We start from the raw sequence: 55,593 nt of genomic DNA, 5'->3' as shown, positions 1-55,593 counted from the left end.
GGATTTAGTTTGTGGCCGGGCGCAATTCCCTGGCAGATCGCCGAGGATAAAGGGTTTCTCAAGGCGAGTGGTGTAAATACAGAAATTACCTGGTTTCAGACGCTAGCCGATCAGCTTAACGCATTTACCGCAGGCAAGATTGACATTGCAAACCTTACTCTAACTGACTTGTTCATGAGCAATGCCAACAACGTTCCCTGCAAAGTAATTTCGCTGCCTGACGTTTCGGCAGTTGTATGGTGAGTACGGGAGCGATATTGCCTTCATAGACTCTGCATTAATGCAGACATTCAGTCGCTACGCTGTAGACCCTGCACAGATCGCGGTTGAAGGTTTTTCTGACGGTGCTTCTTATGCGCTTAGTGTCGGCATCACTAACGGCGACTTGTTTTCCCACGTCATTGCGTTCTCGCCCGGGTTCATGGCACCAAAAAAGCAGCATGGGGAGCCGCAAATCTTTATCTCACACGGGAAGTGGGACAATGTCTTGCCAATTGACCGCTGCAGTTGTAAAATTGTGCCGCAACTGCAACGTGCTAACTACGATGTAGTTTATCAAGAGTTTAATAGTTTTCATACTGTTCCTACAGGGATTGCACGTTCTGCACTGACTTGGTTCACCGCAGAACGGGAATAAAAAGCGGCGGTTATTTGCTCAAAGCAGTTTTTTCCACTCCCTTGAAATATCTGCTACAACAAAATGTCTTTATTTTGGCTTGCCCCCTTCTGGATGCCATAAGTGCGAATGTTTCTATAAAAATAGCAAGTTATGAACACGCATGGTAACAGTTGTATTTGATGGGAATGTTTTACGTCCAGATGCGCAGCACCATTAGTCTCATTTTCTACAGTTGTCAGGCGGTCATAGGAATCATGCTATAGGTAAAGTGTCTTGCTGTAATGCTCAACCATCGTTAACCGTCCGTTTTGACCGTAATCATAAGCAAGCGGTTTCACCTGCTTGAGTGACTTTAGGCAAAATCTGTCCAGCACGCAAAGTAAAAACTGTCCGAAATTGGTGTTAACTCCTTCCAGGATTTAATAAGTATTTAGTTATGGGAAGTGTCAATATTTCGCCGCCATAACCAGACTTTTAATATATTTTGAAAGTTAAAAAAATAATAAAGATTTCAGGCGATTTTATTTGGGCTTTCTATCACGACTACAGCAATACTTTTGGCACGCAAGGGCGGCGATTGCGCTCTGCGCAGTGCCGTAGGCAATCGCTATGCGCGTCCATCCAGACTATAGGTACTTGAAAGGTAGATGGTGTGAGCAATAGGAAATCAAGGGCGAATGAGGTTTGTGAAAAACTTTTCGGCACTGATTTTTAAAAATATGCATTCACGAGCGCACTTGCACAATGTGGGATAATAGCTGACACGGCTCATGATGCTCATCAGGAAAGAGTTCTATGATTGCCCTATCTGGAGTTGCCATCCAAAGCAAAATCTATGAGAGTTCAGCATCTCTGGTGTATCGGGGCATCAGAGTGCAAGATGAGCAAGCGCTCGTCGTAAAAATGCTCAAGCAAGATTATCCCTCTCCTCAAGAACTGACTCGCTACAGACAAGAATATCAAATTACTCGTTCCCTCAACATCCAAGGAGTTGTTAAGGCATACAGTCAGCAGGATTATCAACGCACGCTTGTTATTCTTTTAGAAGACTTTGGCGGAGAGTCCCTAGAGCAATGGATGCACAAGCGCCTAGACTTCTGCCCGATGCCCTTATCCACATTTCTACCTCTTGCCATCGACCTCACAGATATTCTGGGCAAAATCCATGCAGCCAATGTCATTCATAAGGATATCAACCCTGGAAACATCGTCCTCAATCCGGATACTGGCGTTGTCAAAATTATTGACTTTGGGATTGCTACTGGGTTTAACCGCACGAATCCGACTTTCAAAAGCCCTCATGTTTTAGAAGGAACCCTCGCCTACCTGTCTCCAGAGCAAACAGGGCGAATGAACCGTTTGCTCGATTACCGCACCGATTTTTACTCGCTCGGTGTGACGTTCTACGAACTGCTCACTGGACAGTTGCCGTTTCCCACAACGGACATCCTTGAACTAGTTCATTGTCATATTGCCAAACCGCCTGTTCCCCCGTATGAACTGAATGCAACGATTCCCAAACCTGTTTCAGATATCATTCTGAAACTGATGGCGAAAAATGCAGAAGATCGTTATCAGAGTGCCTGGGGCATCAAAGCGGATTTAGAACGCTGTGCTAACCAACTCATAGAAACAGGGCAAATTGATTGCATTCAATTAGGTCTGCAAGACGTTTCGGATCAGTTTCAAATTCCCCAAAAACTGTATGGACGCGAACCGGAGATTGCAGCATTATTGGCGGCGTTTGAAAGAGTAGCAAGAATGGGGAATGTTGGCAAAGCCCACCGACCAAAGGAAAGCATAGAAAATCCTCAATTTAACGTCGAAATGATGCTGGTTTCTGGCTACTCTGGAGTTGGCAAATCAGCGTTAGTGCAGGAACTCTATAAACCGATCACAGCAAAGCGCGGCTATTTTATCTGGGGTAAATTTGACCAATTAGGGCGCAATATTCCCTACAGCGCGATCGCCCATGCCCTGCAAAAATTGGTGCAACAACTGCTGGGTGAACCAGACGAGCAGTTGAAACATTGGCGATCGCGCTTACTCACGGCATTAGGCAGCAATGGACAACTCATCATTGATGTGATTCCCGAAGTAGAACTCATTATTGGCAAGCAGCCGCCCGTACCAGAAGTTGGAGCAACTGAAGCTCAAAATCGCTTTAATTTAATCTTTCAGAAGTTTGTGCGGGTGTTTTGTTCTCAGTCACACCCGCTTGTTATCTTCTTAGATGATTTGCAGTGGATAGACTCAGCAACGCTTACGTTAATCGAGCTGATGCTGCTCGATGAGCAAACCCAATTTCTATTCTTGATTGGGGCTTATCGAGATAATGAGGTCAATTCAACACATCCCTTGGCATTAACGCTCTCGCGATTGCGAAAAGGGAGGGCAGTGCTTCAGGAGATTGTTCTAGCCCCCTTAACGCTCTTGCCGTTAAGTCAGTTGATTGCCGAAACGCTGCATCGGGATGCAGACACCGTTCATTCCTTAGCCCAGTTGGTGCTGCGTAAAACTGAAGGCAATCCCTTCTTCGTCGCCGAATTTTTGCGAATGCTGCATAGCGAAAATCTATTGACCTTTGATGCACAACACTTAATCTGGCAATGGAAAATTGCTCAGATTCAAGCCCAAGATATCACCGATAATGTGGTGGAGTTGCTGCTAATCAAGTTGAAGAAACTACCAGAGAAGACACAGCAAATTCTCCGCTTAGCCGCTTGTGTCGGTGCCGAGTTTAATTTAGATACGTTAGCGATCGTTTGTGAGCAATCCCCTAAAGCGGTTTCTCTAAATTTATTGGCAGCGATACAAGCTGGATTCATTCAACCCTTGTCTGAATTAGACGAGGACTTGTTGATTCAAGAATATAAGTTCTTGCACGATCGCGTGCAGCAAGCAGCATATGCCTTAATCGATGAGTCCCAGAAACAAGTTGTTCATCTTCAAATTGGTCGCAATCTACTCGAAAAAACTTTGAGCGCGCGACTATCAGAGCGGCTGTTTGAAATTGTTGATCATCTTAATCATGGGATTGAGCTGGAGAGCGATCAATCAGAACGAAATGAAATCGCTTTCTTAAATTTAATCGCAGCTCAGAAAGCAAAAAGGGCGATCGCCTATAGTGTGGCGAAAAAATATTTAGCTACAGCAAGAGTTTGGCTGGCAGCTTCTAGCTGGCAAACCAACTATGACCTAACCTTAGAGTTAGCTTTAGAAACTACAGAAGTTTGCTACTTATGTGGCGATTTTGAGCAGGTAGAATGTTGGGCAGAAATCGTTCTACAAAAAGCTAAAACAGTTCTCGAGACCGTAAAAGTTTACGAAGTCAGAATTCAAACTTACATCGCACAGAATCAGCTATTAGAAGCGATCAATACTGCGTTGCAAGTTTTGCAGCAACTGGGGATCTGTTTTCCCGAAGCGCCAAATCAGGTAGATATTCAGCTTGAACTCGACACAATCACATCCCTTTTGAGGGAGAAGGCGATCGGGGATCTCATCCATTTGCCCAAAATGACTGAACCGAACCAGTTAGCGGCAATGCGAATCCTATCGGGGATCACAATCACCGCCTACATTGCGGCTCCTAATTTGATGCCGCTCCTTGCATTTAAACAAGTTAACTTGTCAATCCAGTATGGCAATGCATTTGTGTCTCCCTTTGCTTATGCCATCTTCGGGATGATTCTCTGTGGTAGGGTCGGGAATATTGAGTCTGGCTATGAGTTTGGGCAGCTTGCTTTGAGGCTATTGTCGCAGCCTCATACCCATTCAATTAGAGCCAGAACACTGTTCATTGTGCATAATTGCATCATTCACTGGAAAGAACATATTAGAAAGGCATTGAAGCCATTGCTAGAAGCCTATCAAAGTGGGCTAGAAACTGGAGATTTAGAGTTTGCTGGCTATTGTGCTCATGTTTACTGCTCTGAGTCCTTTTTCATCGGAAAGGAACTCGTGGAACTTGAACACAACCTAATAACTTATAGTGATGCAATCCGTCAAATTAAACAGGAAACCGTATTAGCTTGGCATCAAACTTACCAGCAGGCGATCGCAAATTTGATGGGATGCTCGGTCAATCCATCCCGTCTCGTTGGCGAACTCTACAATGAGGAGAATGGACTGCCACAACACGAAGCCGCCAATGATGGAATCGCAATCTTCGATGTTTATTTCAACAAACTTTTCCTGTGCTACCTCTTTTATGAGTATTTCCAAGCAGTTGAAAACTCAACTAGAGCGGAAAATTATTTGATCCGAATCACAGGCACATCCCTTGAGGCTTTGTATTACCTCTATGATGCTCTGGCAAGACTGGCAATATACCCCGGAAGCAGTGCTCAAGTGCAGAAGGAAATCCTTCAAAGAGTTGCGATTAATCAGGAAAAAATGAGGCAGTGGGCACATCATGCGCCGATGAATCGTTTGCATAAATATCATTTAATCGAGGCAGAGAAAGCACGAGTTTTGGGACAGTTGCTTGAGGCAGAAGAGTTTTACGAGCAAGCAATTCAAGGTGCCAGAGACAATGAGTACCTTCAAGAAGAAGCGTTAGCCTATGAATTAGCTGCCAAATTTTACCTATTGCGGGGTCGGGAAAAGTTTGCTCAAACATACATGAAAGAAGCTCACTACTGCTATGAACGCTGGGGAGCCACTGCAAAAGTCAACGATTTAGAAACTCGCTATCCACAGTTCTTTCCTAAGTCGTTAGGCATAGCTGATACGACAAGCCCCAAAACTTTTAAAACTACCTCTAATACCTCACACATCGCTTTCGATTTGGCAACGGTAATGAAAGCGTCCCAAGCGATTTCGAGTGAAATTGAACTAGACCAGTTGCTCCGTTCCTTAATGCAGATATTAATCGAGAATGCTGGCGCACAAACTGGATGTTTGCTTTTGGAAAACGATGGAGAATGGGTAATTGAAGCTGCTTGTGAACTCAATGATAGTGAAAATGTTTATGCTACACAAGTGCTGCAATCGTTTCCAACAGCAGGTCGCTTATCTGAACCAATTATTCAATATGTAATCCGAACGCATGAGTCTGTCATTTTAAGTAATGCAACTCGTGAAGGTAATTTTATCAATGACCCCTACATTCAACAGAACCAAATTCAATCACTTGTCTGTTTACCGCTATTAAATCAGAGTAAGCTCGTTGGTGTGTTGTATCTAGAAAATCAATTAATAACTGGGGCATTTACACCAGAGCGATTCTCCGTTCGCGCAAGCGTGCCGGAGGCATTAGGAGACGCTACGCAAACGCAAGTTTTACATCTGTTATCATCCCAGGCAGCGATCGCCATTGAAAATGCCAGGCTCTACTCAAAGCTACGGAAGAGCGAAAGTAGAATGAAACAATTTCTAGAAGCTGTCCCGGTAGGAATTGGAGTATTGGATGCGGCAGGTCGCGTTTACTACGTCAATCAACGGGGAATTCAGCTAATGGGTAAAGGGATTGATCCTTCTGTGGCACCAGATCAAATTCCAGAGGTTTATCAATTTTATCTGGCGGGAACAGATCAAAACTATCCAACTGAGAACTTGCCAATCATCCGGGCGTTAAGTGGTGAACGCACCACGATTGATGATCTGGAAATTCACCAAAACAACGCAACCATTCCAGTCGAGATTTGGGGAACTCCTATCTTTGATGAACAGGGCAATGTAGCATATGCGATCGCAGCCTTTCAAGATATCACCGAGCGTAAACAAGCAGAGAAACTGCTCGCCGATTACCACCAAACGTTGGAACAACAAGTAGCTGAGCGGACTTTGCTCCTTTCTCAGGAGATTCAAGAGCGTCAGCGAGTTGAAAACGCCCTGCGGCAGAGTGAAGAACAACGCAGGCTGACGATGGACTTCACCCATATTGGCAGTTGGAACTGGAATATTGTGGAGAATACAATGGAGTGGAACGATAACCATGCCCGACTGCTAGGGTTGGTACCTAGTGAAATTGAGAGTAGCTATCAGACGTGGCGTGAGCGGGTTCATCCAGAAGACATCGAGCGAGTTGAGCAAGCTATTGTGGAAGCTCTGGAAAACCGCACCGACTATGAAGCTGAATATCGAGTGATATACCCGAATGGCAGTATTCACTGGTTAGTGGGTCGAGGTCAAGGTATTTATAACCAAACTGGACAACCTGTGCGAATGCTGGGTGTAATTCTCGACATTAGCGAGCAGCGAAACGCTGCACTGCGTGAACGCAAACGCGCCGAAGCCGCCTCAATTCTGGAAGAACGCAACCGCATGGCGCGAGAAATTCACGATACGCTGGCACAGTCCTTCACCGGCATTATCATTCACGCTAGATCTGCTGAACGCAAGATAACGGTAGACCCAGAAAAAGCTCAGGCTTACCTAGCTCAAGTACAGAACTTAGCCCGAACTGGACTCACAGAGGCACGCCGCTCTGTAGAGGCGCTGCGCCGTCCATACTTATTGGAAAATAATGATTTGCTCAGCGCTTTCAAGCATCTAACAACCCAGCTAGAATCATCCACTGGTACGATAATTATATGTGAAGCCATCGGTATCCCCTATCCGCTCCCCTGTGAGGTGGAGAATAATCTGCTTAGGATTGGACAGGAAGCATTGACTAATGCACTCAAGTATGCTAAGGCAACTGAAATTCGCGTTGAACTAATCTATCAATCCATGCAGTGCATATTACGAATTAAGGACAATGGACAGGGATTTACCATTGATCGTGATTCTAGTCACAATGGTTTTGGTTTATTGGGGATGGCAGAACGTGCCGATCGCATTGGGGCACAGCTCCAGATCCAGAGTACCCCCGGACAAGGGACAGAAATCGTGGTGTCCGTGAATCAGGAAAAGCCATCATGAGCCAACCCAATACCATTCGTATTCTGGTTGTAGACGATCACCCTGTTGTGCGTCAGGGCTTGGTTGCGATGCTGGAAGAAGCGCCAGATATTCTTGTAGTTGGACAAGCTGAGAATGGTCGTGAGGCACTCGCCGTCTTTCGTCAACAGCAACCAGATGTGACTTTGATGGACTTGCGAATGCCACAGATGGATGGAGTCGCTGCCATTACTGCCATCTGCGCCGAGTTTCCTACTGCTCGGATCATCGTGTTGACGACCTACGACGGCGATGAAGAAATTTATCAAGGATTGCGCTCAGGTGCCAAAGGGTATTTACTCAAGGATGCCGATCCAGAAGAATTACTGTCCGCCATTCGCGCCGTTTACAAAGGACAGAAGCATATTCCACCCCAAGTAGGTGCCAAACTCTTAGAGCGCATGGCGAGTCCAGAATTGAGCGATCGCGAGTTAGAGGTGCTTCAACTCATTACAACAGGCAAGAGCACCCAAGCCATTAGCAAGGCTCTACATATTACTGAACGCACGGTCAATTTTCATGTCAATCATATTTTAAGTAAGCTGGGCGTGGAGGATCGCACTCAGGCTGTGATCGTTGCATTAAGGCGGGGCATTGTTAGCTTGTAGCGTCATACCTGTCAAATTTGTCAGTTTATTAGCTGTCTAAATTGTCAGCTTATCAACTGAAGTTTTTCTCAGCGACAAAATCAAGTGAACCCTCTAAATTGAGATTATGCAACAAATAACAGAGCGACATCGGTTTACCCAATTGTGAAAAAAGTTTCATTCATAGCAATCATCTGTCTCTATCTGCTGCACTCCTTTCCTTAGAGGTGCCTTCATGAGTCTTGGTGATTATAATCGGTTGCTTGTGCCGATTTCAAAACAAGATCATATTCAGGGTAGGGTAAGCGCTTCAGTGGCACTCGTCCAATATGGTGACTACCAGTGTCCTACTTGTGGCGAAGCTCACCAATTAATCAAAGCAATCCAGCAACAGGTCAACGACTTGTGTTTTGTATTTCGCCACTTTCCACAGCCACAAATCCATCCTTGTGCTCAACGTGCGGCTGAAGCGGCCCAAGCGGCTGCCGCCCAAGGTCAGTTCTGGCAGATGCATGACATTCTGTTTACTCATCAACAAGAGTTAAGAAACGATTATCTTGTGGAGTATGCCAATAATCTAGGACTTGATATTCCCCAATTTCTGCAAGATATATCCAGTCAAGTACATATCGCTCGCATCAATCAAGATATCGAAAGTGGATTACACAGTGGAGTAACGGCTGCCCCAGCTTTGTTTATTAATGGAATTCAATATACCAGTCGCTGGAACATTGAGCAGTTGATGGCAGCCATTGTCACTGCAAGTCATTAATGTTCCTGGTCTTTCAACTTTCAGTTCGTTACGTCCGAAGCTATTCCACAAATGAAAGAGTAATACCAATTCACTAAAACTATGATACAGATAAAGAAGGAATAAATATCAACGAGCAAAGATGGCTGGAGTCACCAAAGTAGAAATATATGGAGTCAGCAGAAGAATTACAGGAACTGCTGAGAAAACAAAAAATAGTATCAAGTCGTGAACGGATTCAAGCGTTGTATTTGCTGAAAATAGGTCATGTAAAAACAATACAGGATGTAGCGGTGGTGCTAGGGAGAGCAAGGGTAACGGTACAAAGATGGTTGAAGGACTATACCGAATCAGGAATAAAAGGTTTATTGTCAACGAAAAAGAGTCCAGGAAGACCGCCAATGATTAACTTACAAGCAAGAGAGCAGCTAGACAGAGAACTTCAACAGCCACAGGGATTTAAAAGTTATGAAGAAATACGAACTTGGTTAAAAGCAGTGGAAGGGATAGAAGCATCATATAAAGTAGTACACGACACAGTGCGCTATCAAATGAAAGCGAAGCTAAAAGTACCGCGAGCCGTAGGTGTCAAATACGATAGTGAAGCAGAATTGGAATTTAAAAAAAACTGCCACAATACCTAGAAGTAATTAAAAAACACATCATAGCACCAGTCGATAAACAAAAAAAAATTAGATATTGGTGTGGAGACGAAACCCGTGTGGGGTTGAAGACTGAACCTGGGAGATTAATTACGACAAAAGGAGTCAAGCCCATCGGCATTATGCAATGGAAGCGGGATAATTTTTATTTATATGGATTAGTAGAACCATTAACTGGAGAGCATTTTATTTGGGAATTCTCTCATTTAAATACAGCTTGTTTCAATATTTTTTTAGAAAAATTCTCAGAGACTTATTCTCAAGATATACATATTCTTCAGTTAGATAATGGAGCGTTTCATTTTAGTCAGCATCTCAAACTACCAGAAAATATAGTTTTGTTATTTCAGCCTCCGCATACACCTCAAGTTAATCCAATTGAAAGATTGTGGGAGGAGGTTAAAAGGCATTTAACTTGGGAAAGCTTCTCAACTTTAGATGAATTAAGAGAATTTATTTGGAAGCGATTGGAACAATTAAACACATCAATCGTTGCTTCTATTACAGGTTGGGATTTTATTCTTGATGCTTTATTTGTATCAGGCTTTTCGTGAAATGGTATTACACGTAAACCATTCACTTTTATACAAACAGGAGCTTAACAGTGACCACGTTTTCTGGAAAAGTCGCAGTCGTTACAGGTGGAACATCAGGGATTGGGAAAGCAGCCGCGATCGCACTGGCTCAAGCTGGAGCAAAAGTCGTTGTTGCAGGTCGTCGGCAAGCTGAAGGCGAAGAAACCATTCGCCAAATTCAAGCGATCGGTGGGGATGGCTTTTTTGTCGCGACAGATGTTTCTAAAGAAGCCGATGTGCAAGCTCTGATTGAGAAAACGATGGCACAATATGGACGACTCGACATTGCCTTCAACAATGCTGGAGTGGATCAACAGACCACACCTTTACCAGAGCAAACTGAAGCTACCTACGATCGCATCATGGATATCAATGTTAAAGGCGTATGGTTGTCCTTGAAACATGAGATTCCAGCCATGTTGAAAAATGGCGGTGGGGCTATAGTCAATACCAGTTCGGGTCTGGGCTTGGTCGGTGCAGCAGGGGTGCCAATTTACGTGGCTAGCAAACACGCCGTGGAAGGGCTAACAAAATCGGTGGCATTAGAATATGCCAAGCAAGGAATTCGGGTGAATGCCGTCAGTCCAGGACTGATTCAAACCGAGATGTTTGATCGCACTGTCCAAACAAATACAGAATTGATGGAGTATTTCAAAACGACGTTACCAATGGGTCGGATTGGTACGCCAGAAGAAGTGGTAAATGCTGTGCTATGGCTCTGTTCGGACGCTGCTAGTTTTGTCACTGGACAATCGCTCACGGTTGATGGTGGATATATCGCGCAATAACAAAGAACGTGGGGGAACTTAAAATCATTGTAATATCGCTCACTTCAAAATAGAACAGCGATGTAGCCAGTTTTAAGAGTTAGTTTTTAGAGGAAAATTCAGTGTTCATCAACTTCAGCAAGCACTGACCCTCGTACAGCAACGATGTCGTAATTATTGTTCCGAGAGGCTGCACCAACGCCGTCGGAAACACTTCACAAGGAAGCAATACATCTACTGAATGGAGCGCTCAAGTAGCAGATTGTGAAACTGATTTTCTGTACTCAAAAAACATGGCAGTAATCGAGTTTTGTGAAGCGCATTTCTCCATCATCTCCTCACTGCCTTTCACTTCACCTCTCTGTCTGCGTAAGTCTTACCTGGCTACCTACATTAATCCATTACAGACAACAAAGAAAGAGAATTTTATGACTCCCTATGACTACATTGTGATTGGTGTGATTGGTGCAGGTTCGGCAGGCTGCGTGGTCGCCAACCGTCTGACAGAAGACAGTGACACAACGGTGTTACTTCTCGAAGCGGGCAACCCGGATACAAAACCAGAGATTCAAATCCCGGCCCAATGCCTCAGTCTACTAGGCTCTGAGGTGGACTGGGCATATTTCTCTGAACCAGAACCCTACCTGAATAACCGCAAAATCTTTTGTCCCCGTGGCAAAGTCCTGGGCGGCAGCAGTTCGATTAATATCATGATTTATCTGCGGGGCAATCCCCACGATTATGACCACTGGCAGTCATTAGGCAATCCCGGTTGGAGTTACCAGGATGTCTTGCCATACTTCAAGAAATCGGAACGCTCCTCACGAGGCGCGTCTGAATTTCACGGGGTCGATGGAGAGTTAAGCGTCACCGATCTTATTGCGCCAGCTGTGGTATCCCAACGCTTTGTAGACGCAGCGGTGGCACTAGGATATGACCACAATCCTGATGCCAATGCGATGCGGCAGGAAGGGGCAGGACTCTATCAGTTGACCATCAAGGATGGCAAGCGGCAAGGATGGCAAGCGGCACAGTGCTGCTGCTGCCTTCCTTCTGCCCATTCTCCAGCGTCCCAATTTGACTGTAACGACAGGAGCGTTAGTAACTCGTTTGTTGTTTGAGGGCACCCGTACCGTCGGGGTAGAATACCTGCACGAAGGCACGCTGCACCAGGTTAGGGTCAACTCCGAAGTGATTTTAAGTGCTGGCGCGTTCGATTCGCCCAAGCTGTTGATGCTTTCCGGCATTGGGGATGCAGAACACCTGCAAGCGATGGGAATTCCGGTAGTTGCTGATTTGCCGGGTGTTGGTCAAAACCTCCAAGACCACCCTGTCGTGTCCGTGGCACACGAGGCAACTCAGGATTTACACGCTGCAAGTACCAGTAGTATCGCTGAAGCTGGCTTGTTTTTGCATACCGAGGGTAATCTGGATGCTGCGCCAGATTTACAGTTTCTCTTCGGTCCCGTTGTGTTGGTACCGCCTGGTTATGCCCACTCTGGTTTAGGATTCACAAGTTTCGTCTGTTTGACTCATCCCCAAAACATTGGCAGTGTCAGTTTGCGTTCCCCCGACCCCCAAGACGCACCGATGATTCAAATGAACTATCTCCAAAGTGAAGCTGATGTGCAAAAGCTCATTGTCGGGATTAAATTACTCCGTAACTTGTTCGGTGCAAGTGCCCTTGATGAGTTTCGCGGTGAGGAAATCGCTCCGGGTGCCGACAAGCAGAGTGATGCAGCACTCGTTGCTTACGTCCGGGAAACTTGCAGTACAGTGTGGCATCCGGTGGGCACTTGCAAAATGGGCACTGACCCAATGGCGGTGGTAGATCCTGAATTACGAGTACGTGGGGTTGAGGGGTTGCGTGTCGTCGATGCATCAATTATGCCAACGATCACCAGAGGAAATACGAACGCGCCCGCAATTATGATTGGCGAAAAAGCAGCCGATTTAATTAAAGCCGCAGGTTGCCTTTCACAGCAATTACCTTCAGCAATTACAAACTAACTCCTTCGCAATTATGGGGTTCCCTACACCCTTTTGATGATCTGAAAGCTTAAGAGTCGAGCTAAGGCAACGTACTTTTGCACAGTTCTTCGCTTAGGTGCTGCGTCACGCGCTGAAACACAGATGGATCATCCAATCCTTGAGATACAATTAATGAACCTTGAATCGCGATCACCGCATTTTCTGCACGCTGTTGAGCAAGTCTCTCATCCATACCAGACTCAATTAGCACCGTGGCGATCGCATCAATCCAATTCCGACAAATTGCTTTCACTCTATCATGAAACACATCGCGGGCCGAACCCAAGAGCAAAATCGCAAATAAGCAAGGTTGCTTTCCCCCGTCATAGGCTTCATTCACGCGATCGCACATCTGCCGTAAACGAGATAAGGGTTCACCTGGGCTGTTGAGCGTTTGCAGAATACTTTGGTCTAACCAGTACTCAAGATAATTCAGCACTGCTTCAACCATCTCATCCTTACCGCCGGGGAAGTGATGGTAAAGACTAGCTTTCCCTAATCCAGTTGCTTGAGAGATCTTAGATAGAGTTGCACCATCATAGCCATACTGCCGAAACAGGCGCAGCAGACAGGGAATATAGGTTTCTTTAGGCATTTATCGTAAGTTTCAAGTTTTCTATTGACATTGTACCAAATGTTCGGTACAGTTGTAGCAGCTTAAGAGGGCATTATGCCACGTAAGTTTGGAGAAATTGCTTTTACGCCACAAGTGCAAGCCGCACAAGAACAAAGGGGTTCACGGCAGACCTATGAACGCTATATTGCGAATGGTCCTGACAATGATTCCATTACTCCCAAAATTGAGGAATTCATAGCGCAACTCGATGGGTTTTACTTGGGAACCGTCAGTTCTAATGGCTATCCCTATATCCAGTTTCGGGGCGGCCCCCCTGGTTTCCTGAAGGTTCTCGATGAGAAAACCCTCGGCTTTGCTGACTTTTCTGGAAATGTGCAGTACATCACGGTGGGCAATTTGTCTGGCAACGACAAAGCGTTTTTGTTCTTGATGGATTATCGTCATCGCAAACGCATTAAGATTTGGGGAAGAGCCGACGAGGGAAAGTAGGGGCTAGGACACTTTCGTGTCCCAATTGTCCGGCTCGTGCGATAAACACCCCTCCATAGCCACACGCGCTATTGGAACTCTATGTGCTGGAAGGTGAGTTCATGGTCTGGGAAGGTGAGAACAAGGTTATGCTAAGTGCGGGTGAAAGCTTCTTGATTCCGCCTTTTTTATTTTAGCCGGAAGCTTAAAACAACAAACCAATTAAAAAAAAGCAAACTCTTATGCCTTACGTTACTGTCGGTAAAGAAAACTCTGGAAGCATCGATATCTACTACGAAGATTTCGGAGCAGGGCAACCCGTTGTGCTGATCCACGGTTTCCCTTTGAGCGGTCATTCCTGGGAGAAACAGGTGGGGGTTTTGCTCCAAGCGGGTTACCGGGTCATCACCTATGATCGCCGGGGCTTTGGCAACTCCAGCCAGCCGTCGTTTGGCTATGACTACGACACTTTCGCTGCCGATCTGAACACACTAATAACAAAACTTGATCTACGTGATGCTGTGCTAGTCGGCTTCTCGATGGGGACTGGCGAAGTAACACGCTATCTCGGCAAGTACGGTTCCGAGCGCGTCAGTAAAGCAGTGCTAATGGCTCCAGTGCCACCTTTCCTACTCAAGACAGACGACAATCCCGAAGGAGTTGATCGCAGTGTTTTCGACGGGATTATCAAGAGCATCGTAGAAGATCGTCCAGCGTATCTGTCCGCATTTTTCAAAGACTTTTACAACGTAGATGTGCTGCTCGGCGACCGCATCAGCGAAGATGCCATTCGGTCGAGTTGGAATGTGGCAGCAGGAGCTTCCGCCAAGGGGACTCTGGACTGTGTGCCGTCATGGCTGACCGATTTCCGTGATGATCTGCCGCGCATTGACGTGCCAACCCTGATCATCCAGGGGGATGCTGATCGCATCCTCCCGCATCATTCCACCGGAGCGAGACTCCCGAAGATAATTAAAGACAGCCGCCTTGTGGTGATACCTGGCGGTCCGCATGCCATCAACTGGACTCATGCAGATCAAGTCAATCCTGTGCTGCTGGACTTTCTTAAAGAAAATTAATCAGCATTCCAAAGTCCAGTAGGTTGTCATTGGTGGTATGTCACACAAAACCTGACACTGATCAACCCAGGTTCAGTAAACCTCACATTGTGGAGAAATAGTCATGTTTGCAAACCAAATGAATCAGAACGGTTTTTTGTTACAACCAGGTCAGGGGACATCTTACTGGGTGTTGGGCGACCTGTATACCTTTAAGACCGTGAGCAAGGATACGAATGGAACTTATTCGTTAATGGAGATGATCGTTTATCCCCAGACTGGCTCACCTCCCCACATCCACAGCCGCGAAGATGAATCCTTCTTTGTTCAATCGGGAGAAATTCAGTTTCAAATTGATGGACAAACCCTTGTGGCAACGCCTGGAACATTCATCTACTCCCCCAGAGGACAGCGTCATCTGTTTACCAACAAAAGCAACCAACCTGCCCAGATGTTGTGCTGGGTAACACCCGCTGGACTGGAGCAGTTTTTCATGGAGATCGGCACTCCGGCTGATGATCCAACTGCACCGCCACCTCCTGTTACGGATGCAGATATCCGTCATACGATCGCCCTGGCTCCCCAATACGGTCTGACCATTCTTCCTCCAGACTCCGCTATCAATTAAATGCTGCGTGAGAACAGAGGTATCTCAGGAAATCATTTTGGTGGCAGACAATCTCTTCATCTCCTGTATCTCACATGAGTGAAAAACGCTGCCTATCGAGGGTAAATTCTCGTGTTTTCCCAACCCACTGCGGACGACTCTTTCAAACTCAACAACCACAGGACTGCTCATCATGAACAAACTAGAAGGAAAAGTCGCTCTTGTCACCGGCGGCACTAGCGGCATCGGTCTTGCCACTGCCAAGCGTTTTGTCGCCGAAGGTCCCTATGTCTTCATTACGGGGCGTCGTCAAACTGAACTTGATGCCGCCGTGAAAGCGATCGGTGAAAACGTCACGGGTGTTCAGAGCGATGCCTCGAATCTTGCAGACCTTGATGGCCTGTTCGCCACCATCAAACAAGAGCAGGGACACCTCGATGTGGTCTTTGCCAATGCTGGTATTGGTGAAATTGCTCCACTCGGCGAAATCACCGAAGAACACTTTGACAAAACGTTCAACATAAACGTCAAAGGTCTACTGTTCACTGTGCAGAAAGCACTGCCGCTGTTGCCAGAGGGGGCTTCCATCATCTTGAACGCCTCGATTGTTTCGATAAAGGGCACCCCAGCCCTCAGCGTTTACAGCGCGACTAAAGCCGCCGTGCGATCCTTTGCCCGTAATTGGATACTCGACCTCAAAGAGCGCAAGATCCGAGTTAATGTGGTTAGTCCTGGCGTGGTTCCGACTCCTAGTTATGATCGCTTGGGAGTGGAATTTGTGGACAGCGAAGCCAGCACTATCCCGCTAGGACGAGTTGGCACACCCGATGATATTGCCAAAGCCGTTGTCTTTCTCGCTTCAGACGACAGCAGCTTTGTCAACGGCATCGAGCTGTTTGTCGATGGCGGTATGGCACAGATTTGAAGCGCCCTAAAAATACCCATCACCAAAACCGTTGAGGAGTTCGTTGCTATGAATGCAAATAACGGTATCATCAGTCAGCCCAGCCCATATTCAGTAACCGAAACCATCGATCGCTTAGAAGCTATCCTTCAGACAAAAGGCATCACCATTGACTTTTGTAAGAGGTCTATTGATACTGCTATGAGGAGAATCTCATGAAACTGACAAAGCAAAATCTCTCAGAACGTAGTGATTATGTTTACGACGCGATCGTGGTTGGTGGTGGAGCAGGTGGTTTGTCTGCCGGAATTTATCTGCAACGCTATCTTCTTTCCAGTTTAATTATCGATAAAGGTAAAGCCCGCTCTTTCTGGATGCAGGAACTGCACAACTATCTTGGATTACCGCCAGATACACCGGGGCGATCGCTCCTGCGGCAAGGCAAGGAGCACTACCTTACTTTAGGTGGTGATATGCTCGATGCCTTTGTGGAAGAGATTGTGGATGAGGGAGAAACCTTTGCCGTAAAAGTCAAAATTGGTCGGCAAGACAGTTTCCATCAAACGTTTCATGCCAGATATCTGATTGCTGCCAGTGGCATTATTGATTACCTGCCTAATTTGGATAATATGCGAAACGTGTTTGACTATGCTGGGTACAATATGCACGTTTGTTTAATCTGTGATGGCTATGAAATGGCAGACAAAAAAGTAGGCGTGTTTGCCAGCACTGCCAGCAACGCGGAGGTTGTTTTTTCTCTAGGTTGGTTTACACCTCACATCACACTATTCACGCAAGGAATGTTTGAAGTCGGCTATGAGTTACGCCAGAAATTGCAAGATAATGGTTATCAAATAATCGAAACGCCGATTCAACAATTCCTGGGCGAAGACCATCAGATGAATGGAGTGGAACTGGAAGATGGCACAGTAATTGGGCTAGAAGCTGGTCTGATCTCAATGGGGTCGAAGTATCACGCCGATTATCTGGAAAAGTTTGATCTGGAAAAGCAGGGCGGAAACTTAGTCACCGATAAGATGGCGCGGACTTCCCATCCCCGTATTTTTGCGATTGGGGATCTCAAAGTCGGACTGAATCAAGTTGTAGTTGCCGCCGCAGATGGGGCATTAGCTGCGACCCAAATCTGGCGAGACTTGCGTCGCAGTCGTCCAATGACTGGTAGTGGCTCAGAGATGTTGAGCGGTCGTTAAATTAGCAGTCCGCGCCTCGTAGATTTTCAAAGCAGGTCTAATAAACAACTCATTCATTTTTTCGATATCCCATGTTGGCTGTCGTAATTGAATGCAATCCAAAACTTTGGAGCTAAAGATGAAACTCATCTCTGTCAACGTAGGACTTCCGCGTGAAGTGACCTGGAAAGGAAAAACCGTTAGTACTGGAATTTTCAAACAGCCAGTCAGCGAACGGGTGATGGTGAGATCGCTCAATTTAGACGGTGATAAGCAAGCTGATCTCACCGTTCATGGAGGAGCAGACAAAGCAGTCTATGTCTATCCGTTCGAGCATTACGATTACTGGCGAGGTGAATTGCCAGACACAGAGCTACCGTTAGGCATCTTTGGTGAAAACTTCACAACTACTGGGCTGAGAGAAGAAGAATTGAACATTGGCGATCGCTTTGGAATCGGCACTGTCAAACTGATGGTGACACAACCTCGCCTACCCTGCTACAAACTTGGAATTCGGTTTGGACGACCGGAGATGGTTAAACGTTTTCTTGCGAGTCGTCGCACCGGATTTTACTTTCGTGTTTTGCAAGAGGGCGAAATCGGAGTCGGAGACACTCTAGAGTTGTTGAGTCGGGATGATAACAATATCACTGTTGCCGATATCACTCAACTTTATGTGCGTGAGGAAGACAATCCAGAGTTACTCCACCGCGCTGCTCAACTTGAAGCCTTACCCAAAAGTTGGCGTGACTATTTCCAGCAGTAGCGTGTTTCCATCTAAATTGACCGCGTGATCGAGATGGCAACAGAAGAGTACATCTTCACTGACAATCGTCACACCACAATTTCACCTTCACCAATAAACTCACAAGGAGTAAAGTCATGACCACATTTCGCACGATCGCAATCGATGGTTTAGATATCTTTTATCGAGAAGCTGGCTCCCGTAATAATCCAACGATTCTGCTGTTGCACGGCTTCCCGACCTCATCTCACATGTTCCGCAATCTAATGCCTGCGCTTGCCGATCGCTTCCATCTAGTTGCACTTGATTATCCTGGCTACGGCAACAGTTCGATGCCAACCGTGAATGAGTTTGACTACACGTTTGATCACTTGGCACAGATCGTGGAGAAATTTATTACAGCTATCGATCTCAAGCGATATAGCCTTTACGTGATGGATTATGGTGCTCCCATTGGCTATCGGATTGCGGCTAAATATCCAGAGCGAGTTGAAGCACTCATTGTCCAAAACGGGAATGCCTACGAGGAAGGTCTCGGCGAATTTTGGAACCCGATCAAGGCGTACTGGAAAGACCGTTCTCCTGAAAATGCTGACAAGCTCAAACACCTTGTCACACTCGAAGCAACGAAGTGGCAATATACCAACGGCGTTCGCAACCTTGAAGCGATCAGCCCGGATACCTGGAACATGGATCAACTCTTCCTTGATCGCCCCGGAAACGATGAGATTCAACTGGCGCTGCTTTATAGCTATGGCACGAATCCACCATTATACCCGCAATGGCAGGAGTATCTCCGCAAATATCAACCCCCCACCCTGATTGTTTGGGGTCAGAACGACTACATCTTCCCTGCCGATGGCGCTCATCCCTACAAGCGCGATCTGAAAGACGTTGAGTTCCATTTACTAGATACCGGACACTTTGCTTTGGAAGAAGATGGGGAGGCGATCGCCACTCATATCCGTCAATTTCTCACGTCACGGCTGCAACCCATCCCTGCCTAATCAGTGCAAGGCTTAGCCATTGGCTTGACAACAATTTGACGCAATAAGTACACATCTCCATGAAAAAGGGTTCGGAATTCGCTTGAGGAATACCTCACTTCTGGGAGTTATCAAATTTTGATTTCAGACCCCCATTAATGAAAAGTTGTACTAAGGAGAGCACAATCATGCCGTACTTGCTTTATCTTCCTGGTGTCTGTTTCAACCAAGCTGATGGCGCTGGCGGTCTCTTCATACTTGCATTCAGCAACGCTGTTTAATTTGGTCAAAGTCTAAATAGCAAATTGTTAAAAAGGAAGGACACCATGACAACTCAAAATGTAACCATTCCAGCCTTGTCCGAGGGCAGCTTTAGCGCCTATCTAGCAGCACCCAGTACTCAGCCTCGTGCAGGAATTGTGCTGATTCAAGAAGTTCTTGGGGTCAATAATAATATGCGACAGACTGCCGATGATTATGCTAAGGCAGGCTATTTGGTGCTCGTGCCAGATTTATATTGGCGACTGGAACCCGGTGTGCAACTTGATCCTGAGGATGAGAAGCTATGAGGTACAGACCCTGAACTGAACCTGGCGCAGCTAACGTAATTCCTTTACCGAAGATGATTGAGGCTTCCGAGCCAGGAGGGGTTAACTGCACCACCCGGAAGTCCTTACTAGTGACGAAGTCGGCATCCAACCGCCATCCCAACGTTTTATAGAAGTCCTTGGAGCGATCAACATCGGAAACGGGCAATACCACAACTTCGAGTTTCATGTTTTGACTGTTTACTTGATTGCTACTCATCTTGTTCTCCTTTAGGTTCGTGAGCTTGCTGCCCACCTCGATTAACTTCATTCTTCTGCGATCGCCCAATTTAGACCACTCAAGTTAGTTGAGTTAAAACGCGACTTAATCATTCGGATTGGAGGAAAGCAAGAGGAAGTGAGCCGAAAGTCGTTAGACCTGATATGCTTCAGGGGATCTGCGTGATGAAGTAATTCTGGATTGTCCTGCTCACGCACATAAAGTTGAGTGATATCGGCAACGTTAAGAAGAATGCAGAACGCAGAACACAGAACTCAGAATATTCCCACGGATTCCATCCGTGGGTATAACAACAAAGGAAAACTTTCTTTTTCTCCAAAGGATTTATCCGGGGGCTTCTGACCAATACTCGCTCGTCAGAACTCTTGATTTATCGCTCCTTGTAGCGCGTTTAATATTCTGACGAATGATTAGTAGCGGATGATTCTTTTTTGGTGATGTTGTTATCATCTCGACTCACTAACCCTCAATACGGTTCAGTTAAGGATAATTATAGGTTGGGTAGAGCGATCGCTCTACCCAACAAAGCCGTGATAATGTTGGGTTTCGTTCCTCAAACGCCAGTCGCCTGCGGAGGGAAACCCCTTCGGGTGAGTCCTCCGGACACGCTACGCGAACGCCAGTTGCCTACGGAGGGAAACCCTCCTGTAGCACTGGTCTCACCTCCTGCAGCGCTGGCTCCCCAATCTACGCATGCATCAGGTTTTTAGCTCTAACTGAACCGTATTGCACTAACCCTAGAGTGTCTCCAGCTCCAACTTCAGTAATGTCGATACATAAAAATTTTTGTGTGCAATGCGTGCGTCTTACTCGTCCTCCGGTGTGGTCAGGTTCTCTTCATTGGTATCGACGACAAAGACGGCTAGCATACGCATGGGTTGAGTATCACTGGCATTTGCGCTGACACGATGATGATCGCCCGGTACTTCAAAAAAGTTCTCACCAGCGTGATACACCTGCTCCGGATTATCATTGATTTTGCTACGAATCGCACCTTCCAGCACTGTTGCATAGACAAAAGCCGAGGCTGCATGGATATGTGCGGGTGTTGAGCCACCTGGGGCATATTCGACCAGCAAGCCTTTCACACTCTTTCCAGGCACGTTGAGAAGGGCGTGATCAAAGACCAGCGTTACCTTAGACGTATCATTAGACGTATCAGCAGATAAATCATTGGCTGAAGCTGCGAATACGGGTAGAGTTGCGAATATGGAGAGCGCTGTGAATATGGAGAGAGTCATGAATGCAACTCGCGAGAAAATAAGAGTAAACATTTCCGTTCTCCTTGCGTGAATAAAAACTGGTGAATATAAATCCGTCTGATGTGCTCCCATGCTGAATCAAGCAGATCGCGGATTAGACATATGTAGGTTGAGTTAAGCTTTGTAAAACGAACGCAGTTGCTGGATGTTGGGCTTTGTGTCCTTAACTCAACCTATGTCAGCTTTGAATTCTCATTGCTGATCTTTAACAGTTACCAGTTATCAGTTACCAGTTATCAAGTACCCGCAGTATCAGTTATCAAGATGTTCCAAGTCAATCTTCTCACTGGTCACTGGTTACTGTTCATTGGTCACTGCGGCTGGTACTGTTTTAAGCGATAGAGCGGTTGAGCCAGTCCTCGAAACGGGTCGAGCCGATGAGCGAGTTGCCCTGCGGAACGAGCTGATCGTTCAACGCTGCACCAAAGTAACGGGCGTGAGTGTCTACAACCACCTGACGTGAGTCGTGAGTTGCACTCAGGAATTGGCGGATGATTTCCTCGAAACGGAACCGCTCTGGACCCGCTAAATCGATAATGCCGTTGACTGGCGCTCCCAGTGTGATATCGATCAGCGCGGCAACAACGTCCTCCGACTGGATGGGCTGGATAAAGGCAGGGGGCAAGTGAACTGTTTGCCCATCTGTGGGGAATTGAGCGATGATCGTCTCGATGAACTCAAAGAACTGCGTAGCGCGGACGATTGTATAGGGTATTCCTGCGGACTGGATCAACTTTTCCTGAGCGACTTTTGCACGCATATAGCCGCTATCAAGGATGCGATCGGCACCGACAATTGATACTACAATGTGATGAGCCACACCAGCGTCTGCCTCCGCCGCAAGCAGGTTCTGGGATGACTTCTCGAAGAACTCCAACACTGCCGTGTCCTCAAAGGACGGTGAGTTTGTCACATCGACAACAACTTGAGCACCCACTAACACCTCAGCCAGTCCCTCACCTGTAACAGCGTTGACACCTGAAGAAGGGGATGCTGCCACCGCCTGATGCCCAAGCTCCTGTAGCTTGCTGACAAGCTTCTTACCAATCAGTCCACTGCCACCAATGACAACAATTTTCATGACAACACCTCTCATTGTTTAAAGAACAAAGAACATGGTTGTTGAGTTTTGAGCCATCCGCAGTGAGTTGTTCTCAACTTAGATGGCTGTTCCCACCCGCCTCAAGTAGCGGCACTTTCTGCCTGAGATCATCGTGCTCAACGATTCTTACGACAAAACCCAAAATTTTGCATCCGGTCAGCCCAGTCGCTTATTTGATCTCAGCCGGGTCAAACTCGGTCACTCGTCCCGGACGGGCAGCCAGAAATACATCGTAGGAAGAACAATAGGCAATCGTGACATCATTGGCTTGGTTGTAAAGATGAACCACGGTATTCGCTCCTCCGGGTTGAAGGGCAATGGGTTCTAAATCACCAAAAAAGAGACGACGAATGGTATCACCGCTGCCCAATTCATCCCTTAATTTTCGTAACAGAGCCAGTTTCCCTTCCAGGGTTGGAGGGGTTGGATCAGCAGGATGCTTTGCTTGAGTCATAATTGTTGTTCTCCGATGTTGTTGAAATCTACTGGTCAAACTTTTTCATACCCAGACGCAGTCAATTTGCGATGAAACCATGCTGCTCAGACAAGTGGCAGGTTTCCTTTTAACCAAGAGCCACGGTGGTGTGAACCTGGGAAGCCGCACCTTTACCGTCTGGAGCACTGAACGTTGAAATGCTCTACTTTGTTTAGACAGGGAGATTGAGTTTGGCAGTCACCGTTGCGAGTTTGCTGCCAAGTTGCAAGATACTTGTCTGTTGGGCTTCATCCTTCAAATTGCCATTCTCATCAAACGCTTGATAAGCGTTCCCAATTGCTTCCTGATCTGGCAACACCAGAACCCCAATGTTGCCAAGAATGGAACGGACATGAGTTAATCCTCGTAAGCCTCCCAATGTTCCAGGGGAAGCACTCATTAACACCGCAACCTTTTCTTTGAAACACACCAATGAAGGTTCGTCCGGTTCAGGACGCGATGCCCAATCGATCGCATTTTTCAGCAGTGGGGTGATCGAACTGTTGTATTCTGGGCAGGCAATGAGGAATCCCTGATGCGCTTTCATTAGGGCCTTGAGCTTGAGGGCATTCTCTGGCAGTCCCTCAGCCTCCTCCAAATCCCCATCATAGAGCGGTAAGGGCAGATCGCGGAAATCCAGGTAGGTCACTTCTGCACCTACGGCTTTAGCTCCTTCAACGGCAATTTTCACCAGTTTTTTGTTGACAGAATCTTGGCGAGCACTCCCGGCAAAAGCGAGAATTTTGGCAGTGATCATGAATTCCTCCTTTCCTTCTAGTTTTCTGATGATGAGTCTATGGTTGTTGAGTTTTGAGCCATCTGCAGTCAGTTGTGAAAACACGAGAACTTACCTCGATCAGCAGTGTTTTTCACTCAAAGCCATATGTCTAAACAGTTTCAGAGGTTTATAGTACAAATGTACAGAAAAAGTTCAGTTTAACTTGTTAACCGGCATGAGCTACGGTGGTGTCAACCACCCATTCCAACGGTCGAGGCTGAAAATTCAGTTCGCGTTTTGCCTTGGCATTCGATGCGCCTCGCATCTGAGTCTGGTAGTAAACAATGTCCGCACCACCCTCCAGTTTGAGAGCATCCTCAACGGATACTCGCGGCGGGGGTGGAGCATTCAGCGATCGAGCAAACGCAGGGAGCCATTCGCGCACCGCTAAAGGGTGATCATCGGCAATCAGATAAACACCAGGATTGCCCTGCTCTGCGGCTGCAACGGTTGCGATCGCTGCATCCTCAATGTGTAACCACGACCAGACGCCATCACCATTTCCCACAATTGGAAACTGTTGCTGCCGCACCTGTTGCGCCACATCACCATCAGGGTTGAACCAGGTGCCGGGTCCGTAGAAGAAACCATAGCGTAAGGCAATTCCTTCGAGATTGGATGTTTCCAATAAACGGTGTTCAATCTCAGTTACGAGGCGAGCATCTGCGGCAACGGCGGGAGAGGCATCAAGCGATAACGGTGTTTCCTCATCTGCCAATCCAGCACCGGGAATTCCCCAGAAGGCGACCGACTGTCTCAGGTAACGGCGCACCCCCTCTGCCTGTGCTGCCGCCAGCACATTGGCACCGCCTTCTAACCGAATCCGCGTATTCAGAGGCGCTGCCGCAGTCATGGATTCGCGACTGTAAGTCCTGGGTAGGGCGGTGAGTTGTTCAATCACGACTTCCGGTTGAGCGCGAATGACAGCCGCTTTAACTGAATCTGCGTCGAATACATCTGCGATCGCCGGTTCGATTCCCTGTGCGGCTAATGACGGTGCTCTTTCTGGAGAGCGGGTCAGCGCTACAACGTTGTGTCCTCTAGCAAGTAATTGGTCGAGTAGCGGGCGACCGATCGCTCCTGTTGCCCCGGCAATAAAAATCTTCATTTGTGACTCCTCTAAAACTTGTTGGCTAGTACGGTACTACATTTAGATTGATGAGCTTGCTGCCCACCTCGGTTAACTTCATTCTTCTGCGATCGCTCAATTTAGACCACTCAAGTTCTTTGAGTGAAAACGTGATTTAATTGTACTGTGCTTGAGGAACGCCACCCTAGTAGGTCATCAAGTTTGAATTGAGGGATAAAGTCGCTTCAATTTGATGCGAGCATCTGCTGTGGTAAATCGCCAATTAACAGAATGGGATTTTTGATTTCTCTGTTCTGACCAAGCAGCAATTTCCAGTTTGAGAGTATCTTGGTCAGGAAGGCGACGATCAAGACACTGATGATTCAAAACACTAAACTCAATTTCTGCCATATTCAGCCAACTGCCGTGTTTAGGAGTGTAGTGAAATTCCAATTTGTCTAAAATACGTTTGGCTTCTTCTGGTTCAAAAGCTTTATATAAAGATGCTTTAACGTGAGTATTTAGTTGGTCTTGTATTCCCCCAATTTTATCCGCTTGGGGGTAACGCTCATCCACCAAATATTTCATTTGATGAGCATAGTCAATAGCGGTTCTTTGGCCAGTAACTTCAACGTGTCTCCAACCTGTTAATGGCTCGAAAAATATAAACAGATTAGCAACTCCATTCCTTTCGTATTGATAGTCATAACGTTCTAACTGTCCTGGTTCTGGGGGAATGGGGTGACGACCAAAAGCAGTGGATGATTCGATTCCTGCTGACTCGTGCTAGTAAGAAAGGCGCTCAAATCTTTATCGTGTTGCACGGGAAGAATTTAACATCGTGGGTGGGAACCAAAAATACAGCAGGTTTTGGAGATACTTTCAAAACGGGTGCAACATTTGTAGGGTGTGAAGCGACTAGTAAAAAGTTATCTCCCTTAAAGTCAATTTCTGTAGCAACAGGACGGTATTTCTTAGCAGACCCAGATAGTTTTGAGTCGGCAGTCAAAGATGGTGAGATTGGCATGATTCCTGATTGGCTGAAAACGGAAACAAACCCAGCGACAGGTCAACCCGACCCAGCTAGAACACTTATAAAATTCTTCCCAGAACTAGTAGATAATAACTCCACTGTTGATGATTCTTCATCAGTTCAGGATAACCACAACGCCACAGTTTCACAACAAGAAGAATTCCCTAATCTAGAGCCAACTTCTACAGACATTGAACAAGAAAAAACAACAGAATTAACAGAGCCAACAGAGCAAACCAACAAGCAGAGTTTTGATGAATTATTAAATGCCATTATCAAAAGTTTTACTGGTAAGGAGGCAACGCCTATAAAAAGAATTCCTTCAGGCTGTAACCGCGTTCGTACTGCCTTAACTGAATTCGACAAACAACGCTCATCAGATATTTTAGTATACCTGATTGAGAAACTGGTGCAACAAGGTAAAGTCAGAATTGTGGGAGATGAGCAAGCAGAAAAAAAGGTAAAACAAGGTCAGCCTACGCTGACACCAGACCACGAATTCGTAATAGTTTGACATAAGCGAGTGTGGTTGTGTGGCTTGGGTGAAACTCTCTCAAAAACTGCCTGTGTGGGGGTCACACAGCATCACACACACAAATCGCTCAAATCCACACAACCATTACACACACTTGCACACAGCCCACATACACAAGTCCCACTTTCCCCACACAACCACACAACTGAGTATTTTTACTTATACTGTTTGGGCTGCTAGAAATAGCCAGAAATTGATGACACACAAGCAATAAATAAGGTAATTTTTATGAGAATATTCAGATTACAAATACTAGCAGCAATCACATCTACAGCAGGAATTGGTGGAACACTAGCTCTAATTGTTGGAGGAGGTAGCTGTTTTGGAGGATTGGCAGCAGTAGGAACAATTGAATTAGGGAAATGGCTTGCTCACAGCAGACCAACCTATCAAAAGATGATTGTCTACGGCAGTGCGAGTGTAGGCAGTGGATTATTTCTAATTGGTGCTGCTTTAGGAATGGCAGCAGTAAAGGAGAAACTTGCTCCCTTAAGAATTGAAGAAAACCCATGATGAAGTAGAAAGCCAGCGCACCAGACAAACAAGCCAGCCACCACAAGTCATTAACATACAAATATCAATTCCAACAGAAACAGACGTTCTTGAAGAAGAAACAGAAGAAGAAGTAAATGTTGAATCCAACCAATATTCTGCTTGTGTTGTCTGCAAGCATTTTCATGGTGAAGAATACGGCGGCAACTTTCTGGTATGCGGTATGCATCCTTATGGATGGCAGGATGGCAACTGCCCAGATTATGAAGAATAATGCAAAATCCTGATTGTTTTATGCGAAAAATAGCCCCCTGGTCAGCGCCAAGGACTCAAGTTGTGTGCTGGGGAATAAGACCAATTGTTCTGACGAACAATCTGCTTTGAAGAGCGCTGTGAGCTTCCTGCTGTTCCTAGTTCATTCTTCATCCTCCGAATCCTCTTCATACCCAAAGTCGAGCATTCTGCTCACGCCTGCAACTAACTGCTGTGCAACTTCCATTTCTATGTCGTGCGTCTTCTTCTGAAGAAATGTTGATGTACAGGCTTTCGGTATCCAAGCCTGCATAAATGGGGTGATAAACAGCAAAAACCCTATCATTAGAGCTTTCGTACAGTTCAATCTCTGTGTACTATCATGCTTCTCGGTCAATCAATTCATAGCCGTTTTCAAATAGCCATGATGCCCAGTTTCCCTCACCTACACTGGGTAGTGAGGATAGCTGCTTGGTCTGCCAGTCCATCACTTTTACTGGTTGCATTATTCTGACTCACTTGTTTGTTGGTAAGTTTAGAGGAAATTGGCGGTGGCAGTGAGCGTAAAAGTTTGATGCGTTTCCCCTGGGGCGCGTCCCTCCAGCACGTCAAACAAAAATTTTGCTCGGCACTCGCCCAACCATTCCAAGCTACTATGAATACTTTTACTTTCTCTGTCAAATTTTCCCTTGAGGAAGTGTATGGCGATGATCCAAATGGCAGAAGTCCGCGTGTAGATCAAGGTGAATCTGGTCGTTGGCGCTGCTTCATGCGGGAGGATATTGCTAAACGCGGCGAAAACCTGGATATCACTTGGCTACGGGATGAAAGTTTGCACTCTGGGGATGATTTACCAGAACCAGATGTAATTGCAGCCGCTATTATGGTGAAGTTGCAAACGGCGATGGAGGAAATGGAGGCTTTGACGGCGTTGCTGGAAGGGGAGGAAGAAACTGAGGAAGGGACAGCACTTCTAGAATAAAAGCAATGAAGCCAAAAATATGGACAGTATATGTTGAATCTTACCTTAACCCCAGAACTTGAACAATTTGTCAAAACTCAATTAGAAAATGGTAAGTATACCTCACCTGAAGAAGTTGTCTTAGCAGCATTGCGGATGTTTGCTAAACAGGAAAATATTTACAAAGGACGATTTGAGGAATTACAACGGGAAATCATGATTGGTGTAGAAGCATCCTCACGCGGTGAGGTGATTGATAGTGATACTGTTTTTCATCAAATACAGGCGAAATTAGAACAACGTCGCCAGCATGAGGGTGCATGAGTAATAGGTGTAAATGTTTGACGAAATAATTGATGAATGAGTATGGATAATCCTATTGAATTAGTATCATTTGACATCTTAAAAAGATTATGAGCCAAGCCTTACCAAAAATAGTTATCTTTGACGAATTCATTGCTTGGTATCCCGAAAACTCTGGGGTACGCTACGAACTGCATAATGGGGAAGTTGTCGAAATGTCACAGCCTACAGGGAAACATGAAAGGATAAAAGGATTTGCGGCTGCTGAATTAACTTTAGAGTTTAGACGATTAAATCTCCCCTACTTTATCCCTAATCAAGCAATAGTAAAACCACCGGAAAGAGAATCAGGTTATTTCCCAGATGTATTAATATTAAATGACGCTGCTTTGGCTGACGAACCTTTTTGGGAAAAATCTTCTACTGTGACTAAGGGTACATCAATTCCTTTAGTTATTGAGGTTGTTAGTACCAACTGGCGCGATGATTACTATATAAAACTTGCAGACTATGAAGAAATGGGCATCCCCGAATATTGGATTGTTGACTATGCAGCCTTGGGAGCTAGGAAGTTTATTGGTGGTAATCCCAAACAACCCACAATCTCAGTTTATCAACTCATTGATGAGGAATACCAAGTCACTCAGTTTCGGGGTAGCGATAAAATTCTCTCTCCTTCTTTCCCTGAGTTAAAGTTGACGGCAGAACAAGTTTTTAATGCTGGTCAATAAGTATTGACTTTATTAAATTATCCGAGGTAGGTAGTAAAGATGAGTGCAGAACAAGAATTATTAACCAAATGGCGTTCCCTTCCACAAGACAAACAAGAGGAAGTTTTAGATTTTGTTGAATTTCTTTACGTTAAAAACTCTGTTAATAAAGCCTCCTTGGGAGAACGTCTACGGCAGATTCGCTCTAGGATTGTTGCTGATGGTGAACCTTTATTAAGTCGAGATGAAATAGAAAAAGAAATTGCTAGTCGTCGTGGAGGATTACAGGAAACTGACACATGAAGATAACTTTTATTGATTCTGGAGTGCTAGTAACTGCGGCGCGTGGTGTGGAAGAAGATTCAGAGAAAGCTTTGGAAAATTTAGCAGATTCAAGCCGCGAATTTGCTTCGAGCGAATTCATCAAAATGGAGGTAATACCTAAAGCAATTTACAATCGAAAAACGGCAGAAGCTGAATTTTACGAATCATTCTTTGGTGCTGTTACTTACTGGGCTAACGATATAGAAAAAGTAATACAAGAGGCTTACCAAATTGCTGCTCAGTATGGTTTAGCTGCTATGGACGCGCTTCATGTAGCTGCGGCGTTGTCAGTTGGTGCAGAGGAATTTGTGACAACTGAGAAAAAAACAAAGCCTATGTTTAGAGTATCTAGTATTAAAATAATTTCTATTTTTGATTAATGTTTGATTGTCGATATTAAGCGAGCGTCGTACTCTAGAATGCAAAGTCTTCATAATCTGGTCTAATACTCCATCTGAGCGCCACTGCTTGTAATGCCAGAACACAGTGGAATAAGGTGGCAAGTCTTGCGGTAAATCACACCAATTGCAGCCATTCTTCAGTTGATAGAAGATACCATCCAAGATTTGTCTTTTTGTCCAAACAGGCGGTCTAGTTTTCTTCTTTTGAGGGAGCAATGGCTCAATGATTTCCCACTCTTTGTCGCTTAAGCTGCTGGAGTACGGCATTTATTTGTCATCTTACCTCATTTTTAGAGATCCCAAATGGGTTCTATAAAGTAGTTCTTGGGCGTGGGCAAGCATTGTCTTGCTAATTTACGAATACATTTCACGCCCTTTTTCTCATGTTTTGAGCGCTTTGTGCAAACCTAACAATTTCATGTTGGCGATCGCCAAGGGCGGTGGCCACGCCGATCGCACTTCGCGTCGAACGCTTTAAGCGTCATTCCCGCATCTTAATCGTTTTTGAAGCTATCTATAGTATCATCACAAAAATTTTTGGTTCTATTCATCACTTTATATTACTTAGATTTATCTTTCATCTACTGTAACATTTTGCGCTTTTCATTCGTATTTTCCGAGTTTCTCCGGTTAGGTGCAAGATGTGAGTATACTTTCACTATTTGCCCAGATTCTACCAAATTTTGGGCTATTTTTATCAAATTTTTCTTAACATTCAACATTTCTGGGTTGACCTACTTAACACTGGTTAGTTATTTTTGCCAGCCTGCACTAGATATCCTCTCTCCTGTCCATCGCCCTTTTTTACCAGTATCATCAGACCATTCACCATCAAATTTGTAGCCATTGCTTGACAAAACGAAATAACAATTGCCCCCTGTCTCATCGTAAAACGTACCTTTTAAAACCTTACCCTGTTTATAAAGTTTCCCTTTGATTTTCCCTTTAATAATACGATTTTTATTATTTAAATATGAAAATGTATATTCTGCAATTGTGCCGTCTAATCTTTTTTTTTCCAATATCTCCATCTTAGTTTCAGTAGTCTCATAACTCCAAGTAGTCTTCCACTTACCTACTAGCGTATTCAATTCTACTTGTGATTGTGATGGATGTTGTGGTACTTGTAGTATCTGGGGCAGTTTGGCAAGAATTAGAATGGCAGATGCCAAACCTAACCATCCAACTACACTCAAAAGAAGCACGGTTTGGGGCCAAAGCCAACTGAGTAAGATTTGACCTTTACGCTTTGGATGGCGCAACTCTTGCCAAGTCGGGGGTACTTTAGCGGGATTCTGACAAATCACTGGTAACCAAGTAGCACCAGGTAAATCTTGAAATTCTTCTAGCCTTTCTCGTGCTCGCCGAACTGAGGTATACAAAGGCTGTCCATAAGCATATTCAGTGAGAAACTGTCTCAAAAATGATTGTGCAACTTCGTCTGGCACAGGCTCGCACATGACGATAATGACTGGGATATGCAAATCGGCTAGCTGCTGCGCTAGTCCCAATCCGTCACAAGAATTAAAAATTGCGAGTTTCAAACCGTAACGAATAGCTTCTTTCAAAGCATTCTTGAAATGTGAAATCTCTAAGCTCTCGCTTTCATTGATATAAATTCGAGCAATTTCACCATTTGTCTCGCTGTGACCTGCAAAAAAGAAGATATCCCAGCCTTCTCTTCTCCGCAGACAGTTGATAAGTTCTCGTGATGTAGGTTGTGGCAAAAATTCTGGTTTAGCATCATTTAATTGTCTGATTGCGTCTCGATCCGGCTCAGTATCAATGCCACTACTGTCTCCCAAAATAGCCAAAATTCGGACTTGGTTATTATAATTTGTTTCCGGTAGTTCTGATTCTCCATCATTCGGGTAACTGAAGGCGATTTCGACATCGGGGTTCGACTCCATCAAATCCCATACATGCCAAGGCAGCTTGCACAATTCAGAGTTAATTGCTGTGATAATCACTCGAAATTCGTCGGATTTATTGGCTAACTCCTTTACCAATCTCTCTCTGATTTTTTGCCACCCCTGATCTTGCGAATGTTGGAGCCAATTTATCATGCTGGTTTCTAAGTTTCGGACAAAGTAGCGGCAGGCATCAACCTCACTGGTGGAGTAATTGGTTGGTCTAGTTTCAATCTGCCAGTCCGAGTCAGTTCCGCGCTGTGTTCTCAGCCTGACAAAAGTTTCCTGCCAAACTGTATATAAATCCTCAAATTCAGTGTTGGCAGGTAACCTACCTGGAATTTCCGGCGATGGAAGGGCGTTATCTCTACAGACCTGTAGCGATACATCAAATCCTTGGTCAAAGTCACCGCTTCCTACCTTCAGAACTGCTACCCTGCCCATAACTGCTTCCCTACAACTGTTCCTGAAGTTAAGCAACAAAATCCTCGCTCACGGTAACATTATCTCTCATAACCCTAACGTGGAAACATGTTCCCGGCGGAGGACTAAAACGCAGATCAATGGATTTATCCTTACCTCGACCTGACGAGTCACTTCTGGCTTCGATTTCCAGGCGTGTTTCGCCTGATTCTAAGAGTACACTTAGTTTAAGACCGGAAGGCAGGGTTGTTTCGCTATGTGGCTGCACTTGCAGAAAAACGCCGATTCTCCCGTCAGCTTTTGGCATGATGGCAACAACTAGGGTGACAGCGTGATTCCCCAATTGCATCCCCAAGTCAATTAATCTAACTTTTCGGCGTTGCAGAATAGAAATATGAATTAGAGCGATCACTATGCAATGTCCAAGATGTGAATCAACTCACATTCGTAAGAATGGTTGGCAACGTGGTAAACAAAACTACATATGTGTTTCATGTGGTCGTCAGTTTATCGATAGTTACGAACCCAAAGGATACTCCGAAGATTTTAAACGTGAGTGTCTAGAAATGTATGTAAACGGCTCCGGTTTCCGTGCGATTGAAAGGGTTAAAAAAGTACATCATACAACTGTTATAAATTGGGTCAAAGAGGTTGGCAACACCTTAGTGGACGCACCGGAATCTCAGGAAATACCAGAAGTGACTGAAATTGATGAGCTTGAAACTTTTATCGGCTCAAAAAAAACAAAATTTGGTTATGGACAGCGGTGGACCATAAGGTTCCAGGAGTTATAGCTTGGGTTTTGGGCGACAGAAGCGCAGAAACATTTAAACGTTTATGGCAACGAATAAAGTGTTGGCATTCTTATTTTTATGTTACAGACGGTTATCCAGTTTATCCATGTTTTATTGATTCAGGTGATCACCTTGTAAGTAAAACATATATGACACGGGTCGAAGGTGAAAATAGCCGTTTTCGACATTACCTCGCTCGGCTTCACCGTAAAACTTTTTGTTACTCTAAGTCAGAAGAAATGCTTAAACTATCTATTCGATTGGTAATACATTATCTAAAATATGGTTCCGTGCCAGTGCGAGCGCTACGCGCCCGCAACCTTGAAGCGATTGCCCTTTAGGGCACTGCGCTCCGCGCAATCGCATGATTCATATTTTGATTCAGCAACGCCAACTTTTCTAATACCAGCTAGGGGATTTCCTGGATCTACCTTCCCCAAGCTAAGAGCGGCTTGCCAACGAGTTTTTTCATCCAAAGCGCTATGCAGCAATTCAGTCAGGGCGTTGATGGCATTTGGGTTTCCAGCACCAATTTCCCCTAAGACCCCAGCTGCTTGGCGACGGGTTTGCTCAGGCTGATTCGGTTGCAGCAGACGAATCACAGAAACCAAGTTCGTATTTCTTCATAACTTTTAAATCCCTGTGGCTGTTGAAGTTCTCTGTCTAGCTGCTCTCTTGCTTGTAAGTTAATCATTGGCGGTCTTCCTGGACTCTTTTTCGTTGACAATAAACCTTTTATTCCTGATTCGGTATAGTCCTTCAACCATCTTTGTACCGTTACCCTTGCTCTCCCTAGCACCACCGCTACATCCTGTATTGTTTTTACATGACCTATTTTCAGCAAATACAACGCTTGAATCCGTTCACGACTTGATACTATTTTTTGTTTTCTCAGCAGTTCCTGTAATTCTTCTGCTGACTCCATATATTTCTACTTTGGTGACTCCAGCCATCTTTGCTCGTTGATATTTATTCCTTCTTTATCTGTATCATAGTTTTAGTGAATTGGTATAAGACGCAGCGCTGATCAATTCCTCGCTTTTCGCCCAAAGCTGCTTGGCTTTGTTCGCGTTGAGCGCATACGACCTGACACCGTTGGCAAACGGGTTGGGCGTGTCATCAATCGGTGCGATCGCGCAATCTTCGAGATAATGTCCACCGATCTCGTCTTTATTCGCCACGACTGCGGCCCAAACCGATGTCGCGGCTGCCTGCAGAATTTCTTTCAACTCTTTCGGCGGCAGACCCGCTTCGGTGCGCGCTGCGTCAACAGTTTGCAAAAGTCCCTGCAAATCCTCCGGCGAGAGATGGCGGGGTAGATCCGTGAGACTGTTTCCGGGCATCACCGAAGCAGCCCGAATGCCGCGATCGCGATGCCGCCTGTCAAACTCCACAGCGAACAGTGAATTGGCGGTTTTCGATCGGCTATAAGCGACCCATGGATCGTACGCCTGCTGCTCGAAATTCGGATCGTCCAAGTCAATATCGGCACCGCGATGCGCGAGCGATGATAGAACCACCAGCCGTCCATTATCGGCGAGCAGCGGCTCGATCCCATTGATCAGGGCGAAATGACCAAGATGGTTCGTCCCGAACTGGACTTCAAAGCCATCGATCGTCCGACCGAACGGAGTTGCCATAACGCCAGCGTTAGCGATGATGGCATCGAACGGCTGTCCGTCAGCCAACAGTTTATCCGCACAGGCACGAACGCTTTGCAAGGATGCCAGATCGAGATCGATCAACTCCAGGCTGCCACCTCCTTGCGACGCGGCATCACGAACCGATGCAGTGGCTGGCTCAGCTTTAGCGAGGTTTCTGACCGCGCCGACGACGCTAGCGCCGTGAAAAACCAGTGAGCGGGCGGTTTCGCGTCCAATGCCCGACGATGCACCCGTAATGAGAAATCGCTTTCCCTTGAGATCAATGTCGGAAAGCACCTCGTCGGCGGTCGATTTTGCACCAAATGTTTCAGTCATTTCTTTTTCCTTTAATTGTGCGTTTAGCACTAATGGCCAGCATCACGGCTCCAGTTAGTAGCGAGATTCGGATATAAGTCGTAGCAATCATGGTTCTCCTCCCAGCGTGAGTTGGTGGCTCTACGTTGTGTGTGCGCCTATCAGGATCGGGCGGATGGTTCGAGAACAAGCGAGCCATGGGCAGACACTCCTTTCGCGTGATGGTGATTGTTCAAGCCGCTCTGGTGAGCACCAACACGAAGACCGTGGGCAGGTTGTTGACAGCGTGCGCGATGACACCAGGCCAGACCGACCCACTACGGCGCTGGAGCTCGGCAAGGACAAGACCCACCACCATCGCCACAACAAAAACGACATTGAGGCCGTGGGCGAGCGCGAAGATCAGCGTGCTGCCCACAACGCCAATGAACGGGCCGTAGCGCAGCAGCGCGTTGGTGATAACACCCCGGAAGAGCAGTTCCTCGACGAGCGGTACGAGCAGACCGATAAACAGCGTGGCCAGAACCAGGGACATTACCCCGCCGCTGCCACCGTCACCGAACACCTCCTGAGGGGTGGAGCTATCCCCGGTGAGGGCGGTGTAGGCCATGACCGCAAAACCCTTGACCAAGAAGGCGACCACGCCCGCTCCGAACCCGATGAGCAGCCAACGCCACGGGACGCGACGCACGCCAAAGGCATGCAGAGAGCGAATCCGCAGCAGCACGGCTGCCGCAAACCCGGCGAAGGGGGCGATAACAGACAGCGCGGCGAGGGCCAGTCCGTAGACGACGGGATCGAGACCGAGCTGCCCGGACAGCAACATACCCCCACGTGCGACAGCGCCAAAGACGACAAGACCCACAATGATTTCGAGCCAGCCCGGACGAAAGGGCTTGTTAGGTGAGGACTGCTCTGAAACAGCGGCGAAGGTCTTTCCCTGTCCCTGTGGGGAGTTAGAAGGCACTTTGGACATCATCACCTCTTAAGTTCTCTTTGTCTTAGTTCATGTGAGTGTAGTCAGTTCCAACACTCAACTTCTTGCAGATTCCTATGGAGTTTCCGATGGAATTAGCGAACATATTTCAGTGTTACTTTAGTAAGTCGCTTGAAGTGCTGTATCAAACATTTCGCACTGCCGATCAACTACTGCGCTACATACCCACCATCTACCATCAACGTTTCACCTGTTACGAACGATGCCAGATCAGATGATAAAAACAGAACTGCATTTGCAACTTCAAGCGGTGTTCCAATTCGTCCGATCGGGTGAAGTCCTGTTATGTAAGCTTTGACCTCATCCTGCCCACCTGTAGCTGCTTCAAACATATCTGTTTCGATTGCTGCTGGTGCAACGGCATTGATGCGAATCCCCGCTTTGGCATATTGGAGCGCAGCAGCTTTTGTTAAACCGACTACCGCATGTTTACTCGCGGTGTAGAGGGGTTGGCTAGGAGATCCAACGACTCCAACCCCAGATACCGTATTGACGATCGAACCACTTCCGTGTTTCAACATCTGAGCGATTTCATATTTCATCGACAACCAAACGCCTTTGACATTGACATTCATCATGCGATCGTATTCCGCTTCTGTTTGCTCAATCAATGAGGGGTTTTCGGCGACAGTTCCTGCATTATTAAAGGCAATATCTAACCGACCAAAAACGCCAACCGCTTTATCAACCATTGCTTCAACATCGGCTTCTTTCGTGACATCTGCTTGCACAAAAATCGCCTCTCCGCCAGCTTCCTGAATCAATCGAACCGTTTCTTCACCTTCATCCATTCGACGACCCACCACCACTACCTTTGCTTGTTGTTGGGCATAAGCGATCGCGGTTGCACGACCAATTCCTGAAGTTCCACCAGTGACTAACGCCACCTTATTCTGAAGTATCATTGTGCTTCTCCTAGCATTAATTTCGTTGCATTGATCTGAAGTGTACTAAGTTCCAATGCTTGATTTATTCCAGATTCTTATGGTGTTGATCGACATAATCTTGTCAAAATACTCGATCGCTTGTTCATGTAGCAGTAAACTTGTGGGGTTTAGCTCACTGTGAATCCGCCATTGATCGCTAAAGGTTGTCCAGTGATGTAGCTCGCAGCATCAGAGCAGAGAAACACAACCGTTGCCGCAATTTCTTCAGGTTGACCCCTATGTCCCATCGGGACGCTCGACGACACCATCGAATCAAACTGCTCTAAAGTCATACCCATCTCTTGGAGGCTCTTAGGAGTAACTAGTTCTGTGCCGCGAATATAGCCAGGATTGACGGCATTAATCCGAATCCCTTGCTTGGCATAATCGAGCGCAGCAGAACGAGTGAGACCCATCACAGCATGTTTGCTCCCAGTATAAGGACCCATTCCAGGTATCCCGATCGATCCCGCTACTGAAGAGTTGTTGATGATGACCCCTGCTCCTTGAGTCAGCATCTGTTGAATTTCATATTTCATGCATAAGAACACACCCCGCAGGTTAGTTGCCATCATGCTGTCAAAGTCTTCAACAGACTGCTTGTGTAGTGGCTTTAGGACTGTACCAAATCCAGCGTTATTGAAGGCAAAATCTAGCCTTCCGTAAGTTGCGACTGTTTTCTCTATCAGCGCCTTAACCTCTGGTTCACTCGATACATCCGATCGCACAAACAAACACTCCGCTCCTGTCTCACGAATCATCGCAGAAGTTGTTTCGCGTTCTGCATCGCGTCTGCCGGAGAACACAACTTTTGCACCCGCAGCACCACCTGTTTCGCGAATCAGTTTGGCAGTTTTTTCTCCTTCTGCATCGCGTCTGCCTGAGAATACTACCTTTGCTCCCGCAGCACCGAAGGCGATCGCAGTAGCTCTACCAATGCCCGATGTCCCTCCCGTCACTAAAGCAACCTTGTCTTTAAGCATCATGATAGTTACCTCTTGTTGTGAATGGTTATGTTACTTGCGTCAAAAACTCAATGGGCAGCAATACGTGTAGGAGCCAGCAACAAGAAGCGCCTCGATCTATAACCAGGATGAGTAACGATTCTGGTTGTAGGAGCCGGGTTTGAGCATTGCTCTAATTCACACGATGAATTCGATGCCGTACTTGGGTGCTACTGCCAAAATTCGCTCGATCGCTTCGGGAGTAGCTGGGCGGGATGGCGGGTTTGGGTGTTGCTTGTAAATTTGCTTGTCCGTCTACAGTTTGCTCTTTGACCATGATTAAATACTCCTGGTTCTATCTATCTAAAGTGTCTTGAGTTCCAATGCTTGACTGCTTCCAGATTCTTGTGATGTTAGTGAACTTGTTTCAATCGACGTATAAGCATTCAGCGCCTGTTTCGCGAATCAGTTGGGCGGTTTTTTCACCTTCTGCGTCGCGTCTACCGGAGAACACGACTTTTGCTCCAGCAGCACCGAGCGCGCGCTGCTCCGCAGATACCGCAAGGGTCGCCGTTGCTCTGCCAATACCCGTTGTGCCACCAGTCACTAACGCCACTTTATTTTGCAGTATCATTCTGTTTCTCCTGTTTCAATCAAGATTGACCTTCAGCAATGAACTGACGAGATCACCGACGACCCTTCCGATGGCTCTGGGAAACAGGTTCGGATGGCTCGTCGCGTTTGAACACCTTGTAGCCGATCGCCAGGAATATGGGGATTATCACCAGCGCCGATAGCGCCACGTAGGTCGCGTGGAACTCGCTGAGTGTGAACAGAGCCGGCACGGTCACGGCGGTTCCAGGTGCGTCGATCGCAAGGAAGCCGATGATGTTGTTGGCGAAGTGTACGCCGATGGCGAGTTCAGTGGTTCCGTCAATCAACGAGACTACAGTCCACAACAGACCCGGAACGAGGAAGTAGTTGGAAAAGACCGTGAGCCAGCCACCTGCCTGCGCTTCCGGGTTGAGGAGGTGCGGCAGCGTGAATATCACAGCCGACACGATCGCCAGAAAGATGCGGTTGTTCCAAATAACACTCGCGCCCTGCACGATGTATCCACGAAAGAAAAGCTCCTCGGTAGTGGTTTGGATCGCGGTGAAGACCAGTACCAGTGGCATGAAGAGCGCGAACGTTGCAAGGTCGGAGTTGAAGGAAAAGGTGTCAGGGTAAAAAAGGTATTGTCCCAGTACGCCTATCAGACACAATGGAATCGACCACGCCACAAACCCCTGGACGACGCGGTGCCAGCTTATCTTCTTCTGCGCCGTGACGAGCGTCAGGGGATGACGACGGTGGATAAGGGTAACGGCGATCAGAACCCCCGCAAGGAAAAATGGGAAGCCTACCATAACAAACAGGAACTTCCCGAAAGGATCAAGCACGGTGTAATCCGGCTGTCCGCTGAACGCGAATGCGACGAGTACACTGGCACCAGTCCCGACCACCAGCCACGCAAAGAGGATGACCACCAGTCCCAGAACATACCGCCACCCCCGATATTTACCCCACCGGGCAGCCTCCACGTAAGTCGCATCTTGCACTTCCGTTCCGATTCCCTGCTTGCCTTTGTTCAGTTCGATTCTCATCTTTGTCTCCTTTGTTCGTGCGTGTATGTAGTCCTTGGATCTGGTGGTTAGTTGTCTTTGCTAGTGTTTTCAGGGTTCGACGGGATTACCAAAGACCCTTCCGATTCGCTCTGGGAAACGGCTTCGGATGCCTCGTCGCGTTTGAACACCCCGTAGGCGATCGCCAGGAAAACGGGAATCAGCACGAGGGAGATGATGTTGTAGAATCTCGCATGGTACTCGCTGATGCTGAACAGGGCTGGTGCGGCGAAGAAGCTTCCAGACCAGTTAAACAAGAGAAAGTACGCGATGTTGTTGGTGAAGTGTGCGCCGATCGCAAGCTCGGTGGTGTCGTCGATCAATGAAACGATTGCATACAGCAGACCCGTGCCGACGAAGTAGCCGAGGAACATCCCGATCCAGCCACCCTCCTGTGACTCTGGATTGGTGGCGTGCGGCAGGGTGAAGATCACGGCTGACGCGATCGCCAGAAACACGCGGTTAGACCAGATCAGGCTCGCGCCCTGCACGATGTACCCGCGAAAGAAAAGCTCCTCGGTGGTCGTCTGGATCGCAGTGAGAATCAGCGCGATCGGCACGAAGAGCGCGAACGTCTTGAGGTCGGAGTTGAAGGAGAAGGTATCGGGGTAGAGGAGGTACTGCCCCAGCCCGCCTAGCAGTACCCAGGGCACGAACCCAGCCACGAAGCCGTGACCGACGCGACGCCAACTGATCTTCTCTCTCGCCGTGACGAGCGTCCGGGGATGACGCTGGTGGATGAGGGAGACGGCAATGAGAATTCCCGCGAGGAACACCGGAAAACCCGCCATGACCACGACGAAGCCCCCCACAGGACCGAACGCAGCGTAATCCAGCCGACCGAGCGCCGCGACACCCTCCTGACCGTCGAGGGCGAACGCGACGAGCGCACTGGCGACGTTGGCGGCGACCATCCAGGCAAAGAGGATGACCACCAGCCCCAGAAGATACCGCCACCACCGATACTTCCCCCACCCGGCAGCCTCCACGTAAGTCGTGTCTTTCACTTCCGTTCCGCTTCCCTGTTTTCCTGTGATTGCTTGAAACTTCATCTTTGTCTCCTTGACTCGTGCGTCATAGAGTTAGCGAATCTGTTTTGGGGTCATTCCAGTCAGGCGCTTAAACTGTTGGGTCAGATGGCTTTGACTGGAGAAACCAACTTGTAAAGCAATGTCGGAGATCGCTAAATCTGTTTTCGACAGCATCAATTTTGCTCGTTCCACCCGCTGTTGAATTACGTAGTGGTGTGGAGAAATCTCGATCGCTTGTTTGAATGCACTGGCAAAGTAAGTCGGGCTAAGATTAGGAGTCTCTGCAAGTTCAGCCAGTGACAAGTCTCGACCGAGGTGAGTATGAATGTAGTCAAGTACTTGTTGCAATTGGAGGTGTGTTAAAATTTTGCGCTTGAACTCAATGGTTGGTGTTGTAGTTGTTAGCATGGTTCAAAAATTGGCAAGTTGTTCAACAAAACAGGCAAAAGCTAGCGATCGCGCATTCGATCACTTACTAGCACTAACAAACAAGTCAGATATGAATAGAGCTTAGTGACTTGCAGCGACAATAGCTGCCGTCAACTCTGTTATTGTCCAGCGTCCGGTATACCGAATGTTATTGATAAATAGGGCTGGAGCGTCGGTCACTCCGCTGCGTATTCCACTTTCGATATCTTGATTAATGCGATCGACATGCACTTGTTTAGACAACTCTTTAAGAAATTGAGGGATATCAAGCCCTAAATCGTTGGCGTACTCTACAAGATAACCATTCTCCAACCTTTGTTGATGGGCAAACAAAGTATCATTCATTAACCAAAACTGTCCCTGAGCGGCGGCGGCAACTGCTGCTTGGGCTGCCCGTTGAGCATGGGGATGAATCTGTGCTTGCGGAAAATGACGGAAGATGAAGCATAAATAATCTTCTCCAAAACAAGTATTCAGCTCTCGTTTGATCGCTTTAATCATCTTGTAAACGTCTGCACTTCTGGAGCATTGATAGTCTCCATACATCACCAGCACTACCTTGGCACTCAACACACCTTGAATCCAATCTTGGGTTGAAGGTGGTACAAGTAAGGAACTGTGGCTACAATCGTCGTTCATCTTTCTACATCTGCATCAAGCATGGAACCTTGCAATTCACTTGCTCAATCCATTGACTGCATAACTGTTTGCATAAATTCAATATAGGAGATCGCCTTCAAGCTGTCGTCTATAGCAAGTTAAAATTTTTACAGTATAAATTGATAGAGCAACCATGCCATCGTGGAGTAGAAGGCTGGTTATAACTTAAGTTAGAATCCCAATTCTATCGAAAGTACATCCTATAAATTAACAATGCCGCGTTTAACGGCAACAATTACAGCTTGGGTGCGATCGCTCACATCCAATTTATTCAAAATCCGATTGACATGAGATTTGACAGTGCCTTCACCGATACTCAAAGCAGCTGCAATATCGGCATTACTCATCCCCTGTGCCATTGAGCGGAGTACCGCCAGTTCTCTTTCACTCAGTTCTGGATTGCTGAGGCGCTGTACCAACTTTGCTCCCACATCAGGCGGAATATACTTCTGACCCCGATGAACGGTACGAATAGCATTCAGAAGCTCGTCAGGTTCAGTTTCTTTCAACAGATATCCTTTTGCGCCTGCCTGCAATCCCCGATAGATATCTTCGTCACTATCATATGTGGTCAGTACAATAATCCGAGCAGATTTAGCGATCGCACAAATTGCACCGATGGCGGCAACTCCCTCCACTTCAGGCATTCGGAGATCCATGAGTGTGACATCCGGTTGGTGTTCCCCAAATAGAGCGATCGCTTGTTCCCCATTTTCGGCTTGGGCAATCACCTGCATATCTGGGTCACGGTTAATAATGGTGGCTAATCCTTGCCGAAAAATAGCATGATCGTCTGCAATGAGAACCCGAATGGTTGTGGCTTGGCTCATCGTGATGCTCACTCAAGGGTTGACGGTGACAACAATTTCTGTTCCTTGTCCAGGTTGACTCCGAATCGTGAGTTGTGCGCCGATGCGCTCTGCCCGTTCGCTCATGCCGAGTAAGCCAAAACCCTCAGAGGCTAGAATACTCCCAACTCCAAAGCCCTGTCCATTGTCTTTCACGCGCAAGCAAAACTGATCGCGATCGTAGACTAGCTCCACTCGAATTTCGTCAGCGTTGGCGTGTTTGATCGCATTGGTTAATGCTTCCTGCCCAATCCGCAGTAGGTTACTCTCTACTTCAGTTGATAGAGCATACGCTGTCCCCTTGATCTCATAATACAAAATGGTATCGTTTGCAGCCGCTCTGATTTGAGTTACGAGACGATGGAGAGCGCTCTGTAAACTGCCCTCCTCCAAAAGCTGAGGACGGAGCGCGACGACCGATCGCCGCGCTTCAATCAGTCCAGTTCGCGCCAATTCTTTGATAAAGTTTCGCACTTCCCCATCCCGCTTCAGCAACTCAATGGCTTGTTGGCGATCGCTGGGATTTACAAAATAGTCGATGGTGTGTTCCAGCCCAATGATTTCTTCTGGTAAATCAAAGCCAAGCAGATTGGCATAGCGTTGATTGGCATTGAGAATTAATCCATCCGAGAGGCGGGTTCGGTAGATGCCGACTTGCGAGTTTTCAAAGATAGCTCGGAACTTGGCTTCACTGCGTTGTAATGCCTCTTCTGCTTGCCTACGCTGGGTGGTGTCGTTGCCCACCGATAAGATTTCAACGACATCTCCCTGTTCATTGAAGATGGCTTGATTCGACCAGACAACCCAAACTCGCCGACCGTCTCGACACAGGTTTTCACCCTCGCCTTGCGGGTACGATTGAGGATTACGAAGTAAATCATGGACAAAGGGTTTGACATCGCGTCCAGAGATTTCGATGTCTGGAATGATTGTTTCAAATAAGGTTCGCCCTAAAATCTCATGTTCTTCATAGCCAAGAAGTTTTACCCCATAATCGTTGATGTATCGAATCCGTCCTTGCGGATCATAGCGAATGATGACTGAATTCGCGGTTTGTAACAGGTTGCGATAATTCGCTTCACTTTGTCTCAATGCGGCTTCGGTTTGTTGACGTTCAGCGATCTCCTGCTGTAAGGCTTGAGTTCGCTCTTCTACTTTCCGTTCCAGTATTTCGGAATAATCTGCTAATCGTTCATACAGCCGAGCATTTTCTAATGAAATTGCTGCCTGAGCAATCAACAGTTTAAGAACTTGCAAGCGATCGCTAGTAAACACTCCGGTACTGAGATTGTTCTCCAGATAAAGTATGCCAATCAGCTGATTTTGCTTGAGAATGGGCATACACAGGAGCGATCGCGTTTGTCGGTGTTGAATGTAAGGATCAGTTGAAAAAGACGATTCGCTGACTGCATCATCAAACACCAAAGTTTCTTGAGTGCGTTCTACCGAGTGAATGACGGAAACAGGAATCGTTGCACAGTCGGCAAGAGCGAACTTTTCTAGGTCACACTGTCTACTTCCGCTGCATTGAGCCACCACAGTAAGTTGATCCTCTTCTAGGAGAACCAGAGTACCAGTTTCGGCTCCGGCATTTTCGATTACCACCTGCATCAACGTGGCAATTAATCGATCAAGATGGATTATTTCTGAGAGAGCTTGAGCCGCTTTCATCACCGCCGCCAAATCGATCATCGCAGTCGGATGACGGATCGTTTCATCGGTCACGATTGAATGTGATTGCCGAACTAGGTTGGTGTTGAGGAGTTGTGGATAGCGTTTTTCTAAATCTTTAACTTTAGCGGTTGCGCCCCAGCGATCATAGCAATAGTGCGCCTCTTTCATGTAGGTTTGAGCAATTTTTTCCCGACCTCGCGCCAGATAATGTTTAGCCGCTAATTCATAGGCGAGTGCTTCTTCCTGGATAAACTCATTTTCAGCAGCCCCCGCGATCGCTTGCTCGTAAAACTCTTCAGCCTCAAAAAATTGCCCTAAGACTCGCGCTTTTTCTGCCTCGACTAGATGAAATTAGGGTGCTAAGGTAATCTCCTGAAGTACTGCCCCTTGGTTTCGTAGTTCTAAGAGCGTTAATACTAGTGGATGCGTTGGATGCACTTCATTATCTCGGTAGGCTCCAATCAAAAATAGATATTGGGTTTGCTCGTCGAGTAATATTAACTCGATTAACTTCAGCGTCGCGGAGTCGGACCATTGTAAATCGTCTAAGAAGATGACCAGGGGATGTTCTTTTGAACAAAACACCCGCACAAAATTTTGAAAGATTCGATTAAAGCGATTTTGAGCTTCAGTTGCTCCAACTTCGGGTACGGGTGGCTGTTTGCCAATAATTAATTCAACTTCGGGAATGACATCAATGATGATTTGCCCATTGCTTCCTAAAGCTGAGAGCAGACGTGATCGCCACTGTTGCACTTGCTCATCCGGTTCCCCCAGAAGTTGCTGCACCAACTTTTGCAGGGCATCCACAATGGCGCTGTAGGGAATATTGCGCCTGAATTGGTCAAATTTACCAGAAATAAAATAACCGCGCTTTGCTGTGATCGGCTTATAGAGTTCCTGCACTAATGCTGATTTGCCAATTCCCGCATAGCCAGAAACCAACATCATTTCGACTTTGAATTGAGGATTTTCTATGCCTGACTCTGGTCGGTGGGCTTCGCCAACATTCCCTCTTGGGGCTACTCTTTCAAACGCCGCCAATAATGCTGCAATCTCCGCTTCGCGTCCATACAGTTTTTGGGGAATCTGAAACTGATCCGAAACATCTTGCAGACCTAATTGAATATGAGCAATTTGACCTGTTGTTGTAAATTGCTCGCTACAGCGTTCTAAATCCGCTTTGATCCCCCAGGCACTTTGATAGCGATCCTCTGCATTTTTCGCCATCAGTTTGAGAATGATGTCTGAAACGGGTTTAGGAATCGCTGCGTTCACCTCATGTGGCGGTATAGGTGGTTTGGCAATATGACAATGGACTAGCGTAAGGATGTCGGTTGTGAGAAACGGTAACTGTCCGGTGAGCAGTTCGTAGAACGTTACGCCAAGTGAGTAAAAATCGGTGCGGTAATCGAGCAAACGGTTCATCCGCCCTGTTTGCTCTGGCGACAGATAGGCAAGCGTGCCTTCTAACACATGGGGACTTTTGAACGTCGGATTGGTGCGGTTAAAGCGGGTGGCAATACCAAAGTCAATAATTTTGACAACGCCAGTATTCGGATTAAGGACGATGTTGCTAGGATTGATATCTTTGTGAATGACTCCAGCAGCATGAATTCTGCCCAAAATATCTGTGATATCGATTGCTAATCGTAAGAAATTGGATAAAGGTATCGGACAATAGTTTGGTTGCTGCCGCATCCATCTTTCGATAGATTCTCCACCGAAATCTTCCAAGAGAATAACGAGCGTGCGCTGATAGTCTTGCTGACTATATGCTTTGATTACTCCTTCCTCTTTAAGGGAACGGGTAATTTCATATTCCTGCCTATAGCGAATTAGTTCTTCAGGAGAGGGATAATCTTGCTTAAGTAGTTTGACGATGATTGCCCGACCATCCTGCACCCTGATACCCCGATACACAACAGATGCTGAACTCTCATAGATTTTGCTTTGGATGGCGATCCCAGCTAGAGCAATCATTGAACTCTCTCCCGATCAGTACCATGGGTTGTGTTGCTTTAACTGCGGTCTGACAAGCCATTGACTTGACTAAAACTTGCGAGAAGCAACCACTCCAAAAATTTGAGTTCCGAATTCTGCGACCGCGCTAAAATATTCCCTTTAGTATAGTAACGCCTTTAACTGAGAGCGATTTTTTTCGGGGGAGATGGGACTGGCAATGCGGTAAGATGACCCAATGACCGATTCTGAGAAACTTGTCATCTATCAGCTTCATATTTTTATCTTGGACATCAGTCCAATGATTTGGCGTAGGATAAAAATCCGCAGTGACAGTACAATCGCCGATTTGCACTACATGATCCAGATAGTAATGGGGTGGACGGATTCCCACTTACATCGTTTCATAATTCACGGTAAGGATTACGGGATTGCTCAAATTGGGGGAATGTGGTTTTCTGACGACCCTAAAGTTGTCAAATTATCAGATTTTAGCTGGAGAATGCGAGAACGTTTTTTATACGAATATGACTTCGGTGATAACGGGGTCTTACACGTAAAATAATCAGCCAGCCTTTCTGGTTGACTAGTTATCCCACACGATTAATCGAGGGGTTTTATAAGGCTGGCTGATTATTTCGGGGACAATGCGATAACTGGCAGCATCAAATTCGGGTCGAAGCAATTCTCACTCCAGAATCAAATTGCTTTTATCCAGTGTGCATTGATGGTAAACGCGCTTGCCCTCCAGAAGACTGCGGTGGCCCGTGGGAGTTCATGGCACAAAAACAGGAATACTTAGTAAGACACATAGCAAATCGCTTCAGTGAAATTGTGGAAGAAGGTGATATACCTGGCAATATTGAAGAAATATACGAACTACGTCAATGGTTAATGGTTGAACATTTTGACCACCAAGAAATAAACCAACGTTTACAGCAATATGTGGCTGGGGATAAAGAAATGTTATTTGAACAGAGGATAGTGTGAAAATCAAAATCCAAATTGTTGTGGAGTCAGATAATGGAGATGCCCAAGTTACCCAAGAAATTATGCAGATTTCGCGTGGTGCTTTACAACCAGAAAACTTGGGACTAAAACTAGCAGAAGCCAAAACATTACTACAAAGTCTCCAACGCACCCTAGCCGAACAACAGATAGCAGAGTATTCTCTTCAACAGGAATCATGTTTGCACTGTAGTAAGAAACTATTGCATAAAGACAAGCGTACAATGAAGGCTGTCCCAGAGATTGGGAGGAATTGCCCCGACCTGATTTACCGTTGGTACTGGGAATGGATGGCGGATATGTTCGTTCCTACGACAAAAAATCGCTTTCCAAAGGTAATTTTGAAGTCATTGTTGGGAAGAGTATAAAAGCAGACGGTACATCCAAGCGATTTGGGGGAGTTTATTCTTACGATACCAAACCCCAACGTCGGATCTTTGAGGTGTTGACTTCTCAAGGGATGCAGATGAATCAACAAGTAACTTTCCTCTCAGACGGTGATGAGAAGATACGCGAACTACAGCTTTATCTCAATCCCAACGCAGAATATATCCTGGATTGGTTTCATATCACCATGAGGCTGACAGTAATGAGTCAGACGGCAAAAGGACTTAGCAAAAAAGATACCGAACTAGATACGGATATACCCAAAGAGTTGGAACGAATTAAGTGGTATCTGTGGCATGGAAACCTGTTCAGAGCATTGCAACTGATAAAAGACCTTGTGGACGACCTAGAAATTGTAATTTTTGATGGTAAGACCGGAATAGAGCTAAAAAAACTGTTTAAAATGGTGCGGGAGTTTGAAAGCTACATTGCCAACAATGGGGCTTATATCCCAAACTATGGAGAACGTTGGCGTGCCGGGTGAAGCTATTGCCACTGGGTTCGTAGAATCAACAGTTAATCAAGTCATTAGCAAGCGATTTGTCAAAAAACAGCAGATGCGGTGGACTCCTAAAGGTGTTCATCTTCTGCTCCAGGTCAGAATATTGGTTCTCAATGAAGAGTTAGAAAGCAAATTCCAGCAATGGTATCCTGGTTTTAGAGTAGATAGCCAGCCGACCCAAGAAATACCTCATGCCGCTTAAATTCTCAGTATAAAAAGTAATTTAAATTACTTGCTATTGACGATTTACCGTAAAAGCCTGGACTGTTTTTTATGTCTTGGTGCTTACCAACTTTGGAGTGTAAGTTGGTAAAATCGGCTCATACACCCCAATGTTTTCAGGGGGTTGAGTCATGACAACACAAACCCTCCAACCACCGAAAGTTGGTAAAACCGAAAAACCAGAACGTCAATCGCCTAACTCTCGCAAGTACTCCTTTGTCAGGACTAGGGAACATTTGCTACCAGAAGAAGTTGAATTGATGCGGTCAGCTATCAAAAAATCTAAGGGTCGTCACGCTCACGCCCGATTCAACCATAATTTTGCTTTGCTACCGTCACGGATTGCGAGTGGCAGAGGTGGCATCTTTGCGATGGGAGCAAATAGATTGGAATGGTGGCACAATTTACGTGAAGCGAGTCAAAAAAGGAACACCCTCGGTTCAATCACTTTCCGGTCTGGAGATTCGTTCTCTCCGTCAGCTGCAACGAGATTATCCTGTTAGTCCCTACATTTTCCAGTCTTCTCGACGTGGCCCGTTGGCACATGATACGATCGCCGGCATTGTTGAGCGGGCTGGTAAATTAGCAGGTTTGCCTTTCCCTATTCATGCCCATATGCTGCGGCATGGAACAGGTTATTATCTGGCGAATCGAGGGATTGATACCCGAACAATTCAGAGTTACTTGGGGCATAAAAATATTCAGCATACCGTTCGTTACACCGAACTTGCATCTACAAAATTTCAGGGGCTTTGGAATGATTAATATTTAAACCCCTTGGTTCATTCTTGCCCATCTCCCCCGAAAAAAATCGCTCTCCGACTTCATTCCACTCCCCACTGATTGCCATCGATTGCGCTGGCTGTTCTCTGAGGGTGCGCCGCGTCCCTCTGTTTGCGCTCACAGTTATTAAGATAATTGATTATGCCAGCATTATGCAATTAAAATAACATGATTGTTCTTGATTCATTGAGGAAGTTTAGATAACTATTCCTCATGGCAAAACGCCAGCATTAATGGCGTCGTGCTGTTAAACTGATGGCATATCTGATTTAATAAGGAATGCAGATGTATACAGTCAGAATGCCTAGGAAATCGCGAGGGAGGGAGGAGACTAAAGCAACTTACAGATTGCTGTCATCAGTCAAGGACGGCATTGTTCGTACTGCTCAATTAGCTGGTAGGTCTGAAAACTTACAGGCAGAACATTTATTAAAACTTGGTTTACTGGCAATCGCTGGAATTGACCCAACAAGATTCACCCCTCAAGAAATTGAAGAGGCTTTTAATAATTTATATGGAGAGGAAGAATGACCACGAGCCAGCCAAACAGATTAGACCGCATTGAAGCAATTCTTTTACAGACAGCGACGCGGTTAGACCAAGTTGCCACGCAGCAACAAGTAAACACGGATGCAATTGCTCAACTAGAAGTCACCGTTGAGCAAAACAGCACAGCCATTTCTCAATTAGGACAACAATTAGAAGCCAGTATCAGCCATTTAGTCGGGGTCATTGGTGATTTCGTAGAGGAATCCCAACAAGACCGGGTGATTATCCGGGAACTCCAATCTGAGGTTCGGGGCATTCAAACTGAGAATCAACGCATTCTCCAGTACTTGTTTGGACAACAAGGGAGAGGAGAGTCCCAAATATGAAGATTGACCGACACGGTAAAGCAAAGGTATTGTCAAGCGAAGAAATCCAGCGGTTGTTTACCTCTGGGTTGCTCACTATCAGAGACAAAACTTTATGCGCTGTTATGCTTTACACTGCTTGTCGGATCAAAGAATGCGTCACCTTGAAAATTAAGGACGTGTACGACTCAAAAGGGAGGGTCAGAACAGAACTCATGATCCGCAAGAGCAACACTAAAGGGAAGCTGGCAACTCGCAGCATTCCCGTATTAGATGACTTGCAGCGTTACTTGGAAGCTTACAAACCTCCAAAAACCGCCTCGGGTTATCTTTAATAGTCCAATTTTATAAAAAAGGATGACAGCACTTTTGCTTTCGGGCTGTAGCTCGCTCTCGCACACTACCTCCAAGACGATTACCAGTCGTCACCCAGGTGGTGCCACCACCCAGCGAAAAAAAGAAAATATTCTTTTATCCTAAAGCGAGTTACTCCCACAGTGCCATACTAGAGCGCTAAAAAAGCAAAAGGCTGTCTCGACGAAGAGAAAGGAGGACAGCCAATGCATAAAAAGAAAAAACTTTTAATTAGCAACATTCTACCTCGGATCGGGGCATCCGTCCACAGGCGCGAACTAACGAGTTTTCTCGAAAACGCCGAACTTCTAAGCTATCGCGGTGGCTCTGCCTTATGTTTGCTGTGCTACTTGCAGCAGAAGGGGCTTGTTATTCAAGTTGAAAAACGTCAGTATGAGAAGGGGCGACTTATCGAATAGCAAAAGATAAGAATGAATTCTATGGAATTTTGCATTCCAAGTAATTTATAACTTGTAGACACTTGAAGTATGAAATTCTTCGGTTTCAATCAAAAGAAAAAAAAGGAAAAAAGCATGAGTAAGCAAGCAAGCTCTATACCTGCTGTTGATTTGGTTATTGTTATCGATACTAGTCCTTCGATGAAAGACCAAGCACAGGCTTTGAGCGATGCTGCTGCTAGTGCGATACGCGAAGCGTCAAGCCTTCAGCTTATCGCCAAAGCGAAATCTAGTTGTCCATCAGATCTAAGAGTCGTTTGGTTGGGTATAGAAGGTACTTGGAAAGGTACAAACTTCGACCAAACCCTGAGAGCTTATCTGACTCAAAAGAAGGTACCTGAATCCAAACTGCGGAGTCGAAAAAAAGGACAAGTTGCAGACGCAGGAGCGCAGGAAGATGCAGCTCGCGCCATTGAAGACATCTCAGATTACTTTGATTGGCGCAAAGGTGCAGCACGAGCTATCTTTTATCTCGGCGATGAAGCACTCGAAGGAGGTGGAGATAAAACAGACCTAGAGGATGTTAACGCCGCTAATTTGGCTATCCAAAAAGCCCAAGCAGCAGGAGTAACCGTTCACACCTATTTTGGAACTTCAAAGAGCAAGCATCAAGAAGGTATCAAAACCGAATACGCCAGACTTGCAACCTCAACAGGTGGACAATCTTTTACGGATAAAGACGCTCTGAGTGGTTTTAGTGGAGTTTTAGAAAAAGTTATCTGTGGCAGTCGCACAGCTCAAACTATTAAGCTCATACGAGGGGGAGTTTATATCCAAGATTGTGTCTCCAATGAATTGAGTAAACTTTATACTCTGGATTTAGCCAGAGGTAAAGCAACTTTTATTGGCGAGATAGTGACAGAGGTTTTTGACATTGCTTTTGTCGGTTCCCAACTATATGGACTTGATAGGGATGGCGACAAGACTCAACTCGTTAAAATTGACCTGAATTCAGGTGATGCCACTGTAGTTGGTGAGATTGGCTTTCCTTGTGCTGGCTTAGCATACAATCGCCAGCGTCAAACCCTCTACGCCACAACTGCTAAACAACTGATTGCTATTAATCTGGAAACAGGTAAAGGTACACCAATCATAACAGTATCAGATAAAAACTACAACTGTGGCGAAGTTGCCTTTGATGCTGATGGCAAAGCTTATATTACCTTGGTCGGTTACGACAAGAAGAAGTTATTAGCAAGCTGCAACCTCAATACAGGTGAAGTCAACACTATCGGTGATATTGGCTTTGCTGCTCTTGCCAGTATGGAATTTGTTGGTGATGTTCTCTATGGCGTGACTGGCAACTTCTTTAACTTAGGTAAAGACGGTCAATTAATCCGTATTGATACTACCACTGGTAAAGGAACTTTAGTTGCCACGACCGATCCTGTCGGTCGTTGGGCAGGCATCAGTCTTTATGAACCAGCTACGGTAGTAACAACGGAAACCACCTTAGAAGTCAACTCAGACGACACATCTGAAAAGACCAAATCTCAAGAAATTAAAGAGGTCAAGGAGGAAGATATGAGCATTTTAACAATCGATACCAAAAACAATTGTTACGTTATCAATCCCGACCAAATGAACAACCTGCAACAAAATGTTGCTAGTTCTTTTACTTTAGAGAAAGGTACTTTTGATATCAACATTATCGGCGGTCGTTACAGTTATGCCAAGGCGAAAACAGAGGGAGAACCTTTTGTCTTACTCTGGATATATGGGGTTGATGGTAGGAAATTTATCAATAAAACCACAGGTTATGAGGTAGGTGCGACCTGGACAACGTTAAATGGATATAACGATAATTTGCAGTTAGAAATCAAAGACAAAGCCGTTGTCAACGCCTTGTTTTTTGATTTTAACACTGATGATAATAGTGGTTCAATTAATCTTTCAATTACCAGTAATAAGCCATTTTTCAACCCTCAAACTTTAACAGTAGACAGCAAACGCAACTGTTATGTGCTGGATGAAAATACCTTGTCCAGTTTAAAGCAATCAGGCGCTAACTTCATTGAATTAAATCCCGGAAACTATCGCCTCAAAATTCGTGAAGGCAATGCAACTTATTGGTCAGACAACAAGAAGTTTGACATCGAACCTTGGGCTTTACTTTGGGTCAAAGGCGGAAAACTTATTACAAACCTAACAGGCATTGAAGTTGAAGAAACTTGGACTTCATTGAATGGTTTGAAAGATGAAATCGTTTTAGAGGTCAAAGAAAAAACTACCTTGACAGGTTTATTTTTTGACACCTACAAGGAAGATAACGAAGGGCAAATTATTTTGGCAATAGAGCCAGTGAGTGCAACTGAACTGGCTCTTAACTATAAAAAGCAAGAGAATAATAACGTTACACAACAGAGGCAAGGACAGACTACTACAACCAGGACTGTTACAAACAGTGTGACAGTTATAGGTACAGGTGGATCTGTCAGTCGTGAAGCAGTCGGTGCGAACAGCTCGACGGAGAATGTAACAAATATTCAAGGCACAACAGGTGGATCTGGTGGATCTGTCAGTCGTGAAGCAGTCGGTGCGAACAGCTCGACACAGTTCACCTTCCGCTTTAACGAAGACGAGTTCAAGAAAAAGTGGGAGGAGCAGTTACAGCAGATTGATGCATCTATCAATGTAATAGATGAAAACGATGTAACACTCGAGGCTAAGTATTGGGATCAGCTCGAACAGTGGCTGCTGAAGAACTACGAGAAGCACTTCAAGAACCTGGCTGTAGAAGTCGCAAAAGTCAGGTTTACGATGGATGCCTATCAGGAGCAGATGGAGTTCAGTCTGAACCAGCAATTGCAAAGCTGGTCTAGCTACTTAGATAGGCTAGTGGAAGATAGGATTAACGTTGAGATATCGAAGAGAATTAACCAGCAGATCAACCAGTATGTTGACCAAACCTTTGAGCAAAGGATACGTAACAACATCGGATTAATTATCAACAACATTTTAAATAAGCAGGAACTCAACCAGTACATTGATCGGCATATCGATCAGCAAATCGACCAAATCTTCGACCAAAAGATACGTAATAACATTGGATTAATCGTCAACAACGTTGTACGTAAGCAGGAACTCAACCAGTACATTGATCGGCATGTCGATCAGCAAATTGACTCCTCCTTCGAGCAAAAGGTACGCAATAACGTCAACCTAATTACTCAGAATATTGTCAATAACAATACTGACCTTGACCAGTATGTCAGCCAGCAAATTGATAACACTTTTGAGCAAAAAGTACAAAATCACATCTCTGCAATTACTCACAACATTGTCAATAACAATGAGGAGTTAAATCAGTACTTCGACCAGCGTTTACAGCACAGTGTCACTAACAACACTGAAGTTAACAACAACATTGTCAACTTCGTTGCCAACAGCACTGAAATTAACAACAAGATTTCCAACCTCCGCAACGAGTGGAATCAGACATTCATCAATCTGGCTACACAGCACGTGGATGAACTGAGCAACATCATCGGCGGTACAGAGACATTCAACAGACTCATTATTCAGAAGCTTGTCAATAACAATGAGGAATTCAACCAGTACATCGACCAGCGCTTACAGCACAGCGTCACCAGCAACACTGAAGTGAACAACAACATTGTCAACTTAGTTGCCAACAGTACTGAAATTAACAACAAGATTGAGAGCTTACGCAACGAGTGGAATCGGACATTCATCAATCTGGCTACACAGCACGTGGATGAATTGAGCAACATCATCGGTGGCACAGAGACATTCAACAGAGTTATTACTCAGAAGCTTGTCAATAACAATATTGAACTAAACCAATACGTCAGCCAGCAAATTGACAACACTTATGAGCAAAAGGTACGAAATTACATTTCTGTAATTACCCAGAACATTGTGAATAACAATGAGGGATTAAATCAGTACATCGACCGACGCTTACAGCAAAATGTAACCAACAACGTTGAAATTAACAACGAGATTGTCAACTTGGTTGCCAACAGTACGGAAATTAACAACAAGATTAATAACGTCTACAGAGATATTGATATCAAGATTGACAGCGTCCGCAACGAGTGGAATCAGACATTCCTAAGTCTGGTGAGACAGTACGTTGATGAAGTGATCAACATAATAGGCGACAGAGACACATTCAACACTCAGGTCGCCAATATCATCAACATCAAGGTGGATGAGCTTCTCAACCAAATCATCAGAACCAAGAACGAATTGACTGTGCTGATCAACAGTGCAGACAGACAACTCTATGAATGGACTCTGGGAGAACTCATGGCAATCAAAGGCTGCTTAACCGACCGTGAGGTTCTTGTCGAGACGCTAGTCACCTTTAGCGCTCAACTCAGAACCAAGCTGGATGGAACCCCCTGCGTGGACATCAACACATTCAAGCCGTTCAAACCTATCTCGATAAATCAGCAGCAATCGCAACAATTACCAGGAAGCAAATAACTGTTGCGGCTCGCAAACATAAACGCTCCGGCTTGCAAACAAGAAAATTGTTGGCTCACATTAATTGCAAATAAGATTGGACTTCGGCTCACATTATTTGCAAACAGACTCATTATTATTTGCAACGGGCTTGCAATCATCCGACTTGGCTCACAGGAAAGTGCAAATAAGCCGGATAAGTAGCTCACCAATTTGTCCCCTAAAAACAGCCAGCCTTTGAAGCACCTCGATTCATCGTGGAGACAAAACGAAATATCGTATTAAGGCTGGCTGTTTTTTCGTGTTAGACTCGGTCACCAACTGTTGCATGGAGTAATACCATTTCACGAAAAGCCTGATACAAATAAAGCATCAAGAATAAAATCCCAACCTGTAATAGAAGCAACGATTGATGTGTTTAATTGTTCCAA

63 protein-coding genes and 4 pseudogenes (1 of these 67 cut by a window edge) are annotated in these 55,593 nt (G+C 45.9%); 38 read left to right on the top strand and 29 right to left on the bottom strand.

The annotated features are described in order from the left end of the window. From MAS10914_RS0101985 to MAS10914_RS36765, 9 genes and pseudogenes are all read left to right on the top strand, one after another. A protein-coding gene (locus MAS10914_RS0101985) for a type 2 periplasmic-binding domain-containing protein (protein ID WP_026082278.1) crosses the window boundary here: on the top strand, nucleotides 1-243 show its 3' portion. Its footprint begins 138 nt before the window's first position; the window shows 243 of its 381 coding nt (coding positions 139-381); the start codon falls outside the window, past its left edge; the stop codon is at nucleotides 241-243. Nucleotides 244-280: 37 nt separating this feature from the next. Beyond that, nucleotides 281-637, top strand: a complete 357-nt coding sequence (locus MAS10914_RS29375; protein WP_017314222.1) for an alpha/beta hydrolase — start codon at nucleotides 281-283, stop codon at nucleotides 635-637. Nucleotides 638-1,414: 777 nt separating this feature from the next. Next, a complete protein-coding gene (locus MAS10914_RS0101975; RefSeq protein ID WP_026082277.1) occupies nucleotides 1,415-7,489 on the top strand; it encodes an AAA family ATPase in 6,075 nt (2,024 codons plus the stop codon). Beyond that, entirely contained in the window at nucleotides 7,486-8,115 is a 630-nt protein-coding gene (locus MAS10914_RS0101970; protein WP_017314221.1) for a response regulator transcription factor, read from the top strand. The genes MAS10914_RS0101975 and MAS10914_RS0101970 overlap by 4 nt, the downstream gene beginning before the upstream one ends. Before the next feature lie 214 nt (nucleotides 8,116-8,329). Continuing rightward, nucleotides 8,330-8,866, top strand: a complete 537-nt coding sequence (locus MAS10914_RS0101965) for a DsbA family protein (protein WP_017314220.1) — start codon at nucleotides 8,330-8,332, stop codon at nucleotides 8,864-8,866. A 149-nt stretch (nucleotides 8,867-9,015) separates the two neighbouring features. Continuing rightward, nucleotides 9,016-9,489 (top strand): helix-turn-helix domain-containing protein, encoded by a 474-nt coding sequence (locus tag MAS10914_RS0101960; protein WP_017314219.1) that lies wholly within the window; start codon nucleotides 9,016-9,018, stop codon nucleotides 9,487-9,489. After that, on the top strand, nucleotides 9,474-10,061 hold the full coding sequence (locus MAS10914_RS0101955) for an IS630 family transposase (protein WP_332248790.1): 588 nt from the start codon (nucleotides 9,474-9,476) through the stop codon (nucleotides 10,059-10,061). Before MAS10914_RS0101960 ends, MAS10914_RS0101955 begins: the two co-directional genes overlap by 16 nt. 50 nt (nucleotides 10,062-10,111) lie before the next feature. Beyond that, nucleotides 10,112-10,870, top strand: a complete 759-nt coding sequence (locus MAS10914_RS0101950) for an SDR family oxidoreductase (RefSeq protein WP_017314218.1) — start codon at nucleotides 10,112-10,114, stop codon at nucleotides 10,868-10,870. Nucleotides 10,871-11,277: 407 nt separating this feature from the next. After that, nucleotides 11,278-12,859 (top strand): annotated as a pseudogene (locus MAS10914_RS36765) (GMC family oxidoreductase). A 61-nt stretch (nucleotides 12,860-12,920) separates the two neighbouring features. Here the strand turns inward: MAS10914_RS36765 and MAS10914_RS0101940 are convergent. Beyond that, on the bottom strand, nucleotides 12,921-13,475 hold the full coding sequence (locus MAS10914_RS0101940; protein WP_017314217.1) for a TetR/AcrR family transcriptional regulator: 555 nt from the start codon (nucleotides 13,473-13,475) through the stop codon (nucleotides 12,921-12,923). Between the two features lie 75 nt (nucleotides 13,476-13,550). On the opposite strand from MAS10914_RS0101940, the gene MAS10914_RS29365 reads away from it, so the two are divergent. The 9 genes from MAS10914_RS29365 to MAS10914_RS0101895 all read left to right on the top strand — a co-directional run bounded on the left by MAS10914_RS29365 (nucleotide 13,551) and on the right by MAS10914_RS0101895 (nucleotide 19,984). Then, a complete protein-coding gene (locus MAS10914_RS29365) occupies nucleotides 13,551-13,946 on the top strand; it encodes a pyridoxamine 5'-phosphate oxidase family protein (RefSeq protein ID WP_017314216.1) in 396 nt (131 codons plus the stop codon). An 83-nt stretch (nucleotides 13,947-14,029) separates the two neighbouring features. Beyond that, entirely contained in the window at nucleotides 14,030-14,122 is a 93-nt protein-coding gene (locus tag MAS10914_RS36530) for a hypothetical protein (RefSeq protein ID WP_408605847.1), read from the top strand. Nucleotides 14,123-14,167: 45 nt separating this feature from the next. Then, the gene (locus tag MAS10914_RS0101930; RefSeq protein WP_017314215.1) at nucleotides 14,168-15,004 is read left to right on the top strand and encodes an alpha/beta fold hydrolase; all 837 of its coding nucleotides are present in this window, start codon (nucleotides 14,168-14,170) and stop codon (nucleotides 15,002-15,004) included. A gap of 103 nt (nucleotides 15,005-15,107) precedes the next feature. After that, nucleotides 15,108-15,611: a cupin domain-containing protein gene (locus tag MAS10914_RS0101925; RefSeq protein ID WP_017314214.1), complete on the top strand. Its 504-nt coding sequence runs from the start codon at nucleotides 15,108-15,110 to the stop codon at nucleotides 15,609-15,611. Nucleotides 15,612-15,783: 172 nt separating this feature from the next. Next, nucleotides 15,784-16,515 (top strand): glucose 1-dehydrogenase, encoded by a 732-nt coding sequence (locus MAS10914_RS0101920; protein WP_017314213.1) that lies wholly within the window; start codon nucleotides 15,784-15,786, stop codon nucleotides 16,513-16,515. A gap of 194 nt (nucleotides 16,516-16,709) precedes the next feature. Next, a complete protein-coding gene (locus MAS10914_RS0101910) occupies nucleotides 16,710-17,705 on the top strand; it encodes an NAD(P)/FAD-dependent oxidoreductase (protein WP_017314211.1) in 996 nt (331 codons plus the stop codon). 118 nt (nucleotides 17,706-17,823) lie between these two features. Beyond that, complete coding sequence (locus MAS10914_RS0101905; RefSeq protein WP_026082276.1) at nucleotides 17,824-18,450, top strand: MOSC domain-containing protein; 627 nt, start codon at nucleotides 17,824-17,826, stop codon at nucleotides 18,448-18,450. 116 nt (nucleotides 18,451-18,566) lie between these two features. Then, complete coding sequence (locus MAS10914_RS0101900) at nucleotides 18,567-19,436, top strand: alpha/beta fold hydrolase (RefSeq protein ID WP_017314209.1); 870 nt, start codon at nucleotides 18,567-18,569, stop codon at nucleotides 19,434-19,436. A 305-nt stretch (nucleotides 19,437-19,741) separates the two neighbouring features. Further along, nucleotides 19,742-19,984 carry a dienelactone hydrolase family protein gene (locus MAS10914_RS0101895; protein ID WP_017314208.1) on the top strand — a complete coding sequence of 81 codons (243 nt, stop codon included), beginning with the start codon at nucleotides 19,742-19,744 and terminating at the stop codon, nucleotides 19,982-19,984. On the opposite strand, the gene MAS10914_RS36340 is transcribed toward MAS10914_RS0101895, so the two are convergent. After that, entirely contained in the window at nucleotides 19,896-20,192 is a 297-nt protein-coding gene (locus MAS10914_RS36340; RefSeq protein WP_332248792.1) for a VOC family protein, read from the bottom strand. The two genes, MAS10914_RS0101895 and MAS10914_RS36340, sit on opposite strands and share 89 nt — an antisense overlap. Nucleotides 20,193-20,269: 77 nt before the next feature. Continuing rightward, complete coding sequence (locus MAS10914_RS35255) at nucleotides 20,270-20,440, bottom strand: hypothetical protein (protein ID WP_232224080.1); 171 nt, start codon at nucleotides 20,438-20,440, stop codon at nucleotides 20,270-20,272. A gap of 240 nt (nucleotides 20,441-20,680) precedes the next feature. Between MAS10914_RS35255 and MAS10914_RS33825 the strand changes: the two genes are divergently transcribed. Then, the gene (locus MAS10914_RS33825; protein WP_156818066.1) at nucleotides 20,681-20,953 is read left to right on the top strand and encodes a hypothetical protein; all 273 of its coding nucleotides are present in this window, start codon (nucleotides 20,681-20,683) and stop codon (nucleotides 20,951-20,953) included. A 96-nt stretch (nucleotides 20,954-21,049) separates the two neighbouring features. Here MAS10914_RS33825 and MAS10914_RS0101885 read toward each other — a convergent pair whose 3' ends face one another. The 6 genes and pseudogenes from MAS10914_RS0101885 to MAS10914_RS29360 form a co-directional block, all read right to left on the bottom strand. Beyond that, nucleotides 21,050-21,517: a cupin domain-containing protein gene (locus MAS10914_RS0101885; protein ID WP_017314206.1), complete on the bottom strand. Its 468-nt coding sequence runs from the start codon at nucleotides 21,515-21,517 to the stop codon at nucleotides 21,050-21,052. Nucleotides 21,518-21,836: 319 nt separating this feature from the next. Next, nucleotides 21,837-22,586, bottom strand: coding sequence for an SDR family oxidoreductase (locus MAS10914_RS0101880; RefSeq protein WP_017314205.1), 750 nt, complete (start codon nucleotides 22,584-22,586; stop codon nucleotides 21,837-21,839). A gap of 190 nt (nucleotides 22,587-22,776) precedes the next feature. Next, nucleotides 22,777-23,061: a hypothetical protein gene (locus MAS10914_RS0101875; protein ID WP_017314204.1), complete on the bottom strand. Its 285-nt coding sequence runs from the start codon at nucleotides 23,059-23,061 to the stop codon at nucleotides 22,777-22,779. Between the two features lie 193 nt (nucleotides 23,062-23,254). Next, complete coding sequence (locus tag MAS10914_RS0101870) at nucleotides 23,255-23,839, bottom strand: NADPH-dependent FMN reductase (protein ID WP_026082275.1); 585 nt, start codon at nucleotides 23,837-23,839, stop codon at nucleotides 23,255-23,257. Nucleotides 23,840-24,026: 187 nt separating this feature from the next. Next, nucleotides 24,027-24,968, bottom strand: coding sequence for an NAD-dependent epimerase/dehydratase family protein (locus MAS10914_RS0101865; RefSeq protein ID WP_017314202.1), 942 nt, complete (start codon nucleotides 24,966-24,968; stop codon nucleotides 24,027-24,029). Nucleotides 24,969-25,145: 177 nt separating this feature from the next. Then, nucleotides 25,146-25,676, bottom strand: a pseudogene (locus MAS10914_RS29360) (IS630 family transposase); the annotation flags it as partial. Between the two features lie 14 nt (nucleotides 25,677-25,690). Between MAS10914_RS29360 and MAS10914_RS34835 the strand changes: the two are divergent. The 3 genes from MAS10914_RS34835 to MAS10914_RS29355 all read left to right on the top strand — a co-directional run bounded on the left by MAS10914_RS34835 (nucleotide 25,691) and on the right by MAS10914_RS29355 (nucleotide 27,263). Further along, nucleotides 25,691-26,476: a hypothetical protein gene (locus MAS10914_RS34835; protein ID WP_017314200.1), complete on the top strand. Its 786-nt coding sequence runs from the start codon at nucleotides 25,691-25,693 to the stop codon at nucleotides 26,474-26,476. 249 nt (nucleotides 26,477-26,725) lie between these two features. Next, nucleotides 26,726-27,010 carry a hypothetical protein gene (locus MAS10914_RS0101850; protein ID WP_017314199.1) on the top strand — a complete coding sequence of 95 codons (285 nt, stop codon included), beginning with the start codon at nucleotides 26,726-26,728 and terminating at the stop codon, nucleotides 27,008-27,010. Beyond that, nucleotides 26,994-27,263, top strand: a complete 270-nt coding sequence (locus MAS10914_RS29355) for a hypothetical protein (protein ID WP_017314198.1) — start codon at nucleotides 26,994-26,996, stop codon at nucleotides 27,261-27,263. Before MAS10914_RS0101850 ends, MAS10914_RS29355 begins: the two co-directional genes overlap by 17 nt. Nucleotides 27,264-27,404: 141 nt before the next feature. Here the strand turns inward: MAS10914_RS29355 and MAS10914_RS0101835 are convergent, their stop codons facing one another. After that, nucleotides 27,405-27,554 carry a hypothetical protein gene (locus MAS10914_RS0101835; protein ID WP_156818065.1) on the bottom strand — a complete coding sequence of 50 codons (150 nt, stop codon included), beginning with the start codon at nucleotides 27,552-27,554 and terminating at the stop codon, nucleotides 27,405-27,407. Nucleotides 27,555-27,621: 67 nt separating this feature from the next. Next, nucleotides 27,622-27,747: a hypothetical protein gene (locus tag MAS10914_RS36085; RefSeq protein WP_017314195.1), complete on the bottom strand. Its 126-nt coding sequence runs from the start codon at nucleotides 27,745-27,747 to the stop codon at nucleotides 27,622-27,624. A gap of 17 nt (nucleotides 27,748-27,764) precedes the next feature. Here MAS10914_RS36085 and MAS10914_RS35250 point away from each other — a divergent pair, with 17 nt between their 5' ends. From MAS10914_RS35250 to MAS10914_RS0101805, 5 genes are all read left to right on the top strand, one after another. Next, the gene (locus MAS10914_RS35250; protein WP_232224079.1) at nucleotides 27,765-28,223 is read left to right on the top strand and encodes a hypothetical protein; all 459 of its coding nucleotides are present in this window, start codon (nucleotides 27,765-27,767) and stop codon (nucleotides 28,221-28,223) included. 30 nt (nucleotides 28,224-28,253) lie between these two features. Further along, entirely contained in the window at nucleotides 28,254-28,526 is a 273-nt protein-coding gene (locus tag MAS10914_RS0101820) for a ribbon-helix-helix domain-containing protein (protein ID WP_017314193.1), read from the top strand. Between the two features lie 89 nt (nucleotides 28,527-28,615). Next, nucleotides 28,616-29,236, top strand: coding sequence for a Uma2 family endonuclease (locus MAS10914_RS0101815; protein ID WP_017314192.1), 621 nt, complete (start codon nucleotides 28,616-28,618; stop codon nucleotides 29,234-29,236). A gap of 39 nt (nucleotides 29,237-29,275) precedes the next feature. Continuing rightward, a complete protein-coding gene (locus tag MAS10914_RS0101810; RefSeq protein ID WP_017314191.1) occupies nucleotides 29,276-29,518 on the top strand; it encodes a DUF2281 domain-containing protein in 243 nt (80 codons plus the stop codon). Then, a complete protein-coding gene (locus MAS10914_RS0101805) occupies nucleotides 29,515-29,919 on the top strand; it encodes a type II toxin-antitoxin system VapC family toxin (RefSeq protein ID WP_017314190.1) in 405 nt (134 codons plus the stop codon). Before MAS10914_RS0101810 ends, MAS10914_RS0101805 begins: the two co-directional genes overlap by 4 nt. Here the strand turns inward: MAS10914_RS0101805 and MAS10914_RS34830 are convergent. From MAS10914_RS34830 to MAS10914_RS0101795, 3 genes are all read right to left on the bottom strand, one after another. Beyond that, nucleotides 29,827-30,207, bottom strand: a complete 381-nt coding sequence (locus tag MAS10914_RS34830; protein WP_198014945.1) for a transposase — start codon at nucleotides 30,205-30,207, stop codon at nucleotides 29,827-29,829. The genes MAS10914_RS0101805 and MAS10914_RS34830 overlap by 93 nt on opposite strands. 485 nt (nucleotides 30,208-30,692) lie before the next feature. Then, complete coding sequence (locus MAS10914_RS29350) at nucleotides 30,693-32,294, bottom strand: CHAT domain-containing protein (protein ID WP_051151109.1); 1,602 nt, start codon at nucleotides 32,292-32,294, stop codon at nucleotides 30,693-30,695. Between the two features lie 28 nt (nucleotides 32,295-32,322). Further along, nucleotides 32,323-32,685 carry a DUF1822 family protein gene (locus MAS10914_RS0101795; RefSeq protein WP_017314189.1) on the bottom strand — a complete coding sequence of 121 codons (363 nt, stop codon included), beginning with the start codon at nucleotides 32,683-32,685 and terminating at the stop codon, nucleotides 32,323-32,325. 1 nt (nucleotide 32,686) lies between these two features. Between MAS10914_RS0101795 and MAS10914_RS32455 the strand changes: the two genes are divergently transcribed. Continuing rightward, nucleotides 32,687-33,408, top strand: a protein-coding gene (locus MAS10914_RS32455; RefSeq protein ID WP_156818064.1) for an IS1 family transposase whose coding sequence is annotated in 2 segments (ribosomal slippage) — nucleotides 32,687-33,008 and nucleotides 33,008-33,408 — 723 coding nt in all. Because the reading frame shifts where the segments join, the coding sequence is not laid out codon by codon here. Here MAS10914_RS32455 and MAS10914_RS0101785 read toward each other — a convergent pair. From MAS10914_RS0101785 to MAS10914_RS36520, 15 genes are all read right to left on the bottom strand, one after another. Further along, nucleotides 33,373-33,669: a HEAT repeat domain-containing protein gene (locus MAS10914_RS0101785; RefSeq protein WP_017314188.1), complete on the bottom strand. Its 297-nt coding sequence runs from the start codon at nucleotides 33,667-33,669 to the stop codon at nucleotides 33,373-33,375. The two genes, MAS10914_RS32455 and MAS10914_RS0101785, sit on opposite strands and share 36 nt — an antisense overlap. Next, a complete protein-coding gene (locus MAS10914_RS0101780; RefSeq protein WP_017314187.1) occupies nucleotides 33,666-33,992 on the bottom strand; it encodes a helix-turn-helix domain-containing protein in 327 nt (108 codons plus the stop codon). The genes MAS10914_RS0101785 and MAS10914_RS0101780 overlap by 4 nt, the downstream gene beginning before the upstream one ends. Before the next feature lie 64 nt (nucleotides 33,993-34,056). After that, nucleotides 34,057-35,046 (bottom strand): SDR family NAD(P)-dependent oxidoreductase, encoded by a 990-nt coding sequence (locus tag MAS10914_RS0101775; RefSeq protein ID WP_017314186.1) that lies wholly within the window; start codon nucleotides 35,044-35,046, stop codon nucleotides 34,057-34,059. 211 nt (nucleotides 35,047-35,257) lie between these two features. Next, nucleotides 35,258-36,004 (bottom strand): CPBP family intramembrane glutamic endopeptidase, encoded by a 747-nt coding sequence (locus MAS10914_RS0101770; RefSeq protein WP_017314185.1) that lies wholly within the window; start codon nucleotides 36,002-36,004, stop codon nucleotides 35,258-35,260. A 167-nt stretch (nucleotides 36,005-36,171) separates the two neighbouring features. Continuing rightward, nucleotides 36,172-36,927, bottom strand: a complete 756-nt coding sequence (locus MAS10914_RS0101765; RefSeq protein ID WP_017314184.1) for an SDR family oxidoreductase — start codon at nucleotides 36,925-36,927, stop codon at nucleotides 36,172-36,174. 149 nt (nucleotides 36,928-37,076) lie between these two features. Further along, entirely contained in the window at nucleotides 37,077-37,934 is an 858-nt protein-coding gene (locus tag MAS10914_RS0101760; protein WP_017314183.1) for an SDR family oxidoreductase, read from the bottom strand. Nucleotides 37,935-38,085: 151 nt separating this feature from the next. Continuing rightward, nucleotides 38,086-38,229, bottom strand: a complete 144-nt coding sequence (locus tag MAS10914_RS33815) for a hypothetical protein (RefSeq protein WP_017314182.1) — start codon at nucleotides 38,227-38,229, stop codon at nucleotides 38,086-38,088. A 90-nt stretch (nucleotides 38,230-38,319) separates the two neighbouring features. Continuing rightward, nucleotides 38,320-38,526 (bottom strand): SDR family NAD(P)-dependent oxidoreductase, encoded by a 207-nt coding sequence (locus MAS10914_RS0101750; protein WP_017314181.1) that lies wholly within the window; start codon nucleotides 38,524-38,526, stop codon nucleotides 38,320-38,322. A gap of 52 nt (nucleotides 38,527-38,578) precedes the next feature. Beyond that, a complete protein-coding gene (locus MAS10914_RS0101745; protein WP_017314180.1) occupies nucleotides 38,579-39,538 on the bottom strand; it encodes a CPBP family intramembrane glutamic endopeptidase in 960 nt (319 codons plus the stop codon). Nucleotides 39,539-39,585: 47 nt separating this feature from the next. Then, nucleotides 39,586-40,608, bottom strand: coding sequence for a CPBP family intramembrane glutamic endopeptidase (locus MAS10914_RS29345; protein WP_017314179.1), 1,023 nt, complete (start codon nucleotides 40,606-40,608; stop codon nucleotides 39,586-39,588). Between the two features lie 30 nt (nucleotides 40,609-40,638). Beyond that, entirely contained in the window at nucleotides 40,639-40,995 is a 357-nt protein-coding gene (locus MAS10914_RS0101735) for a helix-turn-helix domain-containing protein (protein ID WP_017314178.1), read from the bottom strand. Nucleotides 40,996-41,097: 102 nt separating this feature from the next. Continuing rightward, the gene (locus MAS10914_RS0101725; protein WP_017314176.1) at nucleotides 41,098-41,655 is read right to left on the bottom strand and encodes a DsbA family protein; all 558 of its coding nucleotides are present in this window, start codon (nucleotides 41,653-41,655) and stop codon (nucleotides 41,098-41,100) included. Nucleotides 41,656-41,876: 221 nt separating this feature from the next. Further along, complete coding sequence (locus tag MAS10914_RS0101720; RefSeq protein ID WP_017314175.1) at nucleotides 41,877-42,506, bottom strand: response regulator; 630 nt, start codon at nucleotides 42,504-42,506, stop codon at nucleotides 41,877-41,879. Between the two features lie 12 nt (nucleotides 42,507-42,518). Beyond that, entirely contained in the window at nucleotides 42,519-44,366 is a 1,848-nt protein-coding gene (locus MAS10914_RS36525) for a sensor histidine kinase (RefSeq protein WP_017314174.1), read from the bottom strand. A 183-nt stretch (nucleotides 44,367-44,549) separates the two neighbouring features. Further along, nucleotides 44,550-46,181 (bottom strand): ATP-binding protein, encoded by a 1,632-nt coding sequence (locus MAS10914_RS36520; protein ID WP_017314173.1) that lies wholly within the window; start codon nucleotides 46,179-46,181, stop codon nucleotides 44,550-44,552. 217 nt (nucleotides 46,182-46,398) lie between these two features. Between MAS10914_RS36520 and MAS10914_RS29340 the strand changes: the two genes are divergently transcribed. The 10 genes and pseudogenes from MAS10914_RS29340 to MAS10914_RS0101660 all read left to right on the top strand — a co-directional run bounded on the left by MAS10914_RS29340 (nucleotide 46,399) and on the right by MAS10914_RS0101660 (nucleotide 55,183). Then, a complete protein-coding gene (locus MAS10914_RS29340) occupies nucleotides 46,399-46,725 on the top strand; it encodes a plasmid pRiA4b ORF-3 family protein (RefSeq protein ID WP_017313886.1) in 327 nt (108 codons plus the stop codon). Between the two features lie 104 nt (nucleotides 46,726-46,829). After that, nucleotides 46,830-46,934: pseudogene (locus MAS10914_RS36515) on the top strand (IS1096 element passenger TnpR family protein); the annotation flags it as partial. 3 nt (nucleotides 46,935-46,937) lie between these two features. Continuing rightward, a complete protein-coding gene (locus MAS10914_RS31940) occupies nucleotides 46,938-47,150 on the top strand; it encodes a hypothetical protein (RefSeq protein ID WP_017314172.1) in 213 nt (70 codons plus the stop codon). After that, nucleotides 47,147-48,259 (top strand): annotated as a pseudogene (locus MAS10914_RS33400) (ISKra4 family transposase). Before MAS10914_RS31940 ends, MAS10914_RS33400 begins: the two are co-directional and overlap by 4 nt. 377 nt (nucleotides 48,260-48,636) lie before the next feature. Next, nucleotides 48,637-49,044 carry a tyrosine-type recombinase/integrase gene (locus tag MAS10914_RS35245; protein WP_017314170.1) on the top strand — a complete coding sequence of 136 codons (408 nt, stop codon included), beginning with the start codon at nucleotides 48,637-48,639 and terminating at the stop codon, nucleotides 49,042-49,044. Nucleotides 49,045-49,347: 303 nt separating this feature from the next. Then, entirely contained in the window at nucleotides 49,348-49,593 is a 246-nt protein-coding gene (locus MAS10914_RS0101680) for a hypothetical protein (protein ID WP_026082272.1), read from the top strand. After that, nucleotides 49,590-49,937 (top strand): hypothetical protein, encoded by a 348-nt coding sequence (locus tag MAS10914_RS0101675; RefSeq protein WP_017314168.1) that lies wholly within the window; start codon nucleotides 49,590-49,592, stop codon nucleotides 49,935-49,937. Before MAS10914_RS0101680 ends, MAS10914_RS0101675 begins: the two co-directional genes overlap by 4 nt. After that, nucleotides 49,934-50,251 carry a site-specific integrase gene (locus MAS10914_RS29325; protein ID WP_017314167.1) on the top strand — a complete coding sequence of 106 codons (318 nt, stop codon included), beginning with the start codon at nucleotides 49,934-49,936 and terminating at the stop codon, nucleotides 50,249-50,251. The genes MAS10914_RS0101675 and MAS10914_RS29325 overlap by 4 nt, the downstream gene beginning before the upstream one ends. A gap of 225 nt (nucleotides 50,252-50,476) precedes the next feature. Beyond that, nucleotides 50,477-50,689, top strand: coding sequence for a hypothetical protein (locus tag MAS10914_RS35240; protein ID WP_017314166.1), 213 nt, complete (start codon nucleotides 50,477-50,479; stop codon nucleotides 50,687-50,689). Between the two features lie 114 nt (nucleotides 50,690-50,803). Beyond that, nucleotides 50,804-55,183: a YncE family protein gene (locus tag MAS10914_RS0101660; RefSeq protein WP_017314165.1), complete on the top strand. Its 4,380-nt coding sequence runs from the start codon at nucleotides 50,804-50,806 to the stop codon at nucleotides 55,181-55,183. Nucleotides 55,184-55,593: the final 410 nt, after the last annotated feature.

The organism is Mastigocladopsis repens PCC 10914 (assembly GCF_000315565.1).
Classification (GTDB): domain Bacteria; phylum Cyanobacteriota; class Cyanobacteriia; order Cyanobacteriales; family Nostocaceae; genus Mastigocladopsis; species Mastigocladopsis repens.
The sequence above is the reverse complement of the archived record's forward strand: the minus strand, read 5'-3'. Positions and strand labels throughout refer to the sequence as shown.

What these genes read in the sequence shown, in the direction of transcription:
- MAS10914_RS0101810 (WP_017314191.1), top strand. Translation starts at nt 29,276, where the DNA reads ATGAGTGCAGAACAAGAATTATTAACCAAATGGCGTTCCCTTCCACAA.
- MAS10914_RS0101680 (WP_026082272.1), top strand. Translation starts at nt 49,348, where the DNA reads ATGTATACAGTCAGAATGCCTAGGAAATCGCGAGGGAGGGAGGAGACT.
- MAS10914_RS0101745 (WP_017314180.1), bottom strand. Translation starts at nt 39,538, where the DNA reads ATGAGAATCGAACTGAACAAAGGCAAGCAGGGAATCGGAACGGAAGTG.
- MAS10914_RS0101870 (WP_026082275.1), bottom strand. Translation starts at nt 23,839, where the DNA reads ATGATCACTGCCAAAATTCTCGCTTTTGCCGGGAGTGCTCGCCAAGAT.
- MAS10914_RS0101775 (WP_017314186.1), bottom strand. Translation starts at nt 35,046, where the DNA reads ATGACTGAAACATTTGGTGCAAAATCGACCGCCGACGAGGTGCTTTCC.
- MAS10914_RS0101965 (WP_017314220.1), top strand. Translation starts at nt 8,330, where the DNA reads ATGAGTCTTGGTGATTATAATCGGTTGCTTGTGCCGATTTCAAAACAA.
- MAS10914_RS0101960 (WP_017314219.1), top strand. Translation starts at nt 9,016, where the DNA reads ATGGAGTCAGCAGAAGAATTACAGGAACTGCTGAGAAAACAAAAAATA.
- MAS10914_RS31940 (WP_017314172.1), top strand. Translation starts at nt 46,938, where the DNA reads ATGGCACAAAAACAGGAATACTTAGTAAGACACATAGCAAATCGCTTC.
- MAS10914_RS0101750 (WP_017314181.1), bottom strand. Translation starts at nt 38,526, where the DNA reads ATGATACTGCAAAATAAAGTGGCGTTAGTGACTGGTGGCACAACGGGT.
- MAS10914_RS0101660 (WP_017314165.1), top strand. Translation starts at nt 50,804, where the DNA reads ATGAGTAAGCAAGCAAGCTCTATACCTGCTGTTGATTTGGTTATTGTT.
- MAS10914_RS0101735 (WP_017314178.1), bottom strand. Translation starts at nt 40,995, where the DNA reads ATGCTAACAACTACAACACCAACCATTGAGTTCAAGCGCAAAATTTTA.
- MAS10914_RS36085 (WP_017314195.1), bottom strand. Translation starts at nt 27,747, where the DNA reads ATGCAACCAGTAAAAGTGATGGACTGGCAGACCAAGCAGCTATCCTCA.
- MAS10914_RS0101970 (WP_017314221.1), top strand. Translation starts at nt 7,486, where the DNA reads ATGAGCCAACCCAATACCATTCGTATTCTGGTTGTAGACGATCACCCT.
- MAS10914_RS0101805 (WP_017314190.1), top strand. Translation starts at nt 29,515, where the DNA reads ATGAAGATAACTTTTATTGATTCTGGAGTGCTAGTAACTGCGGCGCGT.
- MAS10914_RS0101895 (WP_017314208.1), top strand. Translation starts at nt 19,742, where the DNA reads ATGACAACTCAAAATGTAACCATTCCAGCCTTGTCCGAGGGCAGCTTT.
- MAS10914_RS0101820 (WP_017314193.1), top strand. Translation starts at nt 28,254, where the DNA reads ATGTTGAATCTTACCTTAACCCCAGAACTTGAACAATTTGTCAAAACT.
- MAS10914_RS0101925 (WP_017314214.1), top strand. Translation starts at nt 15,108, where the DNA reads ATGTTTGCAAACCAAATGAATCAGAACGGTTTTTTGTTACAACCAGGT.
- MAS10914_RS0101720 (WP_017314175.1), bottom strand. Translation starts at nt 42,506, where the DNA reads ATGAGCCAAGCCACAACCATTCGGGTTCTCATTGCAGACGATCATGCT.
- MAS10914_RS0101880 (WP_017314205.1), bottom strand. Translation starts at nt 22,586, where the DNA reads ATGAAAATTGTTGTCATTGGTGGCAGTGGACTGATTGGTAAGAAGCTT.
- MAS10914_RS0101920 (WP_017314213.1), top strand. Translation starts at nt 15,784, where the DNA reads ATGAACAAACTAGAAGGAAAAGTCGCTCTTGTCACCGGCGGCACTAGC.
- MAS10914_RS0101930 (WP_017314215.1), top strand. Translation starts at nt 14,168, where the DNA reads ATGCCTTACGTTACTGTCGGTAAAGAAAACTCTGGAAGCATCGATATC.
- MAS10914_RS0101885 (WP_017314206.1), bottom strand. Translation starts at nt 21,517, where the DNA reads ATGTTTACTCTTATTTTCTCGCGAGTTGCATTCATGACTCTCTCCATA.
- MAS10914_RS29350 (WP_051151109.1), bottom strand. Translation starts at nt 32,294, where the DNA reads ATGGGCAGGGTAGCAGTTCTGAAGGTAGGAAGCGGTGACTTTGACCAA.
- MAS10914_RS0101760 (WP_017314183.1), bottom strand. Translation starts at nt 37,934, where the DNA reads ATGATGCTTAAAGACAAGGTTGCTTTAGTGACGGGAGGGACATCGGGC.
- MAS10914_RS36520 (WP_017314173.1), bottom strand. Translation starts at nt 46,181, where the DNA reads ATGATTGCTCTAGCTGGGATCGCCATCCAAAGCAAAATCTATGAGAGT.
- MAS10914_RS29345 (WP_017314179.1), bottom strand. Translation starts at nt 40,608, where the DNA reads ATGAAGTTTCAAGCAATCACAGGAAAACAGGGAAGCGGAACGGAAGTG.
- MAS10914_RS0101780 (WP_017314187.1), bottom strand. Translation starts at nt 33,992, where the DNA reads ATGGAGTCAGCAGAAGAATTACAGGAACTGCTGAGAAAACAAAAAATA.
- MAS10914_RS34830 (WP_198014945.1), bottom strand. Translation starts at nt 30,207, where the DNA reads ATGCCGTACTCCAGCAGCTTAAGCGACAAAGAGTGGGAAATCATTGAG.
- MAS10914_RS0101725 (WP_017314176.1), bottom strand. Translation starts at nt 41,655, where the DNA reads ATGAACGACGATTGTAGCCACAGTTCCTTACTTGTACCACCTTCAACC.
- MAS10914_RS0101865 (WP_017314202.1), bottom strand. Translation starts at nt 24,968, where the DNA reads ATGAAGATTTTTATTGCCGGGGCAACAGGAGCGATCGGTCGCCCGCTA.
- MAS10914_RS33815 (WP_017314182.1), bottom strand. Translation starts at nt 38,229, where the DNA reads ATGGTCAAAGAGCAAACTGTAGACGGACAAGCAAATTTACAAGCAACA.
- MAS10914_RS29365 (WP_017314216.1), top strand. Translation starts at nt 13,551, where the DNA reads ATGCCACGTAAGTTTGGAGAAATTGCTTTTACGCCACAAGTGCAAGCC.
- MAS10914_RS36525 (WP_017314174.1), bottom strand. Translation starts at nt 44,366, where the DNA reads ATGAAAGAGGCGCACTATTGCTATGATCGCTGGGGCGCAACCGCTAAA.
- MAS10914_RS33825 (WP_156818066.1), top strand. Translation starts at nt 20,681, where the DNA reads ATGTTGTTATCATCTCGACTCACTAACCCTCAATACGGTTCAGTTAAG.
- MAS10914_RS0101940 (WP_017314217.1), bottom strand. Translation starts at nt 13,475, where the DNA reads ATGCCTAAAGAAACCTATATTCCCTGTCTGCTGCGCCTGTTTCGGCAG.
- MAS10914_RS0101910 (WP_017314211.1), top strand. Translation starts at nt 16,710, where the DNA reads ATGAAACTGACAAAGCAAAATCTCTCAGAACGTAGTGATTATGTTTAC.
- MAS10914_RS36340 (WP_332248792.1), bottom strand. Translation starts at nt 20,192, where the DNA reads ATGAAACTCGAAGTTGTGGTATTGCCCGTTTCCGATGTTGATCGCTCC.
- MAS10914_RS29375 (WP_017314222.1), top strand. Translation starts at nt 281, where the DNA reads ATGCAGACATTCAGTCGCTACGCTGTAGACCCTGCACAGATCGCGGTT.
- MAS10914_RS0101875 (WP_017314204.1), bottom strand. Translation starts at nt 23,061, where the DNA reads ATGACTCAAGCAAAGCATCCTGCTGATCCAACCCCTCCAACCCTGGAA.
- MAS10914_RS0101675 (WP_017314168.1), top strand. Translation starts at nt 49,590, where the DNA reads ATGACCACGAGCCAGCCAAACAGATTAGACCGCATTGAAGCAATTCTT.
- MAS10914_RS0101770 (WP_017314185.1), bottom strand. Translation starts at nt 36,004, where the DNA reads ATGATGTCCAAAGTGCCTTCTAACTCCCCACAGGGACAGGGAAAGACC.
- MAS10914_RS0101765 (WP_017314184.1), bottom strand. Translation starts at nt 36,927, where the DNA reads ATGATACTTCAGAATAAGGTGGCGTTAGTCACTGGTGGAACTTCAGGA.
- MAS10914_RS0101835 (WP_156818065.1), bottom strand. Translation starts at nt 27,554, where the DNA reads ATGCAGGCTTGGATACCGAAAGCCTGTACATCAACATTTCTTCAGAAG.
- MAS10914_RS29340 (WP_017313886.1), top strand. Translation starts at nt 46,399, where the DNA reads ATGACCGATTCTGAGAAACTTGTCATCTATCAGCTTCATATTTTTATC.
- MAS10914_RS0101900 (WP_017314209.1), top strand. Translation starts at nt 18,567, where the DNA reads ATGACCACATTTCGCACGATCGCAATCGATGGTTTAGATATCTTTTAT.
- MAS10914_RS0101850 (WP_017314199.1), top strand. Translation starts at nt 26,726, where the DNA reads ATGAGAATATTCAGATTACAAATACTAGCAGCAATCACATCTACAGCA.
- MAS10914_RS29325 (WP_017314167.1), top strand. Translation starts at nt 49,934, where the DNA reads ATGAAGATTGACCGACACGGTAAAGCAAAGGTATTGTCAAGCGAAGAA.
- MAS10914_RS34835 (WP_017314200.1), top strand. Translation starts at nt 25,691, where the DNA reads ATGATTCGATTCCTGCTGACTCGTGCTAGTAAGAAAGGCGCTCAAATC.
- MAS10914_RS0101815 (WP_017314192.1), top strand. Translation starts at nt 28,616, where the DNA reads ATGAGCCAAGCCTTACCAAAAATAGTTATCTTTGACGAATTCATTGCT.
- MAS10914_RS0101975 (WP_026082277.1), top strand. Translation starts at nt 1,415, where the DNA reads ATGATTGCCCTATCTGGAGTTGCCATCCAAAGCAAAATCTATGAGAGT.
- MAS10914_RS35240 (WP_017314166.1), top strand. Translation starts at nt 50,477, where the DNA reads ATGCATAAAAAGAAAAAACTTTTAATTAGCAACATTCTACCTCGGATC.
- MAS10914_RS0101905 (WP_026082276.1), top strand. Translation starts at nt 17,824, where the DNA reads ATGAAACTCATCTCTGTCAACGTAGGACTTCCGCGTGAAGTGACCTGG.